The organism is Streptomyces odonnellii (genome assembly GCF_000981895.1).
Lineage (GTDB): Bacteria > Actinomycetota > Actinomycetes > Streptomycetales > Streptomycetaceae > Streptomyces > Streptomyces odonnellii.
On sequence record NZ_LATD01000020.1, the window covers coordinates 1 to 57,009 of the forward strand.

Below are 57,009 nucleotides of genomic sequence, written 5' to 3' on the forward strand. Positions count from 1 at the left end.
GGGCTCGCGTGCCCGCAGTGACATCAGCCGCTGCCGCGGCGGGCCGCGCCTCGCGGCGTTGTCGTCAGTCGCCTACTCCCCCACAGCCTTAAGGGCGTGGGAGGTACCCCCTCCGCGTGGGCTCCCTCCTCCGCCTTGCGATCCACGGCACCAACGCAGACATCAGCCGCTCCCGCGGCGGGCGCTCCCTGACCCAGCCAGACCCAAACGAAAGACCCTAGCTGTTGTGATCCGCATCGCCGGACCCTTCCGCGCATGGACCGGTCTCGATGCCGTGCTCGCCGGCCACCCACAGGGCATCGTCCAACTCGTCCTGTGCGAGGGCGACTTCATACGCGTCCCCGCCTCCCACGGCGGTCTCCAGCGCCACCCGGGCCTGCCGCACCCGCTCCCGCACGGCCGCGAAGAACTCCCCGCCCACCTGATCCCCAATCCCGTACGCCGCGTACAGAGGGCCCGTACCGAGTTCATGATGTAGTCAATTGCAGAACTTTGCAATTTACGTTGACCGGGGCTGTCGCAAGCCGTCACACTCGGTAGCTATGGATGCTGGCTTGGCCGCTGTGTGCGGGGCGTTGGCCGGGGCGTTGGCCACCATCGGGGCCGCGCTCACCGCCGGGAGGGCACAGCGGGAGGCGGCCAGGATCGCGGCACGGGCGGAGCATCAGCGGCAGCGGCGTCAGCCGCGGGAGGGCGCGTACAGGGAATTCATCGCCGCCACGGAAGCGCTGCGCAAGGCGATCGGACAACGGGATCTGGGCCCCTACAAGGTCAGCACCTTCACCAGCGCCTATGTGTATGAGTGCCGGACGCACGCCGCGAGCGTCGCGTCACTGTGGCTCGACATCGCGCTGGCCGGCCCCAAGGCCGCCTCCGCGGCGGCGGCCGAAGTCGCCCGTACGGCCAATGTGATCTCCAGCCTCTGTGCCGAACTCGAGGCCATACGAGAAGACCACGAAGCGAATCCGTCCCGGAAACCGCCGCCGGAGGCGGACGCCCTGCTGGCCGGATTCGAGCTGACGGTTCAGCCCATGGAACAGAGTCTCTCGAAGTTCATCGGCACGGCGCGGGACGCCCTGGACGACAACGGGTCATAGCCACCCGGCACACAGACACGAAGCGAACGGCAGGCAAACGACTTTCGAAGGAACACGGAAAGGTGTTCCAATGCGCTCCCCCGGCTCCTTATCGTGACGCGCCATCACGTATACAAACGCGCGCGTGCGCGTACGGGGGACAAACATATGGATGAGTGGCTGACTGCCGACAATATATTGGCCACGATCTTCGCGGTGTTCAGTCTGGCCGCGTCGGCCGTTACGATCTGGTACCGGCCACGGGCCCAGCACCGTAAACGGATCGGGTACCGCGTCCAGATGGACACGCCTTTCGGCAAGAGCAACGACGACGGTGACGAAGCGGCGTTGACCACCGTCCGTATCGGCGCCTTCGGCAATTTCCTCGAAGGCATGGACGACGCCACCGTCGTGCTGATCCGTATCGAGAACGACGGCGCGGAGACCATCGCCGAGTCCGACTACACCAGCCGGGACGCACTGCACGGCCTCACCGTCGTCTTCCGCGACCGCACCGTGCGCGGCGTCGCCGTCACCCAGCCCGATGTCCACGACGAGTATCTGCTGGAGCATTTCGTACCCGCGGGACCGGCGGGTCTCCACTCGTCGGGCAGGAAGATCTTCCTTCCCCCGGTCCCGCTCAACCGGAACCAGCACTTCAAGCTTCTGGTGCTGCTCACCGGCGGTCCGGTCAACTCCGACGTACGGATCACGGGCGGCCTTCAGGGCGGTGACGTCGTACGGAACAAGGGCGTGTCCATCGACGAGGAGCTGCCCCTCTTCAGCCGGCAAGCCAAATGGATCACCGCTGCACTCTCGCTCTCGGTGTCGGTGCTGGCGGCCACCATCGCATGGCCGCAGGCCATCGTCCCGCCGCGCGGCTGTGAGACGGGCAAGCTGACCGTGGTCGGCTCCACCGCCTCAACCAGGCGGCGAAGGCCCTGAAGGCGGCGTACGAGAAGGACTGCCCCGGCTCGGAGATCGACCTCCGTATGACGGGTACCGCGGACGGGCTCGAAGCCCTGGCCAGGGCCGGCAAGAAGGCGAAGGACGGGTCCCCTGCCATGATCGCCTTCTCCGACGGGCTCAAGACCGAGGCTGACGATTACAGGGAGCTGGAGGACAATTTCGTGGCGATCTCCACCTTCGCGCTCGTGGCGAATTCCTCCGCAGGGCTTCCGGAGAAGGGCCTGAAAAGCGAGCAGGTACGGCAGATCTTCACCGGTAAACTCACCGACTGGTCGCAGGTCGGCGGCCGCCCGGGCCCAATAAAACTGGTCACCAGGGAGGGCGACTCCGGCACCCAGGAGATCTTCGAACGGAAGATCCTCATGGGCGCGGAAACGGTCTCTGACAACTCGGTGGACTGCGAGACGCTCAAAGCGGCGGACAAGAACGACCCGATCATCCATTGCAAACAGGACAGCACGGAAGAGATGCTGGACGCCGTGTCGCGGACCGAGGGTGCGCTCGGCTACAGCGAACTGAACTCCTTCGAGAAATTCCCGGACAAGAACGCCATGGGCGCGCTGTCCCTGGACGGGCAGAAGCCGCCCTCGACCGACGACATCGCCACCAGCTCATACATGTTCACCGAGGTCGAGTACGCCTACACATACCGGAAACCGTCGATTGGATCACTCACCCAGAGTTTTCTGGACTTCGTGACCCTGGAGAGCGGGCAGTCCATCATCGAGCACGCGGGGCACGCCCCGTGCGAGCGTGCCGAGATGCGGGACGAGATGCAGGAAAGGTGCCAGCAGGAGAAGAACGAGCAACTGGAGGCGCTCGGGTAGGGACGGGGGCTTCGGTCAGGCGGTTTTCTCCCAGACCGACACATGCTGGCGGCTCTCGCCCGTGAACGGCTCCCGCGTCCAGCCGTCCCAGCGTTCCCGCAGCCGCAGTCCGGCGAGCTGAGCCATCAGGTCGAGTTCCGCCGGCCACACATACCGGAAGGGGACCGACCTGTACTCGCCGCGGCCGTCCATGACCTCGACATAGTTGGAACTCATCTCCTGGGTGGCGACGTCGTAGATGTCGTACGCCCATCCCGTCGGGCCCGTGTGGAACGGTACGACGGTCTGCCCGGGCGGGAGCTTGCGCAGTTCCGGGACCATGACCTCGACGACGAAGCAGCCTCCTGGCCGGAGGTGGGCGGCGGCATTGCGGAAGCAGTCCACCTGCGCGGACTGGGTGGTCAGATTCATGATGGTGTTGAAGACGAGGTAGGTGACGGAGAAGGTCCCGTCCACCCTCGTCGTCGCGAAGTCCCCGATCGTCACACCGATCGCGTCGCCGCCCGGCTTGCCGCGGAGCCGGGCGACCATCGCCCGCGACATGTCGATGCCATGCACCGGGACGCCCCGGTGTGACAACGGCACCGCGATACGTCCCGTACCGATGGCCAGTTCGAGCGCCCGGCCGTCCCCGGCGAGGCCTGCCAGGAAGTCGGTTGTCGTCTCGATGACACCGGGGTCGAACGCGCCGCCCGACGAGTCGTCGTACGTCGCCGCGACCCGCTCTCCGAAGTAACCGTCCTGATCGTCCATGGCCGGGACCGTACTGCAAACGCTGCCCGTGACACCCGTGATTTTCTCGGGGGCAACGGGCTCGGATCCGCACTCGCCTCCGATCCCCGACGGCCTCCGGCCCCGGAGCGGGCGGTACGACCGCTGCCCCAGGGCCTTGCCAGCAGAGGTTCTAGCCCACGGCGCCGCGCCGGAAGACCGCTCGTGCCCACAGATAGCCGACCAGGGTGAGGCCGGCGCACCAGGCGAGGGCGGCGGGCGCGCTGCCGCCGATCCCGGTGCCCATCAGCAGGCCCCGCAGGGTCTCGATGATCGGGGTGAAGGGCTGGTACTCCGCGAACCAGCGCACACCGGTCGGCATCGACTCCGTCGGGACGATGGCACTGCCGACGAACGGCAGGAACTGCAACGGTAGAGGCATGTTGCTGGCGGTTTCAGGGGTCTTGGCGACAAGGCCGATCGCCGCCGACAGCCAGGTGAGCGCCAGAATCAGCAGGACGAGAAGGCCGACGGCCGCGATCCACTCGACGGGCGTGGCGCTGGGCCTGAAGCCCATGAGCAGCGCGACACCGATGACAAGGGCGACGCTCACCAGGGTCTGTATCACCCCGCCGACGACATGCCCGGTCAGAAAGGACGCCCGGGAGATCGGCATCGTCCGGAAACGGTTGACGATGCCTTCGGTCTTGTCGACGCACACTCCGACCGCGGTGACCAGGGCCCCGGATGTCGCGGCCATCAGGATGATGCCGGGGGCGACATAGTCGATGTAGTCGGTGGTACCCACGGCGGCGCCGCCGATTCCGCTGCCCAGGGCGCCGCCGAAGACATAGGTGAAGACCAGGAGCATCATCACGGGCAGCGCGACGACCGAGACCGTCATGGAGGGGTAGCGCTGTGCGTGCTTCAGATTGCGCCGCAGCATCGTCAGCGAATCGGTGACGGCATAGGACGGGGTGCTCATCGGGCGTTCTCCTTAAGGGAGTTGGCCTCGTCACCGGGCCGGGGGCTGCCGGTGAGGGTGAGGAAGACGTCGTCGAGGTCGGGGGTGTGCACCGTGAGCGCCTCGGCCTGCACCGACGCGTGGTCCAGTACGTCGAGGACGGCACGCAGGGTGGGAATGCTTCCGTCGCTCGGGATGTGCAGGGTGAGTGCCTCGCTGTCGCGTTTGACGGCGGGGAAGAGGGCCGCGGCCGAGTCGAGTCCGGTCTCGTCGGCGAACCGGAGACGGATATGGCCGCCGGGGATACGGCGCTTCAGCTCTTCCGCGGTGCCTTCCGCGACCAGCTTTCCATGGTCCAGTACGGCGATACGGTCGGCGAGTTGATCGGCCTCCTCCAGATACTGGGTGGTCAGGAAGATCGTGACACCTTCGTCGGCGACCAGCGCACGGATGATCTCCCACATGGTGCGGCGGCTGCGCGGGTCGAGTCCGGTCGTCGGCTCGTCGAGGAAGATGATGCGCGGATCTCCGACCAGGGTCATCGCGAGATCGAGCTTGCGCCGCATCCCGCCCGAGAACGTGACGACGGACTTGGTGGCCGCCTCGGTCAGATCGAACCGGCGCAGCAACTCGGCGGTACGGCGCCGGCCTTCTCGGCGGTCGAGATGGAACAGGTCCGCCATGAGGAGCAGGTTCTCCTCGGCCGTGAGCAGGTTGTCCACCGCGGAGAACTGGCCGGTGACACCGATCAGGGCGCGTACGGCGTCGGCGTCGCGGGCCACGTCGTGCCCCGCGACCCGGGCCGTTCCGGCGTTCGCGGGGATGAGGGTGGAGAGAATCTGCACGGTGGTGGTCTTGCCCGCCCCGTTGGGTCCGAGAAGCGCGAAGACGGAGCCCTCGGCGATACGCAGGTCGACGCTGTCGAGCACCACCTTGTCACCGTAGGACTTGGACAGGCCGGTGGCGGTGATCGCCGGGGCGAGGGCGGTGGACGAGCGGGCGGATACGGAGGACGCGGGAGGCGCGGTCATGGCGTTGATGTCCTTGTCTGCGGTACGGAGTTCCGCGGTACGGCCGGCTCCGGTACGGGTGGTCCCGGTCAGCGGTACCGACGGTCGGGTACGCGGCGCGGCGCGGTACGGCTGATACGAATTGGTCAGGGACGGCGGATCACGATGTCGCCGAGTCCGGTACGGGCGCGCACCTCGACGGTCTCGTCGGAGGCACCGGGGCCTTCGGACGGGGTGAGGGAGTTGCGTACCCGCCCGAGGCGGGTGTTCACGTCGAGCCAGGCGGCGGTGGACTCGGGGATCCCGACCTCAAGGTCGCCGGAGGCGGTCTGGAGCACGATCTGGCCGCGCGCCACCTCGCCGATCCGGATACCGCCGTTGGCGGACTTGGCCTCGACTCCGGCGTGCGCGACGCCCACGGAGATACGGCCGTTGGACGAGGACGCGCGGAGATCGCCGGTGACCTCGCCGATCGTGGTCTCGCCGTTGAGGTTCTTGACCGTGGCGGTGCCGGTGACCGTACCGATGTCGACCCGGCCGGCCCCGGTGACTTCCGCGTCCCCGGCGGCGTGTGCCAGGTGGATGTCGCCGTGGCTGGTCTTCAGAGTCGCCGTCCCCGCCTCGTCGACCCGGATGTCGCCGGCCGAGGTCTTGAGCCCGCATGCCCCGAGCGGCCCCTCGCAGATGAAGTTCCCCAGGGGCGAGGTGCCACGGATGTCCGAGCCGGCCGGCAGTTCGATGGTCACGTCGATCGAACCGCTCCGGCCGAACAGGGCGCGGTTCTTGGGTCCCTTGACCCGCAACGTACCGCCCGAGCAGACCACTTCGACCTGGCGCGCGGCCCGTACGTCTGCGTCGTCGGCGCCGTCGCCGGGCAGGACCTCGACGACCGTGTCGGTGCGCTTGCTCGCGGTGATCCGGACGGACCCGATGTCGAATTCGAGAGTGACCGAGATCGGCTCGGGGGTGTCGAAAGTAGGCATGGCTGTACCGTCCTCATGGCTGTGGTGTGTTTTCCCGCCGTCCGAGGCGGGTGAGAATCCGTACGAAGTCGTTGTCGGCGAACAGGCCCGGTGCGGGCGAACAGACGCTGTACGGGCTAACAGGCGTGGTGCTGGGGTGCTAGCGCACCCAGCCCTTGTAGCCCTTCTGGCCCCGGGGGCGACCGCGGCCCGGGGTGCTGCCCGGCTCGGCGGGCGCGCCGGGCTCCAGGGCCGTGGCGACCGCCCGTACCAGCCAGGCGTTGACGGACAGGCCCTCTTGTCCCGCGACGTCCTCGACCCGGGCCTTGAGATGGGCGGGCAGACGGAAGTTGATCCGGGCCATACCGCCCTCGTCGCCGTCCGGGACGGCGGGAACGGCTACGGGAGCCGACACCGGCGCCGGCGCCACCGTGGCACCATGTGGCGCCTCCTCGTACGGTTCCGGCACCGGCGGTGGCGTCACCACGAACTCGGGGTCGAGCCCGCGCAGCCGTACGTCGACCGAGCCCGGCGCCAGCTCGCGGGTCACCTCCTCCATGGCGGCGGACAGCGCGTTGAGCAGGGTGAGCCGGGCGGCCGACTCCAGGGGCGCGGTGAGCCGCTCCGCCAGGGCGCGGGCTTCGTCTCCGCCCGCGTCCGCTGCGACGGCGAGTTCATGCCGGAGGTTGCCGACATACGGCGTGAGGTCCATAACGCCATCATGGCACACCATTGGCGCCATGTCGAGCCATCATGGCGCCAACGTGCGCCACAGGCGCCATAGGCGCCACCCGGTGTCAGAGGTGTGCGCTCAGGCTTCGGCGGCCTCGAAGGCTTCGGAGGCCGGTTCCTGAGTGATCGGCAGCAGGACCTGGAAGCGGGTGTTCCCCGGCTGGGACTGCACTCGGATGTCGCCCCGGTGCTTGTTGACGACGATGCGGTACGAGATGTCCAGGCCGAGGCCGGTCCCCTCGCCCACGGACTTGGTCGTGAAGAAGGGTTCGAAGATCCGGGGCCTGATCTCCGCGGGGATGCCGGGGCCGGTGTCGGCGACCTCCACCAGGAACTGCTCGCCGTCCCGGCGGGTGGCCAGGGTGAGGGTGCCCTCGTCGCCCATGGCGTCGACCGCGTTGTCGATCAGATTGGTCCACACCTGGTTGAGTTCCGCGCCGTACGCCGGGATCTCCGGGAGGTCGCGGTCGTACTGCTTGACCACTCGGATCCCGGCGGGGATCTTGCCCTTCAGCATGGTCAGGGTGGCGTCGAGCAGGGTGTGCACATCGACGGTCCGGTGCGGTGCCCGGTCGAGCTGGGAGTACTGCTTCGCCGCTCCGACCAGGTCCGAGACCCGGGTCACGGCGTCGTCGATCTCGCCCATCAGGAGTTCGGTGTCGATGGCGTACGCGAGCCAGCGCACCGCCGAGTCCAGATGGTCATCGCCGACCGTCTCGGCGACCGTGGACAGCCAGGGCACGCCCACCCCGCCCGACACCAGGACCGGTGCCAGGTCCCAGGGGTTCGCGACCTCGTGCTCCTCCAGCCAGTCGCCGATCTCGTCCTCGGCGTCGGCGGCGGCCAGCGCCGACAGTGGGGAGGCAGCCGCGGCCTGCTTGACCGCCGCGTCCTGGAGCTCCACCAGACCGCGCAGCCGGGTGCCGTCGAGACGGCCGTCGGCGATCAGGGCAAGCTTGTGGCGCATCCCGCCCACCCGCTCGCGCAGCGCCTCGGTGGCCCGAACCGCCGCCGCGGCCGGGTTGTTGAGTTCATGGGTGAGGCCGGCGGACAGCGCGCCGAGCGCGACCAGCCGTTCGCGTTCGCCCATGACGGTGTCCGCGGCGCGGGTGCCGAAGAACAGGCCTTCCAGCAGGTGGAGCGCCATCGGGAACCAGTCGCGCATCGCGTCCGCGAACTCCTCGGCCGGCAGGACGAAGAACTCGGCGTCGCTGACGGCCCGCATGGTGTTCGGATACACCTGGTTCACCCGGTCGCCCAGATACGCCTGGGTGGCCCCGCCGTACACACCGCGCTTGTCGGTCCTGGTGACCTCGATGTCGTCCCCGTGCAGCCGCCTGCTGAGCGTCACCGCACCGCTGAGCAGGACGAAGAAGCAGGTGGCCGGCTCGCCCTCCTGGTAGACGGCCGTGCCGCCCTGCCGTACTTCCACCCTGCCCCGCTCAGCCAGCCACCCGAGTTGGCTGTCGTCGAGCGACTCGAAAAGGAACAGGGTGCGCACCTGGTCCGGTGTCAACCGGTCAGAAGCTGTCATGGCGCCTCCACAACGACAGGCGCCTGAGCGTTCATTGCGCCTCCAGATAACGATGGACCAGCGAGATGGCCATCGCGCCGTCACCGACGGCCGAGGCGACCCGCTTCAGGGACGCGGCACGGACGTCGCCGGCCGCGAACACCCCCGGCACGCTGGACTCCAGGTGGTACGGGTCCCGGGGCAGCGTCCAGCCGGGCGGGCGCTGTCCGTCGGCGAGCAGGTCGGGGCCGGTGAGCACGAAACCCAGCGCGTCGCGCGCGACCACGCCGTCCAGCCATTCCGTGCGCGGCTCGGCGCCGATGAAGACGAACAGCCAGGAGGTGTCGACGGTCTCCTCGGCGCCCGAGCGGGCGTCCCGCAGTGTCAGCCGCTGGAGGTGCCCGTCACCCTCCCCGGCGATCACCTCGGTCCAGGGGTGGACGACGATATTGCCGATGTCGCGGATCTGCTCGATCAGATAGCTGGACATCGACCGGGAGAGATCGGCGCCTCTGATCAGCATGTGCACACGCTTGGCGTAGCGGGAGAAGTGCACGGCCGCCTGGCCGGCCGAGTTGGCGCCGCCGACCATGTACACCTCCTCGCCCGAGCAGGTGGGCGCCTCGGTGACGGCCGATCCGTAGAAGACCCCGGCGCCCGTGAACTCCTCCAGGCTGGGCGCGGCCAGTCTGCGGTACGAGACGCCGGTGGCCAGTACGACCGTGTGCGCGGTGATCGAGGAGCCCTCGCCGAACCGCAGGACCCGGCCCGCGCCGGCCGGTTCCAGAGCGACGACCTCGCGGGTGCTGAGGATCTCGGCGCCGAACTTCAGTGCCTGGCGGCGGGCCCGGTTGGTGAGCTGTGAGCCGGAGACACCGTCGGGGAAGCCGAGATAGTTCTCGATCCTGCTGCTCTGACCCGCCTGCCCGCCGGTCGCCTCGCGCTCCACCAGGACCGTACGCAGCCCCTCGGAGGCCCCGTACACCGCGGCGCCGAGACCGGCGGGTCCGCCGCCGACCACCACGAGATCGTAGAAGTCCGAGGTGGGGGTGGTGCTCAGCCCGACATGCGCGGCGAGTTCACCCTCGGCGGGCGCCACCATGGTCGTACCGTCCGGTGTGACCACCAGCGGTACGTCGGTGGCGGTGACCCCGGCGGCGGAGAGCAGCCGGGCGCCCTCGGGCTCGTCGGCCGGGAGCCAGCGGTACGGGACCAGATTGCGGGCGAGGAAGTCCCGTACGGCGAAGGACGGGGCGGACCAGCGGTGCCCCACCACCCGGGTCTCGGTGCAGCCCGGATCGGGCGTGGCCAGCCAGGTCTCCAGAAGCGAGTCGATGACCGGGTAGAGGTGTTCCTCCGGCGGGTTCCACGGCTTGAGGAGATAGTGGTCGAGATCGACGACATTGATCGCGTCGATGGCGGCGCCGGTGTCCGCGTACGCCGTCAGCAGCACCCGCCGGGCCAGCGGGAAGAGGTCCATCGCCGCTTCGAGGAACTCGATGCCGTTCATCTTCGGCATCCGGTAGTCGGCGAGCATCACCGCGAGCCGTTCGCCGCGCAGCTTGATCTCCTGGAGCGCTTCCAGTGCCTCCGCGCCGGAGACGGCGCGGACGACCCGGTACCGGTCGCCGTACCGGCGCCGGATGTCCCGGGCGACGGCCCGGGAGACCGCCGGATCGTCGTCGACCGTCAGGATCGTCGGATTCGCCATGCCCTCACCATCGTCTGCGGACGAAACAGCCTGAACACCGGCCCCTGAACATCAGTGTACGAGCGGCCGGGCGCCGGGTTCCGGCTCGGCCCGGCTCTCCGGGATGGCTCTCCGGGATGCCGCTTCCTCGCCGTCGGAGACCGCACGGAATCGCGATGGTAGAATGGTATGACAGTTTGGCCTCAGTTGGAGATCTTCGACCGGAGAGGACACCCGATGCCGCCCGAAGACCAGCGACGCAGCCCCCGGCGGGACATGGCACATGGCGTACCGCAAGCGGGGTACCGGTGAGCGGGGCGCCCACGAGCGGCGGCACGCTGATCGTCGGCGCGAGCCAAGCCGGCCTGCAACTCGCCGTATCCCTGAGGCAGTTGGGTGACAAGGCACCGATCACCCTGGTGGGCGAGGAACCCCATCCGCCCTATCAGCGCCCGCCCCTGTCCAAGGAGTTCCTGGCCGGTGAGGCGGATCTCGCGTCGCTGGACTTCCGGGTTCCCGGCTTCTACGAGGCCGCGGGGATCGACCTCGTCCGTGGCGAGCGGGTCACCGATGTGTCGCTGAACGCCGGCGGCCGGCCCGGTTCCGGTGTCGCGGTGACGGCGGGCGGGCGCGCTCTGGCGTTCGACCGGCTGGCCCTCACGGTGGGTTCCACTCCGCGACGGCTCACCCTGCCCGGCTCCGGCCTCGGCGGGATCTGCGTCCTGCGGGACCGCGACGACGCGGCCCATCTGCGGTCGCGGCTCCTGACCGCCGGACGGGTCGTGGTGGTGGGCGGCGGATTCATCGGTCTTGAGACGGCGGCGGTGGCCCGGGCACTCGGCAAGGAGGTCACCGTGGTCGAGGCGGCGCCCCGGCTGCTCGGGCGCGCCGTGGCTCCGGTCGTCTCCGACTTCTATCTGCGGGCACACCGGCGGCGCGGGGTCCGTGTCCTGCTGTCGGGCTCGGTGACCGGGTTCGACGGGGCGGCCGGGCAGGTGACAGCGGTGGGACTCGCCGACGGCACCCGTCTCCCGGCCGATCTGGTGCTCGTCGGTGTCGGCGCCGTTCCCCGTACCGAACTCGCCGAGCGGCTCGGGCTGGAGTGCGACCAGGGCATCGTCGTCGACGCCGAGGCCCGTACCAGCGATCCCGCGATATGCGCCGCGGGCGACTGCACCGTACAGCCGCATCCCACGACGGGGGGCGGCAGGGTACGGCTGGAGTCCGTGCAGAACGCCGTCGCCCAGGCCACCGTGGCGGCCGCGACCCTGCTCGGGCAGCCGGCGGGGCCGCGGGCGGTTCCGTGGTTCTGGTCGTACCAAGGGGATCTGAAGCTCCAGATCGCCGGGCTCTCGACGGGTTACGACGAGTACGTGGTGCGCGGCGATCCGGACAGCGAGCGGTTCTCCGTCCTCTATTACCGGGACGGGCGGCTCCTGGCGGCGGATTCCGTCAACAGCCCGGCCGACTACATGGCCGTGCGCGGGGCGCTCACCCGGGGCGCCACCGTCGAGCCCGCTGCGGCGGCCGATACGGCCACGTCCCTGAAGCTCCTGGTCACCGGCCCCCGCACCGACGCCGTACTGCCGACCTGACGTCCGGATGTCCGGCGCCTGACAGCGGCCCGCACACAGCTCGGCCCCGTCCTCCCAGCGAGGACGGGGCCGGACTTCTGCCGGGCGGGCGTCAGATGACCGCCGCCTCCAGCGACTCCGGCGCGAACAGTTCCTCGGGCGTCCACAGCCGCGCCGAGAGCCCCTGTTCGTGGTGGTAGCGCAGGAAGGTGGACAGGGCCGCGTGATTGTCCTTGACCCCGTACGACCAGTAGTCCTTGCCCAGCAGGGTCCTGGCCTCCTCAAGCTGCGGAATCAGCCAGGGCAGCATGAAGCGCAGCGCCGAGGTGTCGTACAGATTCGCGTACGCCTCGTCCCTGGCGGTCAGCAGCGCCTTGTTGAGCGACTGCGCGACCCAGGGATACGCCTCGTACACATCGCGCCTGATCACCACCACATGCATGATCGGGAAGATGCCGGTCTCCCGGTGGTACTCCTTCTCGCTGGCGACGACATCCGTGAACACCCGCCGCACCCGGGGATCCCCCGCGACGAACGGGCTCGGGACGCGTGGGGTGCAGAGCGCGTCGATCTCGCCCTCGGCGAGCATCGCGGCGAGCGTCCGGTCCTCGGCGATACGGCTGATCCGCACCGAGTCCGGCAGGTCGACGCCCGCCTTCTCCACCCGCCCCGCGGTCTCCTGTCCGCCGGTGAGATAGGTGACCGAGTCGTACGGAACGCCGTGCCGGTCGCCCAGGATGCCGCGCATCCACACGCACGCGGTGAGCTGGTACTCCGGGGCGCCGACCCGCTTGCCGCGCAGGTCCTCGGGCGACGAGATCCCGGAGCCGGTGTGGCAGTACAGCGAGCCGTGCCGGAACATCCGGGAGGTGAAGACGGGCAGGGCCACAAAGGGCGAGGGGTCGGCGCGCAGCGACAGGACGTACGAGGACAGCGACATCTCCGCCACCTCGAACTCCTGGTGCCGCATCATCCGGAAGAAGGTCTCCTCGACGGGCAGTCGGAGACAAGTCAGTTCGATACCGTCGGCGCGGACCGTCCCCTCGGCGAGGGCGCGGGTGCGGTCGTAGTCGCCGCAGGCGAAGGTGAGACGCAGTCGGGACATGGATTGCCTACCTGCCTTCCGCGGTGAGCCGGGCGTCGAGTCGCGGATAGACCCGGCGGGCGTTGTCCTCGAAGACCTTGCGGCGCTGCTCCTCGGTCAGTCCCGTGCGGTCGAGATAGCGCTTGGTGTCGTCCCAGGCGATACCGGTCTCCGGATCGGCACCGCGTACGGCGCCCAGCATCTCCGACGCGAAGAGCATGCTGTCGGCGCCGATCACCTGGTGGAGCAGGTCGATACCGGGCTGGTGGTAGACGCAGGTGTCGAAGAAGACGTTGCGCGCGAGCAGTTCGGCGGGGTCGGGACGGCCGAGCCGTACGGCGAGCCCGCGGTAGCGGCCCCAGTGGTACGGCACGGCGCCACCGCCGTGCGGGATGACGAACCGGAGCGCGGGGAAGCGGGCGAAGAGGTCGCCCTGGACGAACTGCATGAACACCGAGGTGTCCGCGTTCAGGTAATGGGCGCCGAGCGTATGGAAGTTCGGGTTGTGGGAGGTGGAGACATGGACCATCGCGGGGACGTCCAGCTCCACCATCGCCTCGTACAGCGGGAACCAGTACGGGTCGGTCAGCGGCGGCGAGTCCCAGTGGCCGCCGGACGGGTCGGGGTTCAGATTGCAGCCCACGAAGCCCAGTTCGGTGACACACCGGCGCAGTTCGGCGACCGAGTCGTCGAGCGGGCCGCCGGGGGTCTGGGGCAACTGGCACACCCCGGCGAAGTGGGCCGGGAACAGGCCGGTGATCCGGTGGACGAGATCGTTGTTCACCCGTGCCCAGGCGCGCGCCGTCGCCGGGTCGGGCACATGGTGCTCCATTCCGGAGGCCTTCGGGGAGAACAGCATGAGATCGCCGCCGCGCTGTCGGAGCACCTTGAGCTGGTTGTTCTCGACGCTCTCCCTGATCTCGTCGTCGCTCATGGCGGCGGGTCCGGGCAGCGGCAGGGCGGGGTCCCGGAGCCGGGCGAGCTGCGCGTCGCGGAACTCCTGGTGCCGGGGCGGGGCGGTGGTGTAGTGGCCGTGACAGTCGATGATCATCGAATTGCGGTCCTCGTTCGTCGTCTGCCGGATCCGCCGGATCCGGCTTGCCTCATCGGCCCTTGTGTCATCGGCCGCGGCTCAGTGGTCCTGCGCCTGCTCGGCTTCCCTGTCGACATAGGTGAGCCCCTTGCGCGCCAGCCTTTCGCGCATGGCGTGGACGTCGAGGCTGAGTTCACCGGCCGTGTAGCGGGCGCGGGAGACGGCTTCCTTCTCCTCGCGGGCGCGGGAGGCCGCCAGCACCTGGGCCGCGCGGAGCCGGGGCACGACCACCACTCCGTCGTCGTCGGCCACGATCACATCGCCGGCCCGGACGCGCTGACCGGCGCAGACAACGGGGGTGTTGACATCGCCCAGGGTCTCCTTGACGGTGCCGTACGCGCAGATGTGGCGCGCCCAGACCGGGAAGCCCATCTTCTCCAGCTCGGCCACATCGCGGCAGCCGGCGTCGATGACCGCGCCCCTGACTCCTCGGGCGGCGACGGCGGTGGCGAGGAGTTCACCGAAGTAGCCCGCCTCGGACGGGGAGGTGGGGGCGACGACAAGGATGTCCCCCTCCCTGCACTGCTCCACCGCGACATGCAGCATCCAGTTGTCGGCGGGCGGCACACTGACCGTCACCGCGGTGCCCGCGACATGCGCCCCGCGGTAGACCGGCCTGAGCGCGGGCGAGAGGAGCCCGGTGCGGCCCTGGGCCTCGTGCACGGTGGCGACACCGTACGCGCCGAGTCCGTCGGCGGTCGCCCGGTCCGTACGGAGCGGATCGCGCACCACAACGCTCATACCGCCGCCTCCGCCCAGGGCAGCAGGGAGACATGGACGGCATCCTCGCCGTACTCCCCGCCCACGGTCCGGATGGCACGGTCGGTGTCGCGGAGGCCGAAGCTGTGGGTGCTCAGCTTCTCCAGCGGGAAGCGTCCCGAGGCGAGCTGTTCCAGGGCGAGTTCGCAGGAGCGGAAGCTGTGGCCGCGGGCGCTCAGGACGCTGATGGACTTCTCGGCGATCTTCTTCAGCGGGAAGTCGGGGAAGGCCGCCAGCTCGCCCTGGACCACCATCGTGCCCTCGCGGCGCTTGAGCGCGTCGACGCCGAGCAGTACGGGGGCGGTGCCGGCGCCCGCGGTGCAGTCCAGCACCACGTCGACGCCCCGGCCGCCGGTGATCTCCAGCACCCGGGCGAGCGCGTCCTCGCGCCGTACGTCGATGACGTCGTCGGCGCCGAGTTCCCTGGCGAGGGCCAGCCGGGCGGCGTCCCGGGTGGTGCCCGTGACGATGATCCGGGAGGCGCCCGCCTGCTTGCAGGCGACGACCTGGGAGAGGCCCTGCTGTCCCGGGCCCTGGATGAGCACCGTCGACGCGTAACCGACACCGGCGGTGACCAGGGCCCATTCGATGCCGTTCGACAAGGGTGTGACCAGGCCGGCGAGTTCGGCGGAGACCCCGTCCGGCACCCGGTGGATCACCGCGTTCCAGGGCAGGTACAGATACTGCGAGAAGCCGCCCCACAGGTGGTACGGGTTGCTCGCCGAGGTGTAGCCGTAGCGGCGGGCGTCGGGGTTGGTGCGCCAGTCGGTGGCCTCGCAGTGGCGGTATTCGCCCTGGTGGCACCACTCGCAGCGGAAGCACCCGACATAGTGCTCGACGAAGACGCGGTCGCCCTCGGCGAGTCCCCTGCGCTCGGTGAAGGTACGGCCGGCCCGGGCGATGACCCCGACATTCTCGTGCCCCATGATCACCGGGTCGGTGAACGGCGGCTTCGCGTACATCTTCACGTCCGTGCCGCAGATTCCGGCGACCTCGACCTTGAGCAGCGCTCCGTCGTCGGGAATGTCCGGCATCGGGAACTCGCGCAGCTCGGTCGTGCCCGGCGCGGTCCTGACCGCCGCCAGCACCTGCTCCGCCATGGCTTCTCCTCACCCTCGGGGGCTGTCGGGCCGCCACACTACTCTATGGACTGATGGACTGACCATGGTACCTTTCGGGCGTCAGGACGCAGTGTGTGAGCCGAAGAAAGCCGAGCAGACACCATGGCCGCCGTACCTCAGCTCAGGACCGTGACCCGCACCCAGGGCAACAACGAGGCACTCAAGACCGGCGAGGTGGTTCCGCACGGTTTCCGCTTCGCCTTCGAGGAGGTGCCCGTACTCGTCGACGCCTTCCGGCGCATGGTGCGCGGGCTGGAGTTCGACATCAGCGAGATGGCGCTGACCACCTATCTGGTGGCGAAGGCGCACGGCGTACGGTTCACGGCGCTGCCGGTGTTCCTGGTACGCGGCTTCCACCACGGTGCGATCCTGCGCGACCCCGCGTCGGACATCCGGGTCCCCAGGGATCTGGAGGGCCGCCGGGTCGGTGTGCAGCGCGGCTATACGGTCACCACCGGGGTCTGGGCGCGGGCGGTGCTGCGCGAGGAGTACGGGGTCGATCTCGACCGGGTGCGGTGGGTGCTGTCAGGTGACGAGCATGTGAGCGCGTACCGGCCGCCGGCCAATGTCGAACCGATGGACGGGGAGCGCTCATTGGCCGAGCGGGTGCTCGACGGCGAACTCGCCGCGGTGATCGGCGCTGTCTCCGGCCCGGGTACGGAGCGGCTGACACCGCTGATCCCGCACCCCGAGGAGGCGGGCTTCACCGCCTTGCGCGAGCGCGGTTTCTATCCCGTCAACCATCTCGTGGTGGTACGGGACGAGCTGCTGGCCGAGCGGCCCGAGCTGGGCGCGGAGGTCTTCGACGCGTTCGCCCGGGCGAAGCGGCTGTATGTCGACCGGCTGCGCGAGGGGGTCCCGGCGAAGCCCACCGCGACGGACCTGATGTACGGACGGGTCATGGAGCTGACCGGCGCCGATCCGCTCCCGTACGGCATCGGGCCGAACCGGGCGTTGCTGGAGACGCTGGTACGGCACGCGGTCGACCAGCGGATCCTCGACCGGGCGCCGGTGCTCGAAGAGCTCTTCGCCGAGAGCACGCTCGGTCTGGAGGGCTAGATCCTGGCGGTCCCCCGGCCCCTACCGCCCGACGCCCCGTATCTCTGAAGCCGCACTCGCCACTGGAGGAGAGAGCATGCACATCGTCATCGCCGCGGACCACAACGGCGTGGTACTCAAAGGCCACCTGGCGGTATGGCTGGCGGCGCACGGCCACACCGTCGACGACCGCGGCGCCTACGGGGACGCCGAGCAGACGGTGGACTATCCGCCGCTCTGCGCCGATGTCTGCTGGCAGGTGACCGACGGGCCGGCGGACCGCGGGATCGTCCTGGGCGGCAGCGGACTGGGCGAGACCATCGCCTGCAACAAGTTCCCCGGGGTACGGGCCGGGCTCTGCCACGATCTGTGGAGCACCAGGATCTCGCGCGGCAACAACGACTCCAATGTCCTGGTGCTGGCCGCGAAGGTGGTGGCGCCGGCGGCGGCCGAGGAGATCGTGGCCGCGTGGCTGGACACCCCGTTCAAGGGCGGGGTGCACAGGAGGCGGCTCGACCAGATCGCGGCGATCGAACGCGGTGGCGGGGCACGGGCGCTCCGGGACGGCGGGGCGCGCTGAGACGGCCGGCCGCCGCGGTCACCGCGCCCCGCGCACAGCAGTGCGTCCGGGGCGCGGCTCCCGTACCGCGGCCGGAAGCCGGACCCGTATCCCTGCTCCCGTACCCTCTACTCCCGTACCCCGTCCAGGAATTCGAGCACTCGCGCCGGCGCGCTGCGCTCCGTCTGCTCGGTCACGGGGACGCCCCAGTACTCCGCCAGCGGCAGGCATTCCTGGAGGTAGCGGGCGGCGGACGGGGCATGCGAGTCGTCCTGGCCCGGCACCACGAGCGCCGGGACATCGAGCGTCAGCAGGTCCTCGGGCTCGGGGCCGGGCACCGTGTCGCGGTCGAAGAGCAGCCGGGCCATCCCGCCGACCGTCGCCTGGTACCGGCCGGCGTCGGTCCGCGCGTACCGCTCGGCGAACTCGTCGTCCCGCCGGATGACACGCGCCCAGGGGCCGACCCGGGGATCTGCGGTGAAGCCCGCGTCGGTGCTCCGCGCCAGTTCCACCACCCCGGCCGGGCCGTGTTCCTCGGCATGGGCGAGGTGCCGCAGGAACCGGGCGTGCTGTTTCATCCGGTACTTGACCCCGCCCGCGGGCGAGTAGAGCACCATGCTCAGCACCCGGTCGGGGTGGGCCACGGCGAGCACCGCCGCGGTCGAGCAGCCGACGCAGCCGCCCATCAGATGCACCCGGCCGATTCCCAGGTGGTCGAGAAGGCCCACGCCCTGGGCGGCGTAGTCGGTCCAGGAGATCCGTTCCAGCCGGCCTCCGGACCGGCCGGACTCACGGCGGTCGAAGGTGATGCAGGTGTACCGCTCGGTGAGCCGGTCGAGCAGACGCAGCCGCCGGTAGACACCGACCTCGCGCCAGCCTTCGAGCGAGGAGTCGAAGCCGCCGGGGGAGAACATCAGCAGCGGCGGGCCGTCGCCGGCCACCTCGTACCGGGTGGGAATCCCGTCGATGACGGCGGTGGGCATGGCGCGGTTCCTCTCGTATGGGCCCGGCTCGGCGGGTGGTGTTCAGTCCGTGGCGGGAGGCGGTACGGGGATGCCTCCGGCGATCTGCCGCGCGGCCCGGACATCCCCCGAGTAGGCCGTGATCGCGTCGAGCGTGGTCCGGGCGACGTTGGCATAGGTGTCGGGCGGGTCGTCGAGGGCCGAAGCGGCGTAGCCGATGGCCGCGTTGACCATGCGCATCCGGCCGTCGAGCCAGGGGCCGCCGCCGAAGCCGCCGACGACCGGAACGGAGACCGCCTCGGTGACGGCGGCTCCGACGACCGGGCCCGAGTTGGTGAAGTTCAGCAGCGCGGCGCCCGCCTCCTCCAGCCGTCTGGCCTCGGCGACGAGGGCGTCCTTCATCGCCTCGGGCACCTGGTCGGCGGCGGAGGGGATCGCGCGGTACTCGACGCCGTACCGCAGGGCGGTCTGCGGGGTGATGCCGAACTGCGCGCACACCGGGATGCCCGCGCGGGTGATGGCCGTGACCGCCTCGGGGAAGTCCGAGGCGCCGTCTAGCTTGACCATGTCGGCGCCCGCCTCCTTGACGAACCGGATCGCGGCGCGCACCGCGCTGTCGGTGCCCTCCTGAAGCGGTCCGAACGGGAAGTCCGCGCTGACCAGCGCACGGCGCACCCCGCGCCGTACCGCCCGGGTCACCACGAGCATCTCGTCCATGGTGACCTCGAAGGGGTTCGACTGCCCCCAGAGATTGACGCCGACCGTGTCGCCGACCGAGACGAGGTCGACCCCGGCCCGGTCCACGATCCGCGCCATCTGGTAGTCCCAGGCCACCACGCCGACGATCTTGCGGCCGTCCTCCTTCATCCGCTGGAGCGTGCGCGGACTGATCCTTTCGGTCGTGCTGTCGGTCATGTGGTACTCGTCTTCCCGGTCGTCTGGAGGAAGGCCGCCCAGGATCTAGACCCTGAGGGCCGTGAGCAGTTCGGACACATCGCTCTCGTCGGCGGACAGCAGCAGCACACGGGCGTACGGGCGGAGCGCGGCGACCGCGTCACCCGCCTCGAAGCCGTCGCCTAGCACCACCCCCGCGGTGGTGATGCCGTACTTCCAGCAGTGCCGCCCGATGGCGGCGGCGGTGGCCCGGCCGCCGTCCTCGGTGGCGAGGACGACCACCACATCGGTGTCCGTCAGCACCTGTTCGAGCGGCGCGGGCGGACCGTCGATCTCGCGCAGCAGCACCGCGCCGCCGGACGTGTCCGTACCTCCGGGGCCGAGGTTCACATAGAAGCGCGCGTTGGTCCACGGCCCCCCGGCGAGCCGGTGTGCGACCCCTTCGGCCCGCTCGTCCAGGGCGATTACCCGCGCGGCCCGGGCGGGCGCGATGCGCGCCCGGATCCGGAACCGTGACTCGCCGGGCGCGGTCGCCCGCGCGCATTCGCTGGGATACGCCGTCGCCGCCGGCATGTCAGACCGACGACTGCGGTACGCCGGGCACCGACTTGACCGCGTCACGGCACGAGTCGAGGAAGGACTCGGCCTGCGGCAGGACCACCGCGGCCGACCGCACCCTGTGGTGCGCGGGATCCACCCCGGGCGGGGTCACTCCCTCGTCCCGCAGGGCTGTCGCGGCCTTGCGGAGCTTCTGGCGGGCCTTGATGATCCCGCTGTCGGCGGGGACGAGACGCTCCCGGGTACGGTCCACGATCGGCCCCATGCTCTCCTGGAGCGAGGCGTCCTGCATGGCGATGCCCGCGACCCCCGAATAGGTGTCGCCGCGCTTCTGGGCCTCGCGGTCGATCAGATAGTCGTTGTCCATATTGGCCTCGGGCCGGTAGGTGCCCGGGATGTTCTTGCTGTGGACGCCGTGCCCGTCCATCATCGCCTGGCGCTCCGTGTCCGTGAGCGCGCGGACCGGGTGGTAGTCGAACGAGTAGGTCCAGCAGTTCTCGTCGTCGATCGGCACCCAGAAGTGGCCGTGGATCGGGTGGTCGCCGCGCGGGGGCACCATGGTGAAGTTGGGCATCACCCAGGGCGTTATCCGCCAGTAGTACGTGCCTTCCTCCGCGTTGCGCCGGGCGCCCACGAAGAGTCCGCCGTCGCTGTCGGCGACCTCGAAGAACGGCTTGGTGTCGTTCATGTTGTACTCGTTGCCCTTGGCGCCCCGGAACAACGGATCGGTCTTCAGCCCGCCGGAGTGCAGGAAGGTGACATGGCTGGAGTCGATACCGCCCTCGAACGCCTGGAGCCAGTTGCACTGCTGCCAGCGCTTGGAGGTGTAGGTCTGCTCCGGCGGCACCAGGGCGAATTCGAACTCGGGCAGCGCGGGCCGGGTGGCCGCGTCCCCCATGTGGGTCCACAGCACATCGCCGATCTTCACCAGCGGATACGCGGTGAGCTGCACGTTCTGGCAGAAGCTGCTGTTGTCCGCCTCCGAGGGCACCTCGACGCACTGTCCGGTGACGTCGTACTTCCAGCCGTGGTACGGACAGCGCAGCCCGGATCCCTCGTTGCGGCCGAACCACAGCGAGGCACCGCGGTGCGCGCAGAACTCGTCGACCAGGCCGTACCGTCCCTCGCTGTCGCGGAAGGCGACCATGCGCTCCGAGAGAAGCTTGACGCGTACGGGCGGGGAGTCGTTCTCCGGAAGCTCCTCGGCCAGCAGCGCGGGGATCCAGTACTGCCGGAACAGCTCCCCCATGGGTGTCCCGGGGCCGGTCTGCGTGAGCAGCTCGTTGATGTCTTGTCTTAGCACAGCCGTTTCCCTTTCAAGTACTGACCACGGGTACTGAGCGCTCAGGGCTGCTCGGGCGGGATGTCGACGGTCAGCCCGTCCAGCTCCGGGGTGACACGGATCTGGCAGGAGAGACGGCTGGTGCTCCTGCGGTCGGACACCCCCATGTCGAGCAGGTCGTCCTCCATGTCGCCCGGCGGGCCGACGAGCGGCGCGAACTCCTCCCGTACCCACACATGGCAGGTGGCGCAGGAGCAGTTGCCCCCGCACTCCGCCACGATCCCCGGGACGCCGTTCCTGACCGCTGCCGCCATCACCGAATCCCCGGCCGTCGCGTCGACGGTGTACGAGGAGCCGGCGCTGCCGACGAAGATCACCTTGGGCAAGGTCCTACTCCCTCTCCGGGCTTCTGTCTCTTCAGGGCTGGTCTCTTCCGAAGCGACGGACGCGGCACCGAGCCATCCCGCCCTTGGTCCGACCATTAGACCAGATTGCTGAGGGGTGAACAAGAAGGTGGCGCGACCGCCGTCGCGCGTGCTCACAATCGGGCCCATGCACACGCTGATCCTGCTCCGCCACGGCGAGAGCGAGTGGAACTCCAGAAACCTCTTCACCGGCTGGGTCGATGTGGATCTCACCCCGCACGGCGAGGAACAGGCACGCCGGGCCGGCCAACTGCTCCGTACCGCCGGACTGTTCCCGGACGTCGCGCACACCTCCGTACTGCGCCGCTCCGTCCGCACCGGCACCCTCGCGCTGGCGGCGCTCGGCCGCCCCGGGGCGCCGCTCACCCGGAGCTGGCGGCTCAACGAACGGCATTACGGCGCGCTTCAGGGCAAGGACAAGAGCGCGGTGCTGCGGGAGTACGGCGAGGAGCGCTTCCGGCTCTGGCGCAGGTCGTACGAGGTGGCTCCGCCACCGCTCACCCATGACGAGGACGAGCCGGGCCTCGCGGGCGCCGATGGCGAGCGGGTGCCGCGGACCGAATCCCTCGCCGATGTCAGCGCCCGTCTGCTCCCCCACTGGCACGAGGCCGTCGCCCCCGATCTGCGCGCCGGGCGGACCGTCCTGGTCGTGGCGCACAGCAACTCGCTCCGCGCGCTGGCCGCGCATCTCGACGGGCTGGACCGCGACGAGCTGATGGAGCTGAACATCCCCACCGGCATCCCGCTGCTCTACACCCTCGACGAGCGGCTCACGCCGATCGCCCGCGGGGGCCGCTATCTCGACCCGGTCACCGCCGCCGAGGCCGCCCGCGCGGTGGCCCGGGAGGGGCACCGGAGCACGCCGGCGACCGGCCCAAGGCTCTGACCTGCGCGCTCGGATCCCGTATGACTCGTTGACACCAAAAAAGTAGTGGCCTTATGGTTCTACCAATCCAGATGCGCGTGGCAGAGAAGCCGACCAGGAAAGGCCGTGGTATGGCCCAGGACGCAATCGTCGACGACAAGCTGGCGGCAAAGTTCGCCACCGAGAAGGACTCCCCCTACACGCGCTGGGTGGCCGCGGAGGGGCTGGACATCATCGCCGCCCACTATGTACCCGACCTGCGTACGGTCGAGCTGAAGCCGTGGGAGCGGCGGGGCGGCCGGGGCGTGTTCATCAACCACGAGGCCACCCGCACCTCGAACGACTGCTATGTGTGCGAGATCCCCGCGGGCGGCCAACTGGCGCCCCAGCGGCAGCTCTTCGAGGAGATGATCCTCGTCCTCGACGGGCAGGGCTCGACGACGGTGTGGAACGACGCCGGAGCCCGGGTCACCTTCGAATGGCAGGCCGGATCGATCTTCGCCATCCCGCTCAACGCCCATCACCAGCACTTCAACGGCTCCGGGCTGAAGACCGCGCGCTTCGTCTCCTCGACGAACATGCCACCGGTCATCAATCTCTACGACGACGTGGACTTCGTCTTCGGCACCGCGCACGACTTCCCGGACCGCTTCAACGGCGAGCCCGACTACTTCTCCCCCAGGGGCGAGCAGAAGGGCCTGCTGCTGGACACCAACTTCGTCGCCGACGCGGTCAGTCTGCCGCTGATCGAGGCGAAGGAGCGCGGCGCGGGCGGCGGCCACATCCGCTTCGCGATGGCCAAGGGATCGATGAACAGCCATATCTCGCAGTTCCCGACCGCCACGTACAAGAAGGGGCACCGGCACGGTCCCGGCGCCCATGTGATCATCCTGTCGGGCGAGGGGTACAGCCTGATGTGGCCGGAGGGCGAGGAGCCGCGGCGCTACGAATGGGGCCCCGGCTCGCTGATCGTGCCGCCGAACATGTGGTTCCACCAGCACTTCAACACCGGCCCCGAGCCGGGCCGCTATCTCGCCTTCAAGCACGAGGTGGTCTCCATCCGCAACGCGCAGGGCGTGCCGAAGGCCTGGATCAGCCGGCGCGTCGGTGGCGACCAGATCGACTACGCCGACGAGTCGCCGCTGGTACGGGAGACCTTCCGCGAGGCACTGGCCAAGCACGGCATGGAGCCGCGGATGGACGAGGTGTACGCGGCGGAGCTGCCCACCCTCGCGCCCCTGCCGGAGGGCACCAAGGTCACCGGCTGAGGTCCGGCTTCCCCCAGGTGTGCGGCCCGGCCTCCCGGGGCCGCACACCCTCGTACGGGCGCGGACTCGGCCGCCCGAGCCGTGCCGCGATCACGACGAGGAGCGTCATCGTGAGCCACGCCGGGCCGCACAACGCCGACCATCCCGACCATCACACTCACCATCACCATCACAACGAACACACCGCGGCACACACGCACGGACACACGCACGCACACACGCATGACGACCATGCCGACGAGGAGCCCGGCGCGCTGGAGGACAACCCGATCTGGCAGCAGGACAATGTCACGCTGCACAGCGTCGGGATGGACATCGGGTCCTCCGGCACCCAGGTCGTCTTCTCCCGGCTGCTGCTGCGGCGCATCGGCGAGGACCTGACCAGCCGGTACATCGTCGTGCGACGGGAGACCGTCTACCGCTCCCCCGTCGCTCTCACCCCGTACGCGAGTGCCGAGCGCATCGACGCCGAGGCGCTGGGTTCGGTCATCGACCGGGCGTACCGGGACGCGGCCGTGGATCCCGGCACGGTCGACACCGGGGTGGTGATCCTCACCGGTGAGGCGCTGCGCCGCCGCAACGCCGAGGCCATCGCGGGGGTGCTCGCCGAGCGGGGCGGCGATCTCGTCACCGCGACCGCGGGGCACACCATGGAGGCCATGCTCGCCGCGTACGGTTCGGGCGCGGCGAAGGTCTCGTACGACACCGGCCTGCGTGTCCTCAATATCGACATCGGCGGCGGCACGACCAAGCTGGCGGTCCTCGACCGGGGCGAGGTGGTGTCGACCGCCGCCGTCCACATCGGCGGGCGGCTCCAGGTCATGGACGGCGCGGGCCGGATCGTACGGCTCGATCCGGCCGGCCGGCGCCATGCCGCGCGGGCGGGGTTCGACTGGGCGCCCGGCGATCTCGCGCGCCCCGAGGAGACGGAGCGGGTCGCGGAGGCGATGGCGGACGCGCTGGTCGCGGCCGTCACCGGCGGTCCTCCGCCGCCCGAGGTCGCGGAGCTGTTGCTGACGGCGCCGCTCATGGTGCCGGAACCCGTCGACGGGGTGATGTTCTCGGGCGGGGTCGCCGAGTATGTGTACGGGCGGCAGAGCGAGGCGTTCGGCGATCTCGGGCTGCCGCTCGGCCGGGCGGTGCGCCGCCGGATCGACTCCGGCGCGCTGCCCTTCCCGCTGCTGCCCGCGGGCGAGTGCATCCGCGCGACCGCGCTGGGCGCCTCGGAGTACAGCGTCCAGCTCAGCGGGAACACCGGCTTCGTCTCCGACCCGGGCGCCCTGCTGCCACGCCGTGATCTGCGGGTCGTACGGCCGGTCCTGGCGCTCGGGGAGAGTGTCGACGCTGCCGCCGTCGAGGCCGCCGTACGCCACCGGCTGGCCGCCGTCGAAGAGGTGGCGGCCGATACGGACGTGGCGGTCGCGCTGTCGTGGAGCGGGCCCCCGAGCCATCGGCGGCTGCTGGCCTTCGCCCGGGGACTGCGGGACGCGCTCGCCGAGCGCACCGCGCGGGGCAGAGCCGTGCTGGTCGTGCTCGACGGCGATGTCGCCCTGACCCTCGGCAGGCTGCTCAGGGACGAACTCGGGGTCACCGGACCGCTCCTGGTCATCGACGGGCTGCGGCTGCGGGACTTCGACCACATCGACATCGGACGCGTCCGCCGGCCCTCCAACACCGTGCCCGTCACCATCAAGTCCCTTGTCTTCGGCGAGGATCCCCGTCTCTGACACCGGTCGTGCCGGGCGCCGTTCCCGGGCGCCCCGGCAGGCCCGTCGGAGACCTGACGAGATGTCCGAAACGTAGCTGGTCAATCTCCCGATAATCCGTCGGTAACAATGAGATAACACCGACGTCGCATGGTTAGACCATAAGACCGAACCTGGTGTTTCATGCAGGGACCCAAGCGGCAACGCTCGGACATCTCAACCGCACGAACAGCCCGCTGCCCGGTCTCCCTCCCTTAACGCCCGCGCCCCACTCGCCCGCCAACGAGGGCCCGCGACCGGCTTCGCCCAGGAGTGTGCGATGCGACATGGTGCTCTTACGGCCGGCCTCGTGGCCGCCGGATTGATCCTCACGGGTTGCGGTTCTTCTCCCACGACCCAGTCCCCCGGCGGCCAGGCCGCCGACACCGACCCCTACGCCCCCTACGCCTCGCTGACCGGCCAGGCACGGACGGACAAGCTGCTCGCCGACGCGAAGAAGGACGGCGCGCAGATCGACCTCTACACCTCGAACACCGATATCCAGGACCTCGTCGACGGCTTCAAGAAGGCCTATCCGGAGATCAAGGTCAACGCGTTCCGCGCCAACTCCGAGACGGTCCTCCAGCGGATATCCCAGGAGAACCAGGCCAACAAGCCGCAGAACGACGTAGTCGACACCAATGACATCGAACTGCGCGCACTGGACTCGCAGGGCCTGCTCAAGCCGTACACGGGACCGGCCGCGGCCGGCCTCAAGGACGCGGCGAAAGGGCTCGGTGGCTGGACCGCGGAGCGTTTCAACGCGTTCGTCATCGGCTGGAACACCAACCTCGTCAAGAAGGGCCAGGAGCCGAAGAGCTTCGCCGACCTGGCCGATCCCCGCTGGAAGGGCCGGTTGTCCGTCGAGATCGGCGACTGGGACTGGTACGCGTCGATGCATACGTACCTCACCGAAGAGCAGGGAATGAGCCAATCCGATGCCGACGACCTCTTCAAAAGGATCGCCGCCAATGTCAAGGTGACGAAGGGCCACACGGTGCAGGGCGAACTCCTCAGTGCGGGACAGTTCGCCGTAGCCCTGTCCGTATACAGCCACACCGTCGACAAGGCCGCCAAGAAGGGCGCGCCCGTGGCATGGCGGCCCGTGGTGGAACCAGTGATCCTGCGACCCAACGGAGTCGGCCTCATGTCCCATCCCCGGCACCCCGCCGCAGCGCTGCTGTGGACGGACTGGGTGCTCGGCGACGGGCAGAAGGCGATCGCCGAGTCCCTTCGCATCCCGGCGGCCACATCCGTACCGGGGTTCCAGGACCCCATCCCGGCCGGCACCACCACCTACAGCTTCTCGAAGTCCGCAGAGACGGACGGCAAGCGGTGGAGCGCCGACTACGACGCCCTGCTGCGCGGCGTGCCCAAGGCCGGCTGACCCACTCACCGTTTGCACCTCTTCACAGGAGCGCACCCGTATGAGGACCCGTAACTTCACTTTCTCCGTGTCCGGTCTGCTGGCCGCGACGCTCGTCGCGGGGTGCGGCGGCATGCCGGGCCAGGCCGGCGCGGGCTCGGACGAGGTCTACGGCCGGCTCCGGGGACTGGCCGGCACCGAGCAACGCGCGCAGGCGGAGGAGCTGGCCGGGAAGGAGGGGAAGACCCTCTCCCTGTACACCTCGATGACCGCCGACATAGCGACCCCGATCGCCGAGGCCTTCGAGAAGGAGTACGGCATCCGTGTCAGCGTCTTCCGCGGCAACTCGGAGACGGTCCTCCAGCGGACCCTTCAGGAACAGGAGGCCGGCCGTCCGGGGGCCGATGTCATCGAGACCAACTTCGCGGAGATGGCCATCCTCGCCGGCAAGGGGCATCTCGCCGACTACAACGGCTCCGCTCTCGACAAGGTCGAGCCGGCCGGGAAGTTCGACCACTGGACGGCCACCCGTTTCAATGTGTTCCAGCCCGCCTGGAACACCACGAAGATCAAGCCCGGTGACGAGCCCAGGAGCTGGGAGGACCTGGCCCTGCCCAAGTACCGCGGCAAGATCACCATGGAGATCAGCGACAGCGACTGGTACGAGAACGTCACCAAGTACTGGCTGGACCACGGAAAGTCACAGGCCGAGGTGGACACCCTCTGGAAGGGCATCGCGGCCAACTCCAAGGTCGCCAAGGGACACACCACGATGATGCAGTTCCTGACCGCGGGCCAGACCTCGATGGAGGCGATGAACTACACGTACATCACCGCCAGGGCCGCCAAGGACGGGGCGCCGGTGACCCATCTGCCGGCGAGCGGGGTCTCCACCGTTCCCGCGTTCGCACGGCCCAACGGAGTCGGCATGATCAAGGGCGCCCAGCACCCGGCCGCGGCCTGGCTGTTCTACGACTGGCTGCTCACCGGCGGCCAGCAGACCCTGGTCGATCTGGGCCTCACCCCGTCCACCAAGGTCCCCGGCGACAAGAGCGTCGCCGGGCTCACCCTCGTACCGTTCGATGTCGAGGGCCTGACGAAGGACGACACGGTCTGGGACAAGAAGTACGACGCGCTGCTCCGCGGCGCCGACACGGTGGGGCGGTGACGCGCGATGGCACTCGCCTCCACCGCCACCGCTCCGCAGGGCGGCCAGGGGACTCCGGGCACGGGGGCCTCCCCCGAGCCCGCGTCCCCCGGCCGGTTCGCGGGGCTGCTGCGGCGACTGCTCTCCTTCCAGGGCCTCCTGGTCGGCGGCGCCGTGGTGATCGTCGGCTATCTCGCCCTCGTACCGCTGGGCTATCTCATCCATGACACCTTTCTGAACAGCACCGGCACCGGTGTCTCGTTCGGCGCGTTCAGCCGTGCCTACGGAGGCAACTCCCAGGCCGGCTCGATGATGCTCAACTCGCTGGGCTTCGCGCTCGGTTCGGCGGCGCTCGCGCTGGTGCTCGGTACGGTCCTGGCCTATATCCAGGTCCGTACCGACACCCCCTTCAAGGGGCTGTTCTTCGCGGCCTCGCTGGTGCCGCTGATCGTGCCCGGCATCCTGTACGCGACCTCGTGGATCTTCCTCGGCGACCCGTCGAGCGGCGTCATCAACACCCTGATCTTCCAGCCGCTGTTCGGCACCGCACCGGTCAACATCTTCAGTGTGTGGGGCATGATCTGGGTGCAGGGGCTGCATCTGGCCCCCGTCACCTTCCTGCTCATGGTCGCCGCGTTCCGGGCGATGGACCCCTCGCTGGAGGAGTCCGCGGCGATGTCCGGCGCCCGGCGGCTCACCGTACTGCGGCGGATCACCGTCCCGCTGCTGCGCCCGGCGATGATCTCGGCCTCGCTGCTGATGTTCGTCCAGTCCCTGGAGAGCTTCGAGGTACCCGGCCTGCTGGGACTCCAGAACGGCATCTACGTCTTCACCAGCCGGATCTACTTCGTCCTGCGCGCCTATCCGATCGACTACGGCGCCGCGGGCGCGCTGGCCATCGGGCTGCTGGTGATCGCGGCGGCCGGGGTGCTGCTCTCCGGCTGGCTCCAGCGCTCCTCGCGCAACTTCCAGACCGTGACCGGCAAGGCGTTCCGGCCCCGGCCGGTGGACCTGGGCCGGGCACGGCCCTGGGTGGGCGCCGGGGTGATCGTGTACTTCCTGGTCACGGTGGTCCTGCCGGTCGCGGTCCTCGTCTACGCGTCCCTGCTCAAGTACTACGCCGCGCCCTCCCGCAAGACGCTCAGCTCGATGTCGCTGGAGAACTACAGCGAGGTGCTGCACATGCCCCTCGCCTTCACCGCGCTGAAGAACTCACTGATCGTCGGCATCGGCGCGGCCACCGCGGTCATGCTGCTGACCTCGATCGTCTCCTGGGTGGTGCTGCGCACCAGGGCACCGGGGCGGCGGGTGCTCGACCTGCTCGCCTTCACCCCCATCGTGATCCCCGGGCTGGTCCTCGGCCTGGCGCTGTCCTTCGTCTATCTGCGGATGCCGCTGCCGATCTACGGCACGCTGCTGATCCTGCTCGTGTCGTACTGCACCCGCTATCTGCCGTACGGGATGCGCTACTCGTCCGCGGCGATGGCCCAGATGTCGCCGGAGCTGGAGGAGTCGGCGGCGGTCTCGGGCGCCTCGTGGTTCCAGACCTTCCGGCGGGTGCTGCTGCCGCTGATGAGCAGCGGCATCCTGGCCGGCTGGGTCTACATCCTCGTGGTGTCCTTCCGCGAACTGTCGAGCACGATCCTGCTCTACAGCCCCGGCAAGGAAGTGCTCTCGGTCCTGATCTGGGAGCAGTTCGAGAACGGCCAGTTCACCACGCTCGCCGCGCTCGGTGTCTGCATGGTCCTGATCCTTGTCCTGCTCGTCTCCATCGCCTACCGCCTGGGAGCCCGCTTCGGGCTGCAGGGCGACTCGTCGAACTAGCACCTGCCCGAAGGGACACCAGGGATGCTGACTGTCGAATCCCTCGCCAAGAGCTATGAATCGTCCGCGGGCTCCGCGCGCCGCCGCAAGTCCGCCGACAGCACCCGTGTCTTCGCCGTCGACGGAGTCGACTTCGACGTACGCGACGGTGAGCTGTTCACCCTGCTCGGCCCGTCCGGCTGCGGCAAGACCACCACCCTGCGCTCCATCGCGGGCCTCGAACACCCCACGGCCGGCCGGGTCAGCCTCGGCGACCGGGTGCTGTTCGACTCCGCGAAGGGGATCAATCTGCGGGCCAACCGCCGTGGTTTCGGCATGGTCTTCCAGTCGTACGCGATCTGGCCGCACATGTCGGTCTTCAAGAACGTCTCGTTCCCGCTCGATGTGATGCCCCGCGCCAAGCGGCCCGGGCGCAAGGAGATCGAGGAGCGTGTCCAGCAGGTGCTCGACGTGATCGAGCTGGGCGCGTACGCCTCCCGGCCGGCCACCAAGCTCTCCGGCGGCCAGCAGCAGCGCCTCGCGCTGGCCCGGGCGCTGGTGACCCAGCCGGAGCTGATGCTGCTCGACGAGCCGCTCTCCAATCTCGACGCCAAGCTGCGCGAGAGCATGCGCTTCGAACTCAAGCGGCTCCAGCGGGAGCTGAACCTCACCGCGATCTATGTGACCCATGACCAGTCCGAGGCGCTGGTGATGTCCAACCGGATAGCGGTGATGAACGAGGGACGCATCGAGCAGATCGGCAAGCCGCGCGAGATCTACACCAAGCCGGCCACCCGGTTCGTCGCCGAGTTCATCGGTACGTCCAACTTCATCGAGGCCAGGGTGGTGTCGGTGACGGGCGACGAGGTGACCGTCGAGACCACGCAGGGGCGGCTGGTGGCGCGGGAGTGTCCGAGGACGCCCGCCGCCGGGGACTCGGTCCTGCTGTCGATCCGGCCGGAGTCGATCGACGTCTCCACCACGCCGCGGGGCGACGTTCCCAACGAGTGGTCGGGGAAGGTCCGTACGCGCGCGTTCCTCGGCGACGCCATCGACCACATCACCGGGGTCGGCGATCTGGAGATCCGCAGCCGCTCCAACCCGACGGTGTCGATACCGCCGGGCACCGAGGTGCATCTCACCGTGGCTCCGGAGAAGGTCACGCTCGTACCGGTCGACTGAGATGTACGGGCCTCCGGGCCGCTCTTCCTGGGCCGGTCAGGACCCGGAAGAGCGGCCCGGTCACCACGGGCCCGGTCACAAGCGGCCCGGTCACGAGCGGCCCGGTCACAAGCCGCCCGTCACAACAAGCCCGTCACCGCCGGCCCGGTCACAACGGCCCGGGAACGGACACCGGAACCAGGGAGAGGCGTAGTGTCCCGCATGGCGATACCCGAGGTGCTGCGCAACCGTGACTTCACCCTCTACTGGGGCGGTGTGATCCTGTCCCAGATCGGGACACGGGGAGCCGTCGCCGCCAATCTCTACCAGGTCTACGAACTCACCGGCTCCACCGCGCAGGTGGGCCTCGTCGGCCTCGCGCAGGCCGTCGCCCTGCTGGTGCTGTCTCCGCTCGGCGGTATCTACGCCGACCGGCTCGACCGGCGGCGCCTGCTCCAGGTGACCCAGTGTCTGGCGCTCGTCGTGTCGGCCGGGCTCGCCGCCGTCACCCTCGCCGACGCGGCCACGGTCTGGACGGTCGTCGTCTCCTCGCTGCTGGCGACGGCGGCGGCTACCTTCGACCAGCCGGCCCGCCAGGCGCTGATCCCCGCGATGGTGCCGAGGGAGCGGCTCGTCGACGCCTTCGCCCTGCTCAACCCCTCGCGCGAACTGGCGGTTCTGGTGGGCCCCGCGCTCGCGGGTCTGCTCATCGCGGCCGGCGGCCCCGGCGCGGTCTATGTCTTCGACACCGTGACGTACGGGGCGCTCGTCGCCGTCCTCGCCGTGCTGCGGGTTCCGCCGCTGGCCGTGGCCGACGAGCGGACGTCGCTGCTGGAGAGCCTGCGCGAAGGCGTGGCGTATGTCGGCGGCAAGCCGCTGGTACGGCAGCTCATGGGGCTCGATCTGGCGGCCACGGTGTTCGGCGCGTACCGGGTGCTGCTGCCCGCGTTCGCCGCGGACGTGCTGCACACCGGGGCCACCGGGTACGGCCTGCTCGCCGCCGCTCCCTCGGCGGGGGCGCTGATCGGTTCCGTGTGGGTCTTCAAGCTGGTGCGTACCGCGCGTTCGGGCCGGATCGTCCTGTGGGCCACGGCCGCGTACGGGCTGGCCGTGGCGGGTCTCGCGCAGTCACGGGTGTTCCCGGTGGCGATCGTGATGGCCCTGGCCCTCGGGGCCGCGGACGCGCTCGCCACCACCGTCCGGCATGCCGCGGTGCAGGTGGAGACACCGGACACACTGCGCGGACGGGTCTCCGCCATCTACCAGATGTGCTCACGGGGCGGTCCCGCGATCGGGGACTCCGTGATCGGCGCGCTCGCCGGAGTGGCGGGTCCCGTGCTCGCGCTCACGCTCGGCGGTCTGGTCCCCACCGCCGTGTCCGGGCTGAGCGCCCTCGGCAGCCGTACGGTCCGCGACTACAGCGTGCCGAAGGCGCAGCCCGCCTCCACCTGACCCGGCGCGTGTCCTCCCTCTCGTACACACTCCCCGCCTGTACCCCTCTCGCCGGCCCCTCTCGTCGTACAACTCCCGCCCGCCGACAGCCGGAAGGAACCATGAGTACGCACACCACGACCGAAACCACCCACTACCACGTACAGAAACGCCGCCGCGCCCAGTTCATCGAGGACTGGCGCAAGAACCACCGCACCGTCGTCGCACACGAGGACGTCGAGACACATCCCACCGCGCGCGGCAGCCGGGTGGGGGTGTACGTCGGCGCCGACGGCGACCGGCCGACCCGCACCATGGACGCCCTGGTCCATGAACTCGGTCCGGGGACGACGACCACAACACACCGCCACTCGTGGGACGCCATGGTGTTCGTGGTGGCCGGGCACGGCTGGTCCGAGATCGACGGGGAGCGCGTCGAGTGGGGGCCGGGCGACTCCCTGCACTTCCCTGCCTGGTCCTGGCACCGCAGTGGCAATGCCGGCGAACCGGGGGCCGCGACAGCGCGCTATCTGACGTTCTCCAGCGAACCGCTCCTGGAGACCATGGGCATGGCCGTCATCGAGGACGCGGGACACGCTTCCTGGGACACACTCCCGCCGCGGCCGCCGTACTCCGAGGGACACGACGGGGCCGATCCGTACGCCGCGCGGCTGCGCCGGCTCGCCCGCGACCAGCGGGCCCGCCGCTCGGGACGGCTGCACACGAGCTGGGACGAGCTGGAACTGCGCAACACTCCGCGCGGTACCCGTACCACTTTCCTGCTCGACCAGGCCATCGGCTACCAGGCCTCCGGCATCACCATGGCCATGTTCGAAATCGGTCCCGGCCGCGCCCAGTCGATGCACCGGCACCCGGGCGAGGCCTGGCTGTACGTGGTGGAGGGCTCGGGCGAGAGCTATCTGGGCACCGAGCCGGAGGGCGGCGAGCGGCACCCCTGGAAGAAGGGCGATCTGATCGTCGTCGACCACTTCCTGTGGCACCAGCACATCAACACCGACCCGTCGCGTACGGCGAAGGTGGTGCGCATCCATATGTTCGACAGTCTGCTGGAGACCATGCGGGCGCTGTGCGATCCGCTGGTGCTGTTCGAGGAGCCGCCGGACCACATCCGGGACGCGCAGGCCGGTGACCCGTCGACCGTCGAGTGGCCGCCGCTCCGGCGGCCCACCTGGCCATGAGCGGTGGCGCCATGAGCTGTCGCGCCACGCGCGCTCGTGCTGTGCGCGGTTGTGCCACGGACGGGAGCGCGGTGGGATCGCACGGAAGGTGTACGAGGTGACCGTAGCTCTGCCGCACGGTGTGGCGGGGATCCATGCCCTGCCCGCCGGTCACCACGACGGCCCGTGGGACGCGGTGATCACCGGTCCCCGGGTCAAGGAACGGCTGCTCGCGACCGCCGTCCTCGTGCTCCGGCACGGGGCGCGGCTCGCGGGCTCCGCCGTGGCGCCGCACGGTCTGATCGTCCTCGCGGGACCGCCGGGCACCGGCAAGTCGACCCTGGCCCAAGGGCTGGCGCAGGCCGCCGCGCGGACCCTGGCACCGCACGGCGCGACCACCCTCGTCGAGGTCGATCCGCATGCCTTCCCCAGCGAGATGCTGGGCGAGAGCCAGCGCTCGGTCTCCCGGCTCTTCCGGGAGACCCTGCCGGAACTGGCCGCGCGCCGTCCGCACACGCTGGTTCTCGTGGACGAGGTCGAGGCGCTGGCGGTGCGCCGGCAGGCCGCCTCGTTCGACACCAATCCCGTCGATGTCCACCGGGCGACCGATGCCGTGCTCAGCGGGCTGGACGCGCTGCGCGCCGAGCGTCCCGGCACCCTGCTGGTGGTCACGACGAACTTCGCCGAGGCGGTCGACGACGCGTTTCTGTCCCGCGCCGACCTGGTCGTAAGGACCGCTCTGCCGGACGAGTCCGTGATCCCGCTGATCGTGGCGGACTCGTTGCGCGAACTGGCGTCCCAGTGGCCCGCGTTGGGAGCGCTGGCCGAGGACACCGCGGTGCACCGGCGGGTGGGGAAGCTGCTCGCCGGTCTGGACGGGCGGCGGATACGCAAGACGGTGCACGGCGCCCTCGCACTGCGGCTGGAAACCGCGCGCGACCCGTCCCTGCTGGGGGCGGACGATCTGATCGCGGCGGCGGAGGAGAGCTCGGCGGGCGGGCCCCGGGCCGAGTGTGAGCGGGCCGGAGCGTGAAACGTACGGCGAGTGTGAACGTACGACGAGGCCGCGTCCCCGGTCGGGGGCGCGGCCTCGTGCGCGGCGGGTGCCGGGACCTCTACCGCGCGCTGTACTCGGGAGCGTCCTCCAGGAAGTGGACGTTGTCGTAACCGAGGTGCTTGAACACACGGTTCTGCGAGGAGAAGAGACGCAGCGGTGTGCCGTCGGCGGCGAAGAGCTGGCAGATGTGGTTCTGCGGTACGTAGAGGGTGTCGCCCTGGGTGATCTCGTACCGGGTGGGCTCCAGGGCGATCCGCGCGTAGTACTTCTCGGCGATCTCGGCCTCGACCTCCCACTGGAGCGCGTAGCCGCCGCCTTCGAGGACGTAGAAGACCTCGTCGGCCATCTTCCAGTACTTGCCGGAGCGGCTGCCCGCGGGGATGTCGAGCTCGAAGGCGTCGACGGAGAAGATCCGGGCGTCGGTGCGCTCCGGGGAGGACATCACCCGGACCCGGCCGAGCGGGGTGTTCTCCCACTTGGTGTCCGCCGGGCTGATGACCTTCTTGCGGTCCAGGACACCCGGGGTCCAGATGCTGGACCAGTCCTCGCGGGGCCCGAACTCGGCCTCACGCTTCACCGGGCCGCTGCGGCCCTGCTGCCACAGGCCCATGAACATCCAGGTGCTCTTGGCCTTGACGACGAGTGCGGTGGCCGTCTCGCCGTACGGGTTGAAGTGGCGGTGGACGGAGTCGGTGTGGACGAAGACGAGGTCGTCCTTGGCCCAGTCGTAGCGCTGGTCGTCGTGGATCTCGTAACCGCGCCCGCGCAGGATGTAGAAGGCCGCCTCGTTCTGGTGGCCGTGTCCGTGGTTGCTGGACTCGGGCGGGAGTTCCACGAAGTGGACCTGGATCGTCTGGGTGAGGAAGTCCTCGTCACCGGGGCCGACACGCCACCAGGTACGGGACTGCTCGCTGTCGCCGGAGTGGCCGACCTTGGCGTCGTCGACGACCACCGAGTCGTCGCGCACTCTGTCCACCGCGAGCTGCTGCCGGCGGAATTCGTCGAGACCGTAGGTCTCGGACGTCAGGCCGCGGACGAAGACGCGCCCTTTCGCTCCCATGGGTCCTCCTGTGCTGTGCGGGCATAGTGGTGCGGCATCTACAGTTCGGTTCAGTGGTCTAACCATAATACCTGCGCGTGTCGTCCGTCACCCCTTGGGACGATTCGGCCTCCGGGAACAACCGCCGGGAACAACCACGCGCGGCGAAAGCACGCGGCGTAAAGCACGCCACTCACCGGGGAGCACATAGAAGGAGCACACAGAAAGGCGCCCCATGACGAGGAGTCGTCATGGGGCGCCGGTGGGGCTCGACAGTGTCAGCCTGTGGCCGGGCCGCCTTCCGCGTGCTCGTCCTTGACCCGGGACGCCGTCCGCTGGAGGTGGGCGTTCATGGTCGCGGTCGCGGCGTCGAGGTCGCGCGCGGCGACGGCCTCGACGAAGTCCCGGTGTTCCTTCGAACCGAGCAGGCCCATCTGCGGCTCGACGGTCTGGGCCTGCCGCAGGCTCATCAGCAGGGGGCCATGGAAGGACTCGACCAGCATCTTGATCGCGGCGTTGTGCGTACAGGCCGCGACACGGGTGTGGAAGTCCGCGGACAGTTCCATGGTGTACTCGCCGCGCTCCAGCGCCTCGGCGTGCTCGTCGCACATCGCCCGCAGGTCGTCCAGGTCCTCCTGTGTCGCCCGTTCGACGATCAGGGGGACGATGCCCAACTCGACGACGAGCCGCGCCTCTGTGACCTCGGCGGCGGTGAGCGGCGACAGCGACAGCAGGGTGGCGAGACCCTCCCCCACCTGGCGCGCGTCGGGCGTGGTGACGAAGGCGCCGCCGCGGGCACCGACCCGGATCTCCACGAGCCCGCTGGCCTCAAGGATGCGCAGCGCTTCGCGCACGGTCACCCGGCTGACCCCGAAGTGCACGCACAGCTCGCGCTCACTCGGCAGCCGGTCGCCGGGTTTGAGCCGCTCCTCCTTCAGCAGCAGCCGGATCTGATCGACGATGACCTGCGAGACACGGCTGGAGGAAACGGTCTTGAACAGCTCTTCGGGCACGGGAAGTCGCCCGGCAGGCGTCTCGCCACCGGTCTGCGCTGCCGGAGGCTGGCTCCTGGGTCGGGTTGGCATGCGCACAGTGTCCCACGGCGGGACGCTCGTTTGACGGCCCTCAGACCAATGGTTTAAGGTCATACCAAAATACCAGGAAGATCGCCGGAAGGGCACCCGATGACCGACCGTGCGCCCGGCGGCGGAGCACCGCGCGACGAGCAGGGGTACGAGGCGCTGCGCGAGCGGGTGGCCATGGCGTGCCGAGTGCTGGCCGTCACGGGGCTGGTCGAGCACATCCTCGGCCATGTCGGCGCGCGTGTGGGTGCGGACAGGCTGCTGATACGGGGACGGGGCCCCCGGGAACGCGGGCTGGCCTTCACCGTCGTCGACGATGTCCAGGAAGTCGACCTCGACGGCCGTCGTACGGGCGAAGGCGGCGCCGACGGATGGGCGCCGCCCAACGAACTGCCCCTCCACACCGAGATCCTGCGCGCCCGGCCGGAGGTCACCGCGGTCGTGCACGCGCATCCGCCGGCGGTCGTCGCGGCCTCGGCCGCCGGGCTCCCCTGGCTTCCGCTGGTCGGCTCGTACGACATCCCCGCCGCCCGCCTCGCCCGCGACGGCATCCCGGTCTGGCCCCGCTCGGCCCTGATCCGCCGCCGCGACCTGGCCGCGCCGATGACCGCCGCGCTGGGCGACCGCCCGGTGGTGGTGCTCAAGGGGCACGGCCTGGTGACCGTGGGCACCGGCGACCCGGCGGACGCCGTGGCCACGGCCGTCACCCTGGCCCTGGCGGTGGACTCACTGGCGAAAATGACCCTCTCCATAGCCGCCGTCGGCGCCCCTCTCCACCCGATCAGCGACGAGGACCTGGCCGAACTCCCCGACCTGGGCCCCTCGTTCACCACCACGACGATGTGGCAGCACCTGGAAGCACGGGCCACCCACGAGGGCCCTCACACCCCACTGCGCTGACCACCGGCGAAGCACCTCGTGATGGCGCGTCAGGCCGTGACAGGTTTGGTCTGGGTGCAGTTCTTCCATTCGACCCAGGGGCGGGTGCCGCCGCTTTTGGGGCCCGTGGCGTAGGTCGGATTGCCGGTGATGGTCTGTTCCTTGTGCTCGTGGGTGATGTCGATGCCGAAGAGCTTGAAACCCACGGTGACCTGTCCGGCGGAGATACCGAAGCCGATGCCGAGCGAGGCGTTCCACCAGTCGGTGTTGGCCTTGTAGTCCAGCTTGGAGAGCTTGCCCTTGTCGTGCAGCAGCCGCTCCAGCGGGCCCGTGTCCGCGTCCGGCGCCTCCGCCGCGTCCGACGGCGTCGGCAGCGCGTCACTGGCCGGGAAGTCACCGCGCCCGCGCAGCCAGTCCTCCACCAGCGTGCTGTCCGCGTCGTTGTCGAGGACCAGTTCGGCGGACTCGGTGTGGATCTGCGACTCGATCTCCCCGCCGCCCCCGCCGACATCGATCGTGACAGGTCCCGCGTTGGCCCCGGCCCCGACATTGATCCCAGGCCCGTCCCCGGACTCCTGGCTGGTCGTGATCACCATCTTCTGCGGATGGTGCGGCCGTCCGTTCTTCTCCTCCTCGTCGTACATGGCCGCGTCATAGGTGACCGCCACCTGCTGCATCCGCGTGCCGGTCGCCTGGCCCACCTCGCCGGCCTTGCCGCTCACCGAGAAGGTGTAGACGAAGGTGATCTTCCCGGCGTCCGGTCCCGTCTTGTTCCGCAGGACCACCACGTCCTCGGTCATCGAGCCCGAGAACGTCTCGCCGGAGATGCTGCCGAGGTCCTTGGGCTTGCCGTCCTTGCCGCCCTCCCCGCTGCCCTTCTTGAACGACTTGCCGAAGCTCACCCCGCCCGACACCTCGGTACTCGTCTTGGTGATGTCGACGTCCGGCGCGCGCTCCGGTTCGAGGTCGGGCTTCTTCTTGCCCGCGTGGTAGCCGCAGATCATTCCGAGTTCGGAGGAACGGGGGCCCGCCGGACGGCTGTTGCAGTCGTCCATGGCCTTCAGATACTCGGCGAACTGCTTGGCGTCCGCCAGATTGGCCTCAAGGTCGGCCTGGGGGTTGTCGCTCTTGTTCCCGTTGAACAGCCACTGACCGCCGCTGCCGCTGCCCGCCACATAGGAACCGCTCAGCGAGGCGCTGCCGCCCCAGTCCTTCAACCCCGGGATACCCGCCGAGATGCTCGCCGTGACCCCGGCCCCGGACTCCGTCACCCGCTCCAGCGTCACCGTACCGTCGGACCACTGCTGGAGCTTCACCGTCTCCGAGCTGCTGATCTTGATGAAGAGGATCTGGATGACCACGGTGTCCTTGGTCTGATCCTGCGACAGCAGACACTTGGCGGGCTGGAACGGATCGCCGGGCGGTACGGCGGGCCCCTCGCCGTCGCCTCCGCCACCGTCGTCCCCGCCGCCACCGCCACCCTTGTTGCCCGAATCGCACCCGGAGTCGCCGTCGGCGGCATGAACGATCCGGCAGACCGCGTCCTTGAGCCCCACCGCCTCGTCCTCGGGCACGGTCAGTCCCACGATCGCCGCGACGATCAGCGCGACCACCCCGGCCACGGCGACGTACTCGACGCCGCCCTGACCCCGGTCCTCCCGCATCGCGACGGCCCTATCGGCATGGGCATGCCAATCCGATATATCCCCGGCGCTCTCCACCATCCGCTCCTCACCCCATGTCGTGAACGTCCCCCGAACGCAGAGCAGCGTAAGAACAACCCGAGCCCCAACAGCAGGGTCCACAGGCCCAGTCCAGGACCCACGGCAGGGCCCAGACAGGGGCCCAAATCGCTCCAGGCCGTGAATCGGGCACGCCACATGCCCGCATCCGCCAGCTTTTTACCTGGGGGGCCTATCTTTTGACGGATCATGAGAAAGTTCCGGAGATTTCATCCGAACCTCTGGACAGCCCCCACACGTCGCCCTAATGTCTCGGCCCAACCAGGCAAGTGTTTCGTCGCGGTAACACCCACACCGCTCAACCGCACCACGACCTACCGGCGCTCCCGCGAACGCCGTACAGCACCTCTGTCTCAGTTCGTCCTTGTCTTTGTTCGTCTCCCCCCACGGCCGGGCCCCGCCCGACCCTAGGCGCTGCGCGTCAGCCGTCGCGACGGCCGCACGCTCGCGCACTGTGCAGGACCTCGTCGGCACACGCCGGCGAACGTCGTCATACGGGGTATCGGACCGCGCCGACCCGCGCGGTCGTGACCGCAGCAGAAGGGAAGCGATATGAAGATCCGCACGTTCGTCGCCACGGCCTCGTTGGTGGCCTCCGGAAGTCTCGTCGCGTTCGCGGGATCCGCGCAGGCGGCCCTCTACACCACCTGTGTGGGTGATGGCGGGGCCGTCACCGTCGGCGGCGATCTGGTCGTACCGGCCGGGCAGTCGTGCACCCTGACGGGTACGAAGGTCAAGGGCACCGTGACGGTGCAGGCCGGGGCCGACCTCGTCGCCTCGGGCGCCACCCTCAACGGCGGGCTCAGCGTGGGCGAGAACGCCTATGCCGATCTCACCGACACCTCGGTGAAGGGTGCGCTGACCGCGCAGGGCGCTTTCGGTACCCATCTGCAGGGCACCACCGTCAAGGGCGCGATCACCGCCAACCAGGGTTTCCTGTACGCCGTCGACTCGACGCTCGACGGCAATGTCAGAGCCCAGGCCGGCGAACTGTACGTCTCCGGCAGCACCGTGGACGGCAGTCTGACCGGCGAGGCGAACCAGTACTCCGACGTCTACGACAGCACCGTCGACGGAAAGCTGACCGTGAACGGCAACGCGCTCGGCGGAGTCCTGTGCGCCAGCGAGGTGTACGGCGACACGGTGTACAAGGCGAACTCCGACACGCTCCAGCTCGGCGGCGAGGGGCTGCTCGGCTCCTGCTCGGGAGCCACGTACCTGGACGGGAACCTGGCGGTCACCGACAACACCGCGACCGCCGTACTGGACAACGCGATCGTCCGGGGCAAGCTGACCGCCACCAACAACTCGCCCGTGCTCCAGGTCGGTGAACTGGCCCGGATCCGCGGCGGCATAACCGGCGAGACGACCGCGGCCGGTGCCGCATCGGCCGCCGCGCGCTCCTTCAAGGCGGCGCCGCAGGACCGCGGGGACGGCCTCGCCGAGAAGGCCGCGGAGCGGGCCGCCGAGGCCAGGGCCGAGGCCAAGGCCGCCGGCGCGACCCGTCTGTAACCAGCCGGCACCGGTCAACGCGGCGGCCACGCGGGGTCATCGGCCTGTCATGGCACCCCCGCGACGGCCACCGTCGCAGCGCGGCACCCCGCCGAAGGACCACCGGTCCCGGCGCGCCGCCACCGCGGCACCGCCCCACTGCCACGCACCTTCAGCACACCTCGACCGGCCGTCGCCGACCGGGCGGCGTGGCACGGGCGGCGCAGCGCCCCCGAGCGTTCTCACCTTCTTTCCTCCCTCAGGAGTGGCCATGGGCCATCTGCACAAGTCCTTCGACCGCAGGGACTTCCTGCGCGCCACCGTCGGCACCACCGTGGCGCTCGCCGCCGCCTCGGTCACCGGAGCGACGGCGGCGAACGCCTCCGCCGCGACCCGCGGCCTGTCCATCCCCAAGGACCGCATCGGCATCCAGCTCTACAGCATCCGCGACAAGGTCAGCGCGCTCGGCTTCGGCGTCGTGCTGCCGGAGCTGGCCCGTATCGGTTACAAGGAGATCGAGTTCGCCGGATACACCCAGAACACCTCGATCCTGGGCCGGCAGATCACCCTCCCCGAGATCCGGCGGCTCCTCGACGACAACGGGCTGCGCGCGGTGGGCAGCCACGTCGGCATCGGCAATCTGCGCAACAACATCCAGGGCGAACTCGACGCGGCCGAGATCCTCGGCATGCCGCATGTCGGAACCGCCAACGCCCCGACGAATGTGAACACGGTCGCGGGCTATCTCGCCGCCGCCGAGGAGTTCAACACCTGGGGCGCGGCGGCCACCGCCCGCGGTCTCAAGCTCTACCAGCACAACCACGCGGGCGAGTTCGCCTTCGCCACCGACCAGCCGTCGGTACGGCTGTACGACGTGTTCCTCCGGAACACCGATCCGCGCCATGTCTATCTGGAGATGGACGTCTACTGGGCGTATGTCGGCCAGTACCGCTGGCCCGGCTTCGACCCGGCGGCGTATGTGCGCAACCAGCCGTACCGCTACCCGCTGTTCCACATGAAGGACGGCGACAGCAATCCGTCGAAGGCGGACGGCTACGACATCGTCGAGTTCGGCGCGGGCGATCTGCCGTACGAGAAGTTCGTCCGTGACATCGGTCCCCGCGAGTCCCACATCGGTATCTGGGAGCAGGACACCGCGCCCAACACCCAGCCGAATCCGCCGGGTTCGCTCGGTGCCGCCGAGCGGAGCTTCACGGCGCTGAAGGGTCTGCTCGCCTAGCTCGCACACCGACCGGGCCCGGCCCGCCGGAACCGCCGTACCGGCGTATCGCCGTTACGGTAGGCCGGACGGGCCCGGTCGCGCACCCTCCCGCCCGTCAGCGACCAAGGAGACGCATCCCCGTGCACCGTTCCCTCAGACGCCTGATCTCGGGTGTCCTGCTCGCGGCGCTGCCCGCGCTCGGCATGGTGGCCGTCGCGCCCGCGGCTCAAGCACACGAGAACCATGAACACGCCCTGGACTGGGCGAACTACGAGAAGGTCACCCTCACCAAGGACACCGGCGAGCCGATCGATCTCGCCGTACTGCCCGACAACCGGGTCCTGCACACCGCGCGCAACGGTGATCTGCGGCTCACCGATCCCGGCAGCGGTGTGACCAAGGTCGTCAACCACATCGACGTGTACCAGAACTCGGAGATGGGGCTCCAGACCGTCACCCTGGACCCGGACTTCGCCTCCAACAAGTGGGTCTACCTCTACTACTCGCCGCCCCTGAACACTCCGGCCGGCTCGGCGCCGCTCCAGTTGCCCGCGGGCGAGACCGACTCGTACTGGGACCGGTGGAAGGGGTACGACTCCCTCACCCGCTTCAAGTGGACCGGGGACAAGCTGGATCTGTCCACCGCCCAGGAGATCATCCGGGTCGACTCCAACCGCGGCCAGTGCTGCCATGTCGCGGGAGACGTGGACTTCGACGCGGACGGCAATCTCTATCTCGCCACCGGCGGCAACACACCGGCGTCGGGCCCCAATGTCAACGGCTACACCCCGATCAACGACGCCGCCACCTACAACCCGGGGCTCGACGAGCGCCGTGGTTCCGGCAACACCAACGACCTGCGCGGCAAGATCCTCCGTATCAAGGTCGGGGAGGACGGCTCGTACACCGTTCCGGAAGGGAACCTGTTCCCGCCCGGTACGGACAGGACGCGGCCCGAGATCTTCGTGATGGGTCTGCGCAATCCCTTCCGGCTGGCGGTGGACCAGGCGACCGGCGCCGTGATGTGGGGCGACTACGGCCCCGACGCGGGCACGGCCGATCCGAACCGCGGGCCGATGGGGTATGTCGAGTGGCAGACCACCACCAAGGCCATGAACAGCGGCTGGCCGTTCTGCACGGGTGACAACACCAAGCCGTACCGTGACTTCGACTTCGCCACGCTCACCCCGGGCCCGGCCTTCGACTGTGCCAAGCCGGTCAACGACTCGCGCTGGAACACCGGTCTGACCGAGCTGCCCCCGTCCGTCCCGGCCACACTGTGGTACGGAGACCGTGACACCGACCAGCCGTGGCCCGAGCTGACCGCGTTCCGCGGCCCGGGCGGACCCGGCGGCCAGGCCCCGATGGGCGGTCCGGTCTACCACTACGACGCGGACAACCCGTCCCCGGGCAAGTTCCCGGAGTACTGGGACGGCAAGGCGTTCCTCGGGGAGTTCTCCCAGGACTATGTGGCCGCCCTGACCCTCGCGGGACCGGACGGGCCCGTCACCAAGCTGGAGAACGTCCTGCCCAACAGCGAGCGGTCCGCGAACGGCATTCCGCCCTGGGACAACCCGATGGACCTGGAGTTCGGCCCGGACGGCGCGCTCTACGTCCTCGACTACGGTGACGGTTTCTTCCGGCAGAACCCCGACGCGGGCCTCTACCGGATCGACTACGCCGAGGGCAACAAGGCGCCCACCGCGGTGATCAAGGCCGATCGCACCTCCGGCCAGGCTCCGCTCGCGGTCTCCTTCGACGCCACCTCCTCCAGCGACCCCGAGGGCGGCGCGCTGACGTATCAGTGGGACCTCGACGGCGACGGCACCTTCGACGCCACCGGCCCCCGGGTCAGCCGTACGTATCCGGACAACGGCCAGTTCCAGGCCCGGCTCAAGGTCACCGATCCGCAGGGCAAGACCGGTCTGTCGAGCCGTCAGATCACCGTCGGCAACACCGCTCCGACGGTCGGGATCACCTCGCCGCCCAACGGCGGGTTCTTCAACTGGGGCGACGCCGTGCCGTACGGGGTCCGGGTCGAGGACGTCGAGGACGGCAATACGGCCGACTGCGCCAAGGTCGCCTGGACCTTCGGTCTCGGGCACAACCAGCACGGCCACCCGGTCAACAGCGGTACGGGCTGCTCGGGCGCGGTCGTCACACCCACCGACGCCGGACACGGTGACACCGAGAACGTCTTCGGTGTGCTCGGTATCACCTACACCGACAAGGGCGCGGGCGGTGTGCCTCCGGCCACCGGCGACGCCCAGGTGGTGCTCAACCCCGCGCTGATGCAGGCCGAGCACTACGACACCGCGGAGGGCGTCACCGTCACCGACGACGCCGGGGCGTCCGGTCAGCGCACGGTGACCTCCTTCGACGCCGGGGACTGGATCTCGTACGACCCGGTCTCGTTCACCGGTATCACCGGGGTGAAGACCCTCGCCTCGGGCGCCGGCACCCTGTCGCTGCGCTGGAACGCCGCGGACGCGGAGCCGTTCGCGACCGTGACCGTACCGGCCGGTGAGGGTCCGAAGACCGTCACCACTCCGCTCCCCGGCGCGCCTTCGGGGACCGGGCAGCTCTATGTCACCAGCACGGGCGGTGTGGATCTGGACGCGCTGACCTTCCAGGGTCCCGGTGTCGCAGACAAGACACCGCCGAAGGTGTCCGCGGCGCTCAACCCGGCGCAGCCCAACGGCGGCGACGGCTGGTACACGAGCAATGTGTCCCTGAGTGTCACCGCCACCGACAACGGCACGGTCAGCAGCCGTCAGTACTCGGTCAACGGTGGTACGACCTGGCTGGCGGCCAACTCGGCCGTCACCCTCTCCACCGAGGGCACCACCACCGTCCTGTACCGGGCGACCGACAGCGGCGGCAATGTCTCGGAGGTCGGCACCCTCACCGTACGGATCGACCGGACCGGTCCTTCGGTGACGGTCGCCGGTGTGGACGCGGACGCCGCCTATGGCGACTCCAAGCAGCCCACGCCGGTGATCAGCACCACCGACGCGGTCTCCGGCGCTGCCACCGCGACCGTCACCCTGGACGGCGCGGCGATCACCTCGGGGCAGCCCGTACAGCTCTGGCGGCTGCCGCTGGGAGGCCATGACCTCACGGTCACGGCCAAGGACAAGGCCGGCAACACCACCGTCAGGACCGTCCGCTTCACCACGACCACGTCGTTCGCCGACCTCGACGCGCTGCTCCCCCGGCTCCGTGCCGCGGGGCTCATCACGGCGCAGGGCGAGCAGCGGCTGACGGTCCGGCTCGGCCAGGCGCGCGCGCACGCCGAGGCCGGACGGATCAGCCAGGCGGCCTCCGTGCTGGAGTCGTTCGCGACCTCGGCGGGCGACTCCGCGCTGGTGACCGACGCGGCGGCGAGATCCGCCCTCGCGCGGGACGCCCGGGACGTCAAGGGAGGGCTGACCGACTGATGTGTCCACGCGGCAGTGCCTGACAGCACTGCCGCGTGCACCGTCCGACAGCACTGCCCGAAGCGCTGCCCCCTGTGGTGGGGCAGCGCTTCGGCCAACTTTTAGCGGGATGAGCAGAAGTTCCGTACGATCGGACAGTAAGGGTCGGTGTGACCGCGCCGACGCCTTGGGGAGTCTGGGGAAGTGGAGCCCGTGAGCGTTCAGTACCGTGTATTGAGCATGCTGCGCGACAACGGCCCACTGTCCCGGGCCCAGTTGTCGGACAGACTGGAGGTGCCGCGCCCACGGCTCCTCGCCGAGCTCGACCGGATGGTCGCCACCGGCATGGTCCTGGAGGCGGGGCCCGCGGCCTCGCGCGGCGGCCGCCGCTCCACCCTCGTCCAGCTCGACCCGGGCCTGCGGTTCGCGGCCGTCGACCTCGGCGCCAGCTCGATCGACATCGAGATCACCGACGGCGGCCTCGAACCGGTGGCCGCCTACGCGGAGGCCGCCGACATCCGCTCGGGCCCGGTCGCCGTACTGGACCGGGTCAGCGAGATCCTGCACAAGCTGCGCGCCCAGGGCCACTACACCCGTCTCGACGCCATCGGCATCGGTCTGCCGGGACCGGTCAGCTTCCGCAGCGGTGTGCCCGTCTCCCCACCGATCATGGTCGGCTGGAACCGCTATCCCGTACGGGACACCCTCGCCCAGGAGCACGGCTGCCCGGTGGTCGTTGACAACGACGTCAATGTGATGGCGCTCGGCGAGGCACACTGCGGAGTCGCCAGGTCCGTCGACCATCTGCTCTTCGTCAAGATCGGCAGTGGGATCGGCTCCGGCATGCAGCACCACGGCCGGATATACCGGGGCGCGGAGGGCTGCGCCGGGGACATCGGCCATATCCAGGTCGAGGCCGACGGACCGGTCTGCTCCTGCGGCAACACGGGCTGTCTGGAGGCGTACTTCGGCGGTGTGGCCCTGGCCCGTGACGCCCTGGAGGCCGCACGCTCCGGACAGTCCCCCGCCCTCGCCGAGCGGCTCGCCGAGCAGGGGACGCTCACGGCCGTCGATGTGGCCGAGTGTGCCACGGGCGGTGACAACGCCTCCGTCAATCTCATCCGGGCGGGCGGCCACCGGGTCGGGCAGGTGCTCGCCACCCTGGTCAGCTTTATGAACCCGTCGATGATAGTCATCGGCGGCGGCCTGTCGGGGCTGGGCTATCTGCTGCTCGCCGAGATCCGCAGTGTGGTCTACAAGCGGTCACTGCCACTGGCCACGGGCAATCTGCCGATCGTCATGTCCGAACTCGGCCCCCGCGCGGGCGTCGTCGGAGCGGCGCTGCTGGCCAGCGAACTCGCGTACGGCGGGCATTCCTGACCGCACTCGGCGACGAGCGCCGACTAGGCCCTGTCCGGCGGATCTTCGCCGGACAGGACCCAGCGGTCGGCCCGGCCGGCCGCCCATGACTCCTGGGGCGGCCGACCGGGCCGGCTCTTCAGTGACCGCGCGATCGCGGCAGTGTCACCACGCGGACGGCGCGGACGGCGCGATCACCGGTGGGCGGTCGTCGCAGGTGATGGTGTTGGGGAGTTCCCAGGGGGCGAGCCAGGGCCCTGTGGTGCCGCCTCCGTCGTTGCCGCCGAGGTCGGTCAGCGAGAACTCCGAGCCCGTGGCCGGGAAGTTGAACGAACCGCAGTTGTTCACCCCGACCGCCCCGACATTGCGGGCGTCCACATTCTCGAAGGACGCCGAGCCCGCCACCCGCGCGCTCACCACCGAGGTGCCCGTACCGTCGACCCTCATGTCCTTGAAGCGGACATTCCTGATCGAGTACAGGTCCTTCACCGGCCAGTCGCTGACCAGCATGATGGCGTTGTAGGTGTTGTCGAGGAAGTGGTCGCCGGTCACCTGGATGTCGGCGTCGATGTTCTTCTCCAGGGCGTAGAACCAGATGGCACCGAGGCCGATGTTCCAGTTCAGCTCGTACGTTCCGGCGCGGACCGTGGTGTTGTCGGCGATCCGCAGATATCCGGTGAACGCCTCGGCGCCGAAGCGCGATCCGACCTGGATGGCGCTGCCTTCCCGGATCGGGTCGGCGATCAGATTGCTGGAGACGGTGTTGTCCTTGCCGCCGTAGACGGCGATGCCATTGGCGAGGACCGGGGTCTGCACGGTGTTGTGGTCGAAGGTGTTACGGGTGTTGGCCGTCTTCTCGGACCACATGGCGAGGCCGTCGTCACCCGAGTTGCGGACAAAGTTGTTCGACACGACCGAATCGGTCACACCTGTATGGAAGTTGAGGCCGTCGGCGATCTGGTCGACGATGACATTGTTCGTGATCCGCACATTGGACATCGGTCCGTCGAACCACAGGCCCACCTTGGTGTGCCGGATGTGCAGGCCGTCGATGGTCGAGTCGCTCATCGCGCCGCCGATGCCGTTCACCTGGTCGGTGTCGATGCGCTCGCGGACATCGCCCTCGATGGCGAACCCGGAGAGATGGACATTGGTACTGCCGCCGTCCGCCGCGTCCTTGCCGTAGAAGCCGACTCCGGTGTGGACGGAACCGTCGGGGGCCGGGGTGTCGAGGGAAATCTGGCGTCCCTTGATGATGGTGTACCAGTTGCCGGCGCCCACGATCGTCACGTCGTCGACGATGATGTGACGGTTCACCTGGTAGGTGCCCGGCGGTATGTAGACCTTGAGATGCTTGCGCTGCGCGAAGGCGATCGCCCTGTCGAGCGCGTCGGCGGAGTCGCGCCGCCCGGACGGATCGGCGCCAAAGGCCAGTACGTTGGCGGCGACGGGCTCGATGTGCGGCAGGCCGACGCGGTGCGAGTCGAGCAGGTCGACGACCGTCCACGCGGCGCGGCTTCCGGCCGGGACCGTCAGCCGTACGGTGTCGCCCGCGCGGTAGGTCCTGCCGAGGAGCAGCCGCTGCTCGTCGTAGAAGTGGTTCGGCCGGAACGGCTTGTCGATGACCGGGGCCGGTGTGGTGGCGTCCGGTACACAGGAGCACTCGGTGATCCACCAGTCCGGGTGCAGCAGACCGGCGTTGGGGTCGTTCGAGAACGGGTACTGGTTGTAAAGCCACGCGTACTGCGAGGTGAGGGTCATGGTGGAGCGGTCCCTGCCGTTCACCGTGACATCGAGTGGGGCGGTGATGCCGCCGCCGTCCGGCGCGTCGGGAATGCTGTAGCGCACGGTGATGGCGTTGGCCGCGCTCGGCAGGGTGAACTCGACGTGCTGGCCCGGGGTGAGGCGGACGGCTTTCCGTCCCGAGGCCTCGGCGGGCAGGGTGTACGCGGTACGGTCCGGGCCGATGACCGAGCCGTTCGTCGTGGCGTTCTCCGCCTCCTGCTCGACGAAGCCCAGGTTCGCGCCCCTGCCCGCGACAAGTGTCGGATCGAGGGCGGCGCGGGTCACCACCGGTCCTGACTTCCCGTCAGCGGGGTTGCGGGCAAGGGCGGTTCCACCGGTCAGCAGACCGAGACCGGCGGCGGCCGCGGTCACCGCCGCGACCACCGCGGCGGCTCTTCGTGCGGGTCTGCCGGAGCTGCTCGATCTACGCGGTCTGCCGGGGCCACCGGAACTGCCGGACCGTCCGGTGACGGCTCCTGTGATGCTCCATGACATCGAAAAGCTCTCGTTTCTGTCGGAAGGTCGGGAGGTCGGAAGGGGTGAACGCCTGCGACGCTCGGCGGAGCGGACGCCATGAGGTGAGGCGACATTAGGTCCCGCGCGGTTCGTTCCACAAGGCTCCTGCGAACTGATTTCATCTCATTGCCGCTGAACTGCACGCAGACGTCAGGTTTTTGCGCACGAGCGTAAACCCGGAAGCACGCGGGGCCGCAAGGACAGGGACTGCCGATCCCCGGCCGGGCGCCGTGGGCGCATGCGCCCGCCCGTCCCCGCGCGTCCGCCCGTCCCCGCGTCCCCGCGTCCCCGGCGGACGGGCGGGGACCGGCCCGCGGCGTGACAATTGCGCCTGGGGGCGACGGCAAGATTCGGAGGAGGTGCCGGCTCATGAGTGCGACACCGAGCGCTCCGGGGGCCGGGGACGCGGCCGACTTGGCGGGGCAGACCGTGGTGGTGATCGGCGGCAGCGCCGGGATGGGGCTGGAGACCGCCCGCCTCGCCCGTTCCCGCGGTGCCGACGTGGTGCTGGCCGGCCGTGACCCCGAGCGGCTGGCGCGGGCCGCGGCCGAAGTCGGCCCCGTCAGCACGGCGGCCTTCGACGCCACCGACGCCGACAGCCTCCGGACGTTCTTCGAGGAGCTGCCCGGCCCCGTCGACCACGTCATGAGCACCGCCGGCGCCCCCTCGTACATGCCACTGGACGGCATGGACCTCGCCGAGGCGGTCCACGGCTTCGACGAGCGCATGGCGCTGACGCTCGGCATCGCCCTGTACAGCCGTGCCAAGGTCCGCGCCGGAGGCACGTTGCTCTTCGTCGGCGGCACGGGCGGCCGGCGCCCCGGCGTCGGGATGTCCGTCGTGTCGGCCATGACAGCGGCGCTGCCACCCCTGGTCGCGAATCTGGCACTGGAGATGGCCCCGGTCCGGGTGAACCTCATCGCCGCCGGATTCGTCGACACGCCCCTGTCGGCCTCGCTCCTGGGCGATCAACTGGAGGCACGGCGGGAGGAGTTGCGCACGAAGCTGCCGATCCGCCGGGTGGTCGGCCCCGGCGACGTCGCCGCCCTGGCCGTGCACATCATGGTGAACGAGGCGCTCACCGGCGCGACGTACGACATCGACGGCGGTCAGCAACTCATCGGGGGCTGACCGGGCCGGCCGGGCACAACACCCGGGACGGAGAGTTACCGGAAGCTTCAGCTCCTCTCCGCCCTGGGGAACCGGCAGCCGCATGCGCAGGCGCGGTTCAGCCTCGGGTCAGTCCCAGGTGTAGCCGTCCCCGAACAGCAGGGTGTGCTCCAGTACGTCCTCCATCGGGTCGTCGATCTGGCCGGTGGAGATCAGGGACACATTCGGCCCGTTGTGCGAGTTGCTGTGGGTCTCGTCGGCGGTCGCCGTCCCGACCGGCAGCCCGGCCGCCATCGCCGTGGCTGTGATCCCGACCGCCCACCGGGAAACCGTCCGCGTCGTGCGCTTCATCTCTGGCTCCTGCCCCTTGTGTTGCGCGTGTGATCCGCTGTGTTCCGCCGCGTTATGCGAGCAGATGAACTTCTCACCGTGCTTATCCGATGGAAGGACCGAGAAGTCACGCAAGATCACCGTCATGAGGTGGGGGCCGGTCGCAATGGGCCTCTCAACTGCCCGGTGGACCTCTCAACTGCCTTCGGCGGGTGGCCTGTCGGCGAAGACACCGCGTAGCATCCCGGTCGCCTGGCCCACCTCGACCAGATATCCGTCGGGATCGCGCAGATAGCAGCGGAGTTCCGCCTTGCGGTCGAGCGGTTCGGTCAGGAAGTGCGCGCCCTTCGCGGTGGCCTGCTCGTAGAACGCCGTCAGATCGGCGACCCGTACGTTCAGGAACGACGACACCGGGTCGCCCGGGGCGGGCGGGGTGAGCACCACATCGGGCTTGTCCGGGGTGGGTCCGCCGCCCGGGTTCATGATGATCCAGCCGTTGGCGACCTTCACGATCCCGGGGTTCTCGGGGAGTACGACTTCACCGCCGAGGATGTCCGCGTAGAAACGGCACGACGCATGGACGTCGCGCACGGTGAGGAAGTGGGTCAGGACCAGCCCTTGCGACGGTGCCGGAAGGTCGTCTCGCTGCGCCATCGCTGTCTCCCTGTGTCCTTCTGCCGACCGTGTACGGAACACACGTAACCCGCCGGCGGGGTGCGGCAGGGTGCGTGACCACTCCCCCCTACGCCCACTCTGCTGGCACCGGGACACCCGGGCAACTCAGCCGGACGACCGGCTCTCAGAAGTCCAGCTCGATGTAGTCGATGTCCGTGAACTCCACGAGCAGGCCGTCCGCGCGGCGGCCACGGTCCTTGAAGTAGATCTCCTGGAGGCCTTCGGCCGCGATGTCCCGGAGCTGCTGCTCGGACGCGCCGGTGGCCCGGGCGTCGAAGAGGCGCGCCGCGTAGGCGGGGGGAAGTGCCTGGGTGATGAGGCGGATCCGGCTGTCGTCGGTGGTGCCGGGGGCCGCGGTGAACCCGAATCTCGCGCGGGTCTCAATTCCCAGCTCGCCAGTGTGGCCCGGCGCACCTTGAGCGCCGTGGCGACCTGGTCCTGGCTCAGACCGTGCGCCTTCCGCAGCCGCTCCCGCTCCGCCGGGGGAGGAAGCGGCGACTGCCCGGCGATCAGGGCATCGACCGCGTCGAACAACTCGGACATGGAGCACCTCCCACCCACAGCCATCGCCGGAACAGACTTCCGGCGTACCGGCCGCCGTACATTCCGCGCACATCTTACGCACGCGGCGCGATCACCCGGAGACCCCCGGATCCGGGCCGACAGCGCGCCCGGACAGCCGCGCCGGTCACGGTATGTCGCCCGCCCAGTCCCAGTGGGCCGGGGCCGCTGGTCTCGGGGCGTACAGCGTATGGCCGCCGGAGCCATGGGCGCCGATTTCGGTGGGCAGCACGGCCCCCTCCCGGAGCTGCTGGTCACTCCAGCCGGTGACGTCCAGGAGCAGGCCGTCCAGCGGTCCGGCCACCAGTTCGCGGTAGACATGGCCGGGCCGCGGTCCCGGGTCGGGATCGTCGTGGTCGGCTCCGTACACGCGCCGTCGCCGTAGTAGTTCGTCCATGACCGGCAGCATCGCACCCGCCACTGACAATGCCCCGGACGGCCGTCGTCAGCTACCCAGTTCCGCGACCGCTGACAGCAGGCGGTCGACGTCGGAGCGGTCGTTGTAATGGACGAGACCGGCGCGGACCGCGCCGCCCGTGTCGCGCAGTCCCAGCGCACCGGTCAGCTCCCAGGCGTAGCAGTGACCGCTCCAGACGTTCACCCGGCGGGCCGCGAGGTGCTCGGCGACCTCCGCCGGGGTGTGGCCCGCCACCCGGAAGTAGGCGGTCGCGGTGCGCCGCGCGGGCTTGCCGTACAGGGTGACGCCGGGCAGTTCCTCCAGCCCGCGCAGCATGACCGCGAACAGCTCGCTCTCGTACGACTCGACCGCGCCCATGGCGGCGAGCAGCCGCTCGCGCCGGCTTCCCGCCCCGGGGCCGGCCAGTCCGGCCAGGTGGTCGACGGCGGCGGCGACCCCGGCGAAGTCGGCGAAGGGCGGTGTTCCGGTCTCGAAGCGGAGCGGTACGGACCGGGGCGAGCAGGCCAGTTGGTCGGGGTGCAGTGTCTCCAGCAGCGCCGGGTCCGCGGCGACCGCGCCGATGTGCGGACCGGACCACTTGTACGCGCTGGTGGCGTAGAAGTCGGCGCCGAGCGCGGTGACGTCGACCGGGCCGTGCGGGGTGGCGTGCACCCCGTCCACGTAGGTCAGGGCGCCGGCCGCGTGCGCCTTGGCGGTGATGGCGGCGACATCGGGGCGGGTGCCCAGGATGTTGCTGGCCGCCGTGACCGCCACCAGCCGGGTGCGCTCGCCGAGCAGGGTGTCGTACTGCTCCACCGGTAGTTCGCCCGTCGCCGGGTCGGCCTCCGCCCACCGTACGGTCGCGCCCGCGCGGTCCGCGGCCTGCACCCAGGGCCGGATGTTCGCGTCGTGGTCGAGCCGGGAGACCACGATCTCGTCGCCGGGCCGCCAAGCCGCGGAGAGTATCTGGGAGAAGCGGTAGACGAGCGAGGTGGTGTTCTGGCCGAGGACGATGCCCTCCGGGACTCCGCCCACCAGATCGGCGACCGCCCGTCGGCACTCGCCGACGATCTCGCCCGCGTACCGGCTCGCCGGGAAGGCACCACCCGCGTTGCCGATGCCCGCCCGATAGGCATCGGTGACGGCGTCGATGACCGCGGTGGGCACCTGGGTGCCGGCCGCGCCGTCGAGATAGGCCGTGCCGTCGTGGAGCGCGGGGTAGAGCGCGCGTACCGAGGCCACATCAAAGGTCATCGCCGGTTTCCTCTCACTGATTCCTCGCGCCGCGGCGGATCGCACCGCACCGCACCAGAAGCGCAAGCGCGTCCGCCTCCGCGCCCACGGCCACGTCCGCGCGCACCCATGATGGATCCCGGCCCGGTCCCCGCGCCATGGCGCCCCCGTCCGGTCGAGCCGCGGACCCCGCCGCGCCGAACAGTGGCCGGGCCTACGACCGACATCCGCTCTCCGCCCGGCGGCAGTTGGTCCGGGGGCTCAGATCACGCCCAGACCCCGGGCCCGCGTCACCGCCTCGGACAGACCGTGGACCATGGGCTCTCCATGCCCGGGGAAGAGCGTCGGATCGCCGCCCTGCCCGGCGCCCGCGGCGAGTTCGGAGAGCCGGTCGAGCGAGGCGAGCGCCCCGGCGCTGTCGTGGCTGAAGCCCCGGCACATCAGCCGGGGTCCGCGGGCGCCGGTGAGCCCGTCGTACGTCACGAGCGCGTCGCCGGTGAAGACCGCGCCGTGCCCGGGGAAGACATACGCGGCGCTGCCGGGGGTGTGGCCGGGCAGCGGCACCGCTTCCGGCGCGCCGGGCACCCCGGTGAGGACGAGCCGGCTCTGGAAGGTGCCCGGCCGGGGCACGGGTGCGGGCCGGAAGCCGCCCCGGCGCGCCAGGTGCAGGGGCAGCGCGAGCGCCGCGGGCCGGCGGAGCAGATACGGCACGATGGCGCGCTCCGGCTTCGGGCCGGCCAGCGCCGGATTGGGGGCCGCCAGGGTCGGGGCGTCGGCGCGGTGGATCCATACCGCGGCGCCCGCCTCGCGCTGGAGCCTGGCCGCGAGACCGAGATGATCGGGATGGGCATGGGTGAGCAGCACCGCCCTGATGTCGGTGACGGACGCGCCGAGGCCGGTGAGGGCATCGACGAGCATCGTCCAGTGCCCGGGAAGCCCCGCGTCCACGAGGACCAGTCCCTCCGGTTCCTCGACCGCGTAGAAGTTGACCAGGCTGTCGCCCAGACGGTGGACGCCCGGCGGGCCTTGCGGGGTCTGCTCCACGGCTGCTCCCAGATGTCCGGTCCGGCTGTGGCGACCGGACAGATGTGCGGACCGATTTCGACAGCGATTTCGATAGAATCGATTATACCGAAATCAAGGGAGAGGCAGAGGCATGCCCGAACCGGACCGGCCGCGGCGCGGCTACGACAGCAGCGGCAGACGGGAGGCGGCGGCCCGCAGCCGTGCCGCGATCCTGGACGCCTGCCGGGAACTGCTGCTGTGCGACGGCTACCGGGCCGCCTCGGTCCAGGCCGTCGCCCGGCGCGCGGGGGTCTCCGTGCCGACGGTGTACAAGGCGTTCGGCAGCAAGCAGGAGCTGGTGAAGGCCGTCTACGACACCACTCTGGCCGAGGACGACGCCCCGGTCCCGATGCATGCCAGACCGGAGCTACGCGCCGTACTCGCGGAGCCCGACCCGGGCAGGAAGCTCGCCGGGTACGCGCGTTTCGTGGCGGGCGTCCATGAGCGGCTGGCCGGGCTGCTGCCCGTGCTGTCGGCGGCCGATCCGGAACTGGCCGAACTGGCGGCCGTCACCGACCGGGAACGGCTGGCCGGAACCGCCGCGTTCACCGGCCATCTGCTGGCGGCCGGGCTGCTGCGCCCCGGCCTGGACCCGGCCAGGGCGGCCGACGCCTGCTGGCTGCTGACATCCCCTCAGGTCCATGAGCGACTGACCCGCGAGCGCGGCTGGGCGAGGGCCGAGTACGAGGGGTGGCTGGCCCAGATGCTCACAGCCGCGCTGCTGCCGTGACACGGCGAGGGCCAACGGCGCGCTGTGTGGCCGGTACCGGTCAGCGGGCGCAGGCCGTACCGGTCAGCCGGCGCGCAGATCCTTGACGCGGCGGATCTTGCCCACCGAGCGTTCCAGGGTGTCGGGGTCGACGACCAGGACCTCGGCGCTCACCCCCACACCGTCCTTGATCCCCTGGGCGATCTCTCCCGCTGCGGCCTCGCGCCGTCCGCTCCCGGTGTCCGGGCGCGCTTCGACGCGTACGGTCATATGGTCCAGCCTGCCCCTGCGCGACAGTTCGAGCTGGAAGTGCGGGGCGACACCGGGCGTACGCAGCACGATCTCCTCGATCTGGGTCGGAAAGAGATTCACCCCGCGCAGAATGAGCATGTCGTCGCTGCGGCCGGTGATCTTCTCGATGCGCCGGAACGCAGGACGGGCCGTGCCGGGCAGCAGCCGGGTCAGATCGCGGGTGCGGTAGCGGATGACGGGCAGCGCCTCCTTGGTGAGGGAGGTGAGCACGAGTTCACCGCTCCCGCCCTCGGCCACCGGTTCGTCGCCGAGGGGATCCACGGTCTCGGGCAGGAAGTGGTCCTCCCACACATGCAGCCCGTCCTTGGTGTCGACGCACTCCTGCGCCACACCGGGCCCGATCACCTCGGACAGTCCGTAGATGTCGACGGCGTGGAGGTCCGCGCGCTCCTCTATCTCCCGGCGCATCTCCTCCGTCCACGGTTCGGCGCCGAAGATGCCGACCTTCAGGGAGCTGGTACGGGGATCGACGCCCTGCCGTTCGAACTCGTCGAGCAGGGTGAGCATGTACGAGGGCGTGACCATGATGATCTCGGGCCGGAAGTCCTGGATGATCTGGACCTGGCGGGCGGTCATCCCGCCGGACGCGGGGATGACCGTGCACCCGGCCCGTTCCGCCCCGTAGTGCGCGCCGAGGCCTCCGGTGAACAGGCCGTATCCGTAAGAGATGTGCACCTTGTGCCCGGGCCGGCCGCCGGCGGCGCGGATCGAGCGGGCGATGACGTCGGCCCATACGGACAGGTCGTTCTCCGTGTAGCCGACCACCGTGGGGCGGCCGGTGGTGCCGCTGGAGGCGTGGATGCGGCGCACATCCGCCATGGGTACGGCGAACATGCCGAAGGGGTAGGTGTCGCGCAGATCCGCCTTGGTGGTGAAGGGGAAACGGGCGAGATCCGCCAGGGTGCGGCAGTCGTCGGGGCCGACTCCGGCCTCGTCGAACTTCTTCCGGTACAGCTCCACATGGTCGTAGGCGTGCCGCAGGGTCGCCCGCAGCCGGGTGAGCTGAAGCGCCCTCAGCTCGTCGCGGGTCAACCGCTCGCCGTCGTCGAGCAGTTCGTACGGGAGCGGCTCGCCCCGGCGGATCCCCGCACCCGCCCGGCTCGTCGGACTGCCCATCGTGTCTCCTTCGCGCATCGGTCGCCGCCGGGACCCGGACCGGGCGTGCGCCGTGGACGCCGCCAGTGACCCGCGTCACCATTTCCGCCGTCTTGTGAACCGACCGAACATTCGGTTAGCGTCGGCCTTGTCAAGGAATCAAG

The 57,009-nt window shown here is 69.9% G+C and carries 50 protein-coding genes and 1 pseudogene; 24 read left to right on the forward strand and 27 right to left on the reverse strand.

Features of this window, described 5'->3' with window-relative positions; genetic code table 11:
• Positions 1–226: 226 nt before the first annotated feature.
• The 4 genes from WH07_RS39500 (at position 227) to WH07_RS36035 (ending at position 2,872) form a co-directional block, all read left to right on the forward strand.
• The gene (locus tag WH07_RS39500) at positions 227–478 is read left to right on the forward strand and encodes a hypothetical protein (protein ID WP_046494865.1); all 252 of its coding nucleotides are present in this window, start codon (positions 227–229) and stop codon (positions 476–478) included.
• Positions 479–542: 64 nt separating this feature from the next.
• Positions 543–1,097, forward strand: coding sequence for a hypothetical protein (locus tag WH07_RS02795; RefSeq protein ID WP_157877173.1), 555 nt, complete (start codon positions 543–545; stop codon positions 1,095–1,097).
• Positions 1,098–1,376: 279 nt separating this feature from the next.
• The gene (locus WH07_RS36030; protein WP_157877174.1) at positions 1,377–2,021 is read left to right on the forward strand and encodes a hypothetical protein; all 645 of its coding nucleotides are present in this window, start codon (positions 1,377–1,379) and stop codon (positions 2,019–2,021) included.
• A gap of 47 nt (positions 2,022–2,068) precedes the next feature.
• Positions 2,069–2,872, forward strand: coding sequence for a substrate-binding domain-containing protein (locus WH07_RS36035; RefSeq protein WP_052744205.1), 804 nt, complete (start codon positions 2,069–2,071; stop codon positions 2,870–2,872).
• A 15-nt stretch (positions 2,873–2,887) separates the two neighbouring features.
• Here WH07_RS36035 and WH07_RS02805 read toward each other — a convergent pair whose 3' ends face one another.
• The 7 genes from WH07_RS02805 to WH07_RS02835 form a co-directional block, all read right to left on the reverse strand.
• On the reverse strand, positions 2,888–3,625 hold the full coding sequence (locus tag WH07_RS02805; RefSeq protein ID WP_046494869.1) for a class I SAM-dependent DNA methyltransferase: 738 nt from the start codon (positions 3,623–3,625) through the stop codon (positions 2,888–2,890).
• Positions 3,626–3,776: 151 nt separating this feature from the next.
• Positions 3,777–4,568, reverse strand: a complete 792-nt coding sequence (locus WH07_RS02810; RefSeq protein WP_046494871.1) for an ABC transporter permease — start codon at positions 4,566–4,568, stop codon at positions 3,777–3,779.
• On the reverse strand, positions 4,565–5,578 hold the full coding sequence (locus WH07_RS02815; protein ID WP_046494873.1) for an ATP-binding cassette domain-containing protein: 1,014 nt from the start codon (positions 5,576–5,578) through the stop codon (positions 4,565–4,567). Before WH07_RS02815 ends, WH07_RS02810 begins: the two co-directional genes overlap by 4 nt.
• 125 nt (positions 5,579–5,703) lie before the next feature.
• Positions 5,704–6,540 (reverse strand): DUF4097 family beta strand repeat-containing protein, encoded by an 837-nt coding sequence (locus WH07_RS02820; RefSeq protein WP_046494875.1) that lies wholly within the window; start codon positions 6,538–6,540, stop codon positions 5,704–5,706.
• Between the two features lie 139 nt (positions 6,541–6,679).
• Positions 6,680–7,231 carry a hypothetical protein gene (locus WH07_RS02825; protein ID WP_046494877.1) on the reverse strand — a complete coding sequence of 184 codons (552 nt, stop codon included), beginning with the start codon at positions 7,229–7,231 and terminating at the stop codon, positions 6,680–6,682.
• Between the two features lie 99 nt (positions 7,232–7,330).
• Positions 7,331–8,785 (reverse strand): ATP-binding protein, encoded by a 1,455-nt coding sequence (locus WH07_RS02830; protein ID WP_046494880.1) that lies wholly within the window; start codon positions 8,783–8,785, stop codon positions 7,331–7,333.
• Positions 8,786–8,816: 31 nt separating this feature from the next.
• A complete protein-coding gene (locus WH07_RS02835) occupies positions 8,817–10,475 on the reverse strand; it encodes an FAD-dependent oxidoreductase (protein WP_046494882.1) in 1,659 nt (552 codons plus the stop codon).
• Positions 10,476–10,762: 287 nt separating this feature from the next.
• On the opposite strand from WH07_RS02835, the gene WH07_RS02840 reads away from it, so the two are divergent.
• Positions 10,763–12,049 (forward strand): NAD(P)/FAD-dependent oxidoreductase, encoded by a 1,287-nt coding sequence (locus WH07_RS02840; protein ID WP_046494884.1) that lies wholly within the window; start codon positions 10,763–10,765, stop codon positions 12,047–12,049.
• Between the two features lie 91 nt (positions 12,050–12,140).
• Here WH07_RS02840 and WH07_RS02845 read toward each other — a convergent pair whose 3' ends face one another.
• The 4 genes from WH07_RS02845 to WH07_RS02860 all read right to left on the reverse strand — a co-directional run bounded on the left by WH07_RS02845 (position 12,141) and on the right by WH07_RS02860 (position 16,064).
• On the reverse strand, positions 12,141–13,133 hold the full coding sequence (locus WH07_RS02845; protein ID WP_046494886.1) for a substrate-binding domain-containing protein: 993 nt from the start codon (positions 13,131–13,133) through the stop codon (positions 12,141–12,143).
• A gap of 7 nt (positions 13,134–13,140) precedes the next feature.
• Complete coding sequence (locus WH07_RS02850; protein WP_046494888.1) at positions 13,141–14,163, reverse strand: amidohydrolase family protein; 1,023 nt, start codon at positions 14,161–14,163, stop codon at positions 13,141–13,143.
• Positions 14,164–14,244: 81 nt separating this feature from the next.
• On the reverse strand, positions 14,245–14,946 hold the full coding sequence (locus WH07_RS02855; RefSeq protein ID WP_046494890.1) for a 4-carboxy-4-hydroxy-2-oxoadipate aldolase/oxaloacetate decarboxylase: 702 nt from the start codon (positions 14,944–14,946) through the stop codon (positions 14,245–14,247).
• Positions 14,943–16,064, reverse strand: a complete 1,122-nt coding sequence (locus WH07_RS02860) for a zinc-dependent alcohol dehydrogenase (RefSeq protein ID WP_046494892.1) — start codon at positions 16,062–16,064, stop codon at positions 14,943–14,945. Before WH07_RS02860 ends, WH07_RS02855 begins: the two co-directional genes overlap by 4 nt.
• 123 nt (positions 16,065–16,187) lie before the next feature.
• On the opposite strand from WH07_RS02860, the gene WH07_RS02865 reads away from it, so the two are divergent.
• Both WH07_RS02865 and WH07_RS02870 read left to right on the forward strand, forming a co-directional pair.
• Positions 16,188–17,144, forward strand: coding sequence for a substrate-binding domain-containing protein (locus WH07_RS02865; RefSeq protein WP_046494893.1), 957 nt, complete (start codon positions 16,188–16,190; stop codon positions 17,142–17,144).
• Positions 17,145–17,220: 76 nt separating this feature from the next.
• Positions 17,221–17,703, forward strand: coding sequence for an RpiB/LacA/LacB family sugar-phosphate isomerase (locus tag WH07_RS02870; RefSeq protein ID WP_198533706.1), 483 nt, complete (start codon positions 17,221–17,223; stop codon positions 17,701–17,703).
• A gap of 107 nt (positions 17,704–17,810) precedes the next feature.
• On the opposite strand, the gene WH07_RS02875 is transcribed toward WH07_RS02870, so the two are convergent.
• From WH07_RS02875 to WH07_RS02895, 5 genes are read right to left on the reverse strand one after another with little or no spacing between them, the layout of a single operon-like run.
• On the reverse strand, positions 17,811–18,665 hold the full coding sequence (locus tag WH07_RS02875; protein ID WP_046494895.1) for an alpha/beta fold hydrolase: 855 nt from the start codon (positions 18,663–18,665) through the stop codon (positions 17,811–17,813).
• A 42-nt stretch (positions 18,666–18,707) separates the two neighbouring features.
• Positions 18,708–19,559, reverse strand: coding sequence for a 3-methyl-2-oxobutanoate hydroxymethyltransferase (locus tag WH07_RS02880; protein ID WP_046494897.1), 852 nt, complete (start codon positions 19,557–19,559; stop codon positions 18,708–18,710).
• Between the two features lie 45 nt (positions 19,560–19,604).
• Positions 19,605–20,111 (reverse strand): hypothetical protein, encoded by a 507-nt coding sequence (locus tag WH07_RS02885; RefSeq protein WP_046494899.1) that lies wholly within the window; start codon positions 20,109–20,111, stop codon positions 19,605–19,607.
• Position 20,112: 1 nt separating this feature from the next.
• Complete coding sequence (locus tag WH07_RS02890) at positions 20,113–21,399, reverse strand: aromatic ring-hydroxylating dioxygenase subunit alpha (protein WP_046494900.1); 1,287 nt, start codon at positions 21,397–21,399, stop codon at positions 20,113–20,115.
• 41 nt (positions 21,400–21,440) lie between these two features.
• Complete coding sequence (locus WH07_RS02895; RefSeq protein ID WP_232788692.1) at positions 21,441–21,755, reverse strand: 2Fe-2S iron-sulfur cluster-binding protein; 315 nt, start codon at positions 21,753–21,755, stop codon at positions 21,441–21,443.
• 175 nt (positions 21,756–21,930) lie between these two features.
• Between WH07_RS02895 and WH07_RS02900 the strand changes: the two genes are divergently transcribed.
• The 10 genes from WH07_RS02900 (at position 21,931) to WH07_RS02945 (ending at position 34,800) form a co-directional block, all read left to right on the forward strand.
• Positions 21,931–22,689: a 2,3-bisphosphoglycerate-dependent phosphoglycerate mutase gene (locus WH07_RS02900; protein ID WP_046494959.1), complete on the forward strand. Its 759-nt coding sequence runs from the start codon at positions 21,931–21,933 to the stop codon at positions 22,687–22,689.
• 110 nt (positions 22,690–22,799) lie between these two features.
• A complete protein-coding gene (locus tag WH07_RS02905) occupies positions 22,800–23,936 on the forward strand; it encodes a cupin domain-containing protein (protein WP_046494902.1) in 1,137 nt (378 codons plus the stop codon).
• Between the two features lie 110 nt (positions 23,937–24,046).
• Complete coding sequence (locus WH07_RS02910) at positions 24,047–25,663, forward strand: ethanolamine ammonia-lyase reactivating factor EutA (RefSeq protein ID WP_079022896.1); 1,617 nt, start codon at positions 24,047–24,049, stop codon at positions 25,661–25,663.
• Between the two features lie 328 nt (positions 25,664–25,991).
• Entirely contained in the window at positions 25,992–27,068 is a 1,077-nt protein-coding gene (locus tag WH07_RS02915; RefSeq protein WP_232788688.1) for an ABC transporter substrate-binding protein, read from the forward strand.
• A 40-nt stretch (positions 27,069–27,108) separates the two neighbouring features.
• Entirely contained in the window at positions 27,109–28,215 is a 1,107-nt protein-coding gene (locus tag WH07_RS02920) for an ABC transporter substrate-binding protein (protein ID WP_046494906.1), read from the forward strand.
• A gap of 6 nt (positions 28,216–28,221) precedes the next feature.
• On the forward strand, positions 28,222–30,018 hold the full coding sequence (locus tag WH07_RS02925) for an ABC transporter permease (RefSeq protein WP_046494908.1): 1,797 nt from the start codon (positions 28,222–28,224) through the stop codon (positions 30,016–30,018).
• A 24-nt stretch (positions 30,019–30,042) separates the two neighbouring features.
• Positions 30,043–31,179, forward strand: a complete 1,137-nt coding sequence (locus tag WH07_RS02930) for an ABC transporter ATP-binding protein (protein WP_046494910.1) — start codon at positions 30,043–30,045, stop codon at positions 31,177–31,179.
• 201 nt (positions 31,180–31,380) lie between these two features.
• Positions 31,381–32,610, forward strand: coding sequence for an MFS transporter (locus tag WH07_RS02935; RefSeq protein ID WP_046494912.1), 1,230 nt, complete (start codon positions 31,381–31,383; stop codon positions 32,608–32,610).
• Positions 32,611–32,711: 101 nt separating this feature from the next.
• Positions 32,712–33,788, forward strand: coding sequence for a cupin domain-containing protein (locus WH07_RS02940; protein ID WP_046494914.1), 1,077 nt, complete (start codon positions 32,712–32,714; stop codon positions 33,786–33,788).
• 97 nt (positions 33,789–33,885) lie between these two features.
• On the forward strand, positions 33,886–34,800 hold the full coding sequence (locus tag WH07_RS02945) for an AAA family ATPase (protein WP_052744209.1): 915 nt from the start codon (positions 33,886–33,888) through the stop codon (positions 34,798–34,800).
• A gap of 82 nt (positions 34,801–34,882) precedes the next feature.
• On the opposite strand, the gene WH07_RS02950 is transcribed toward WH07_RS02945, so the two are convergent.
• Positions 34,883–35,884 carry a cupin domain-containing protein gene (locus WH07_RS02950; RefSeq protein ID WP_046494917.1) on the reverse strand — a complete coding sequence of 334 codons (1,002 nt, stop codon included), beginning with the start codon at positions 35,882–35,884 and terminating at the stop codon, positions 34,883–34,885.
• A 257-nt stretch (positions 35,885–36,141) separates the two neighbouring features.
• The gene (locus tag WH07_RS02955; RefSeq protein ID WP_079022897.1) at positions 36,142–36,948 is read right to left on the reverse strand and encodes a FadR/GntR family transcriptional regulator; all 807 of its coding nucleotides are present in this window, start codon (positions 36,946–36,948) and stop codon (positions 36,142–36,144) included.
• 99 nt (positions 36,949–37,047) lie between these two features.
• Here WH07_RS02955 and WH07_RS02960 point away from each other — a divergent pair, with 99 nt between their 5' ends.
• Positions 37,048–37,845 (forward strand): class II aldolase/adducin family protein, encoded by a 798-nt coding sequence (locus tag WH07_RS02960; protein WP_046494918.1) that lies wholly within the window; start codon positions 37,048–37,050, stop codon positions 37,843–37,845.
• A 29-nt stretch (positions 37,846–37,874) separates the two neighbouring features.
• On the opposite strand, the gene WH07_RS40210 is transcribed toward WH07_RS02960, so the two are convergent.
• Positions 37,875–39,488, reverse strand: a complete 1,614-nt coding sequence (locus WH07_RS40210) for a hypothetical protein (protein ID WP_052744206.1) — start codon at positions 39,486–39,488, stop codon at positions 37,875–37,877.
• A gap of 630 nt (positions 39,489–40,118) precedes the next feature.
• Here WH07_RS40210 and WH07_RS02970 point away from each other — a divergent pair.
• The 4 genes from WH07_RS02970 (at position 40,119) to WH07_RS02985 (ending at position 47,078) form a co-directional block, all read left to right on the forward strand.
• Entirely contained in the window at positions 40,119–41,078 is a 960-nt protein-coding gene (locus tag WH07_RS02970) for a hypothetical protein (RefSeq protein ID WP_052744207.1), read from the forward strand.
• A gap of 250 nt (positions 41,079–41,328) precedes the next feature.
• Positions 41,329–42,297, forward strand: a complete 969-nt coding sequence (locus WH07_RS02975; protein ID WP_046494920.1) for a sugar phosphate isomerase/epimerase family protein — start codon at positions 41,329–41,331, stop codon at positions 42,295–42,297.
• Positions 42,298–42,419: 122 nt separating this feature from the next.
• Positions 42,420–45,719 (forward strand): PQQ-dependent sugar dehydrogenase, encoded by a 3,300-nt coding sequence (locus WH07_RS02980; RefSeq protein WP_232788689.1) that lies wholly within the window; start codon positions 42,420–42,422, stop codon positions 45,717–45,719.
• A gap of 219 nt (positions 45,720–45,938) precedes the next feature.
• Positions 45,939–47,078, forward strand: a complete 1,140-nt coding sequence (locus tag WH07_RS02985; RefSeq protein WP_046494922.1) for an ROK family protein — start codon at positions 45,939–45,941, stop codon at positions 47,076–47,078.
• 144 nt (positions 47,079–47,222) lie between these two features.
• On the opposite strand, the gene WH07_RS02990 is transcribed toward WH07_RS02985, so the two are convergent.
• Entirely contained in the window at positions 47,223–49,337 is a 2,115-nt protein-coding gene (locus tag WH07_RS02990; RefSeq protein ID WP_079022898.1) for a glycosyl hydrolase family 28-related protein, read from the reverse strand.
• A gap of 390 nt (positions 49,338–49,727) precedes the next feature.
• Here WH07_RS02990 and WH07_RS02995 point away from each other — a divergent pair, with 390 nt between their 5' ends.
• Positions 49,728–50,489, forward strand: a complete 762-nt coding sequence (locus WH07_RS02995; protein WP_046494929.1) for an SDR family oxidoreductase — start codon at positions 49,728–49,730, stop codon at positions 50,487–50,489.
• Positions 50,490–50,597: 108 nt separating this feature from the next.
• Here the strand turns inward: WH07_RS02995 and WH07_RS03000 are convergent, their stop codons facing one another.
• The 6 genes and pseudogenes from WH07_RS03000 to WH07_RS03025 all read right to left on the reverse strand — a co-directional run bounded on the left by WH07_RS03000 (position 50,598) and on the right by WH07_RS03025 (position 54,708).
• Positions 50,598–50,819: a hypothetical protein gene (locus tag WH07_RS03000; RefSeq protein ID WP_046494930.1), complete on the reverse strand. Its 222-nt coding sequence runs from the start codon at positions 50,817–50,819 to the stop codon at positions 50,598–50,600.
• 174 nt (positions 50,820–50,993) lie between these two features.
• Positions 50,994–51,452 carry a VOC family protein gene (locus WH07_RS03005; RefSeq protein WP_046494932.1) on the reverse strand — a complete coding sequence of 153 codons (459 nt, stop codon included), beginning with the start codon at positions 51,450–51,452 and terminating at the stop codon, positions 50,994–50,996.
• 145 nt (positions 51,453–51,597) lie between these two features.
• Positions 51,598–51,864 (reverse strand): annotated as a pseudogene (tpg, locus tag WH07_RS03010) (telomere-protecting terminal protein Tpg); the annotation flags it as partial.
• Positions 51,865–52,161: 297 nt separating this feature from the next.
• A complete protein-coding gene (locus WH07_RS03015; RefSeq protein WP_046494976.1) occupies positions 52,162–52,431 on the reverse strand; it encodes a hypothetical protein in 270 nt (89 codons plus the stop codon).
• A gap of 48 nt (positions 52,432–52,479) precedes the next feature.
• Positions 52,480–53,685: a cysteine desulfurase-like protein gene (locus tag WH07_RS03020; RefSeq protein ID WP_046494935.1), complete on the reverse strand. Its 1,206-nt coding sequence runs from the start codon at positions 53,683–53,685 to the stop codon at positions 52,480–52,482.
• 240 nt (positions 53,686–53,925) lie between these two features.
• Positions 53,926–54,708: an MBL fold metallo-hydrolase gene (locus WH07_RS03025; protein WP_046494936.1), complete on the reverse strand. Its 783-nt coding sequence runs from the start codon at positions 54,706–54,708 to the stop codon at positions 53,926–53,928.
• Positions 54,709–54,820: 112 nt separating this feature from the next.
• Here WH07_RS03025 and WH07_RS03030 point away from each other — a divergent pair, with 112 nt between their 5' ends.
• Positions 54,821–55,459, forward strand: a complete 639-nt coding sequence (locus WH07_RS03030; protein ID WP_046494937.1) for a TetR/AcrR family transcriptional regulator — start codon at positions 54,821–54,823, stop codon at positions 55,457–55,459.
• 63 nt (positions 55,460–55,522) lie between these two features.
• Here WH07_RS03030 and paaK read toward each other — a convergent pair whose 3' ends face one another.
• The gene (gene paaK, locus WH07_RS03035) at positions 55,523–56,866 is read right to left on the reverse strand and encodes a phenylacetate--CoA ligase PaaK (protein ID WP_046494938.1); all 1,344 of its coding nucleotides are present in this window, start codon (positions 56,864–56,866) and stop codon (positions 55,523–55,525) included.
• Between the last annotated feature and the right edge of the window lie 143 nt (positions 56,867–57,009).

Bases quoted from the DNA above. Each gene is read 5' to 3' on its own strand.
- WH07_RS02865 (WP_046494893.1), top strand. From the start codon at position 16,188: ATGGCCGCCGTACCTCAGCTCAGGACCGTGACCCGCACCCAGGGCAAC.
- WH07_RS03030 (WP_046494937.1), top strand. From the start codon at position 54,821: ATGCCCGAACCGGACCGGCCGCGGCGCGGCTACGACAGCAGCGGCAGA.
- WH07_RS02845 (WP_046494886.1), bottom strand. From the start codon at position 13,133: ATGTCCCGACTGCGTCTCACCTTCGCCTGCGGCGACTACGACCGCACC.
- WH07_RS02900 (WP_046494959.1), top strand. From the start codon at position 21,931: ATGCACACGCTGATCCTGCTCCGCCACGGCGAGAGCGAGTGGAACTCC.
- WH07_RS02955 (WP_079022897.1), bottom strand. From the start codon at position 36,948: ATGCCAACCCGACCCAGGAGCCAGCCTCCGGCAGCGCAGACCGGTGGC.
- WH07_RS02850 (WP_046494888.1), bottom strand. From the start codon at position 14,163: ATGATCATCGACTGTCACGGCCACTACACCACCGCCCCGCCCCGGCAC.
- WH07_RS02885 (WP_046494899.1), bottom strand. From the start codon at position 20,111: ATGCCGGCGGCGACGGCGTATCCCAGCGAATGCGCGCGGGCGACCGCG.
- WH07_RS02815 (WP_046494873.1), bottom strand. From the start codon at position 5,578: ATGACCGCGCCTCCCGCGTCCTCCGTATCCGCCCGCTCGTCCACCGCC.
- WH07_RS02855 (WP_046494890.1), bottom strand. From the start codon at position 14,946: ATGAGCGTTGTGGTGCGCGATCCGCTCCGTACGGACCGGGCGACCGCC.
- WH07_RS02875 (WP_046494895.1), bottom strand. From the start codon at position 18,665: ATGCCCACCGCCGTCATCGACGGGATTCCCACCCGGTACGAGGTGGCC.
- WH07_RS36035 (WP_052744205.1), top strand. From the start codon at position 2,069: ATGACGGGTACCGCGGACGGGCTCGAAGCCCTGGCCAGGGCCGGCAAG.
- WH07_RS02930 (WP_046494910.1), top strand. From the start codon at position 30,043: ATGCTGACTGTCGAATCCCTCGCCAAGAGCTATGAATCGTCCGCGGGC.
- WH07_RS03005 (WP_046494932.1), bottom strand. From the start codon at position 51,452: ATGGCGCAGCGAGACGACCTTCCGGCACCGTCGCAAGGGCTGGTCCTG.
- WH07_RS02835 (WP_046494882.1), bottom strand. From the start codon at position 10,475: ATGGCGAATCCGACGATCCTGACGGTCGACGACGATCCGGCGGTCTCC.
- WH07_RS02870 (WP_198533706.1), top strand. From the start codon at position 17,221: ATGCACATCGTCATCGCCGCGGACCACAACGGCGTGGTACTCAAAGGC.
- WH07_RS02990 (WP_079022898.1), bottom strand. From the start codon at position 49,337: ATGTCATGGAGCATCACAGGAGCCGTCACCGGACGGTCCGGCAGTTCC.
- WH07_RS02950 (WP_046494917.1), bottom strand. From the start codon at position 35,884: ATGGGAGCGAAAGGGCGCGTCTTCGTCCGCGGCCTGACGTCCGAGACC.
- WH07_RS02825 (WP_046494877.1), bottom strand. From the start codon at position 7,231: ATGGACCTCACGCCGTATGTCGGCAACCTCCGGCATGAACTCGCCGTC.
- WH07_RS40210 (WP_052744206.1), bottom strand. From the start codon at position 39,488: ATGCGGGAGGACCGGGGTCAGGGCGGCGTCGAGTACGTCGCCGTGGCC.
- WH07_RS03020 (WP_046494935.1), bottom strand. From the start codon at position 53,685: ATGACCTTTGATGTGGCCTCGGTACGCGCGCTCTACCCCGCGCTCCAC.
- WH07_RS02805 (WP_046494869.1), bottom strand. From the start codon at position 3,625: ATGGACGATCAGGACGGTTACTTCGGAGAGCGGGTCGCGGCGACGTAC.
- WH07_RS02795 (WP_157877173.1), top strand. From the start codon at position 543: ATGGATGCTGGCTTGGCCGCTGTGTGCGGGGCGTTGGCCGGGGCGTTG.
- WH07_RS02970 (WP_052744207.1), top strand. From the start codon at position 40,119: ATGAAGATCCGCACGTTCGTCGCCACGGCCTCGTTGGTGGCCTCCGGA.
- WH07_RS02940 (WP_046494914.1), top strand. From the start codon at position 32,712: ATGAGTACGCACACCACGACCGAAACCACCCACTACCACGTACAGAAA.
- WH07_RS02810 (WP_046494871.1), bottom strand. From the start codon at position 4,568: ATGAGCACCCCGTCCTATGCCGTCACCGATTCGCTGACGATGCTGCGG.
- WH07_RS03015 (WP_046494976.1), bottom strand. From the start codon at position 52,431: ATGGACGAACTACTACGGCGACGGCGCGTGTACGGAGCCGACCACGAC.
- WH07_RS02820 (WP_046494875.1), bottom strand. From the start codon at position 6,540: ATGCCTACTTTCGACACCCCCGAGCCGATCTCGGTCACTCTCGAATTC.
- WH07_RS02935 (WP_046494912.1), top strand. From the start codon at position 31,381: ATGGCGATACCCGAGGTGCTGCGCAACCGTGACTTCACCCTCTACTGG.
- WH07_RS02985 (WP_046494922.1), top strand. From the start codon at position 45,939: ATGCTGCGCGACAACGGCCCACTGTCCCGGGCCCAGTTGTCGGACAGA.
- paaK (WP_046494938.1), bottom strand. From the start codon at position 56,866: ATGGGCAGTCCGACGAGCCGGGCGGGTGCGGGGATCCGCCGGGGCGAG.
- WH07_RS02905 (WP_046494902.1), top strand. From the start codon at position 22,800: ATGGCCCAGGACGCAATCGTCGACGACAAGCTGGCGGCAAAGTTCGCC.
- WH07_RS02925 (WP_046494908.1), top strand. From the start codon at position 28,222: ATGGCACTCGCCTCCACCGCCACCGCTCCGCAGGGCGGCCAGGGGACT.
- WH07_RS02960 (WP_046494918.1), top strand. From the start codon at position 37,048: ATGACCGACCGTGCGCCCGGCGGCGGAGCACCGCGCGACGAGCAGGGG.
- WH07_RS02830 (WP_046494880.1), bottom strand. From the start codon at position 8,785: ATGACAGCTTCTGACCGGTTGACACCGGACCAGGTGCGCACCCTGTTC.
- WH07_RS02995 (WP_046494929.1), top strand. From the start codon at position 49,728: ATGAGTGCGACACCGAGCGCTCCGGGGGCCGGGGACGCGGCCGACTTG.
- WH07_RS02975 (WP_046494920.1), top strand. From the start codon at position 41,329: ATGGGCCATCTGCACAAGTCCTTCGACCGCAGGGACTTCCTGCGCGCC.
- WH07_RS03000 (WP_046494930.1), bottom strand. From the start codon at position 50,819: ATGAAGCGCACGACGCGGACGGTTTCCCGGTGGGCGGTCGGGATCACA.
- WH07_RS02880 (WP_046494897.1), bottom strand. From the start codon at position 19,559: ATGACCGACAGCACGACCGAAAGGATCAGTCCGCGCACGCTCCAGCGG.
- WH07_RS36030 (WP_157877174.1), top strand. From the start codon at position 1,377: ATGGACACGCCTTTCGGCAAGAGCAACGACGACGGTGACGAAGCGGCG.
- WH07_RS02860 (WP_046494892.1), bottom strand. From the start codon at position 16,064: ATGGCGGAGCAGGTGCTGGCGGCGGTCAGGACCGCGCCGGGCACGACC.
- WH07_RS02920 (WP_046494906.1), top strand. From the start codon at position 27,109: ATGAGGACCCGTAACTTCACTTTCTCCGTGTCCGGTCTGCTGGCCGCG.